Source organism: Foliimonas ilicis (genome assembly GCF_039939195.1).
Lineage (GTDB): Bacteria > Pseudomonadota > Alphaproteobacteria > Rhizobiales > Rhizobiaceae > Foliimonas > Foliimonas ilicis.
Window position 1 is genome coordinate 1 of record NZ_JBDUUH010000015.1, and the last position, 57,671, is coordinate 57,671.

Sequence of the window (57,671 nt, forward strand, 5' to 3'; positions counted from 1 at the left end):
CGAACGCCTGACAGCGTGGCGCTGCTGCGCCGCGCTGTTCATTGTCGGTGGGGTAATCGCGTTGCGGCTTGGTTAGAGTGTTTCCCGCTTTGATGGCATAGTGAAACACACCCCTCTGCCCTGCCGGGCATCTCCCCCTCAAGGGTGGAGATTGGCTGACACAACTCTCCGCATGAATTCTGCGACGTCAGTAATTGGTACCACTCGTTCATGACAGAGTAATCTCCACCCTTGAGGGGGAGATGCCCGGCAGGGCAGAGGGGGGTGCTGTCCCGCCGGCGGTTCTATTTGAAAATGAAAGGCACTAGCCCGGCTTGTGACGATATTCCCGGATCGAGGCTTCTTTCATTTCGATTGAAAAGCCAGGCAGGGAAGGCGGCATGTAGGCCGCATTTCTGATATCGCACGGGTCTACGAAATGCTCGTGCAGATGATCGACATATTCGATAACGCGGCCGTCCTTTGTGCCTGAAATCGAGATGTAGTCGATCATCGACAGATGCTGCACATATTCGCAAAGCCCGACGCCGCCTGCATGCGGCCAGACCGGCAGATCGTATTTCGCCGCGATGAGCAGGACAGCCAGAACTTCGTTCAAACCGCCCATGCGGCATGAATCGATCTGCACGACGTCGATCGCGCCTTCGGCAATCAACTGCTTGAAGATGATGCGGTTCTGGCACATTTCGCCGGTCGCGACTTTGACAGGCGCAATCGCTTCGCGGATTTTGCGATGACCTGCAATATCGTCCGGGCTGGTCGGTTCTTCGATGAAGAATGGATTTGCGAAGGACAGCTTTTTCACCCAGTCGATCGCTTCGCCGACTTCCCAGACCTGATTGGCATCGATCATCAGCGTCCGGTCGGGGCCGAGCACTTCGCGCGCAATGGTGAGGCGGCGAATGTCGTCTTCGAGATCGCGGCCTACCTTCATCTTCACATGATTGAAGCCTTCATCGACTGCTTCCTGGCAGAGGCGGCGCAGCTTCTCATCCGAGTAGCCGAGCCAGCCTGCGGAAGTCGTGTAGCAGGCGTAACCGTCGCGCTCGAGGATGGCGATGCGTTCCGCCTTTCCGGCGTCCGCCTTGCGCAGAATGGCCAGCGCTTCGTCGCGCGTCAGCACGTCGGTCAGATAACGGAAATCGACGATGGACAGGACTTCTTCAGGCGTCATTTCGGCGACCAGACGCCAGACGGGCTTGCCCGCTTCCTTCGCCCAAAGGTCCCATACCGCATTGACGACAGCGCCGACTGCCAGATGCATCGCGCCCTTGTCCGGGCCGATCCAGCGCAACTGGCTGTCTCCGGTGATGTGACGCCAGAAGCGCGCCGGGTCCTGTTTGACCCAATCGAGTTCCAGGCCGACGACGAGGTGTCGAAGTGCTTCTATGGCAAGGCAGCAGATTTCGTTGCCGCGCCCGATGGTGAAGGTCAGCCCATGACCCGCAAGCCCATCCGAATCCGTGTCGAGAATGACATAGGCCGCGGAATAATCCGGGTCCGGATTCATCGCGTCCGAGCCGTCGAGGCTCTGCGACGTGGGGAAGCGAAGATCGAATACGCGAAGATCGGTAATGCGCGTCACGGAAATACCTCTCCTGTACGGAGGGCCGGATGGCCTTCCGTTCAAAAATGATGATTGTGTACGGCGGCGCTTCTGCGCCGCCGGGTATTGACTACTTGTCGGCCTTCATCGTCTGGCACTGTGTGCCAAGCCCTTCGATGCCCATCTCGACGACATCGCCTGCCTTGAGATAGCGCGGGGGCTTCATGCCCATGCCGACGCCGGGCGGCGTGCCGGTGGAAATGATGTCGCCGGGCTGCAGAGACATGAACTGGCTGAGATAGGAAACGAGGTGGCGAACGCCGTAGACCATCGTCTTGGTCGAGCCGTCCTGCATCGTCTCACCATTGACCTTAAGCCACATCGCCAGGTTCTGCGGGTCGGGAATTTCGTCCTTCGTCACCAGCCACGGGCCGGTCGGGCCGAACGTGTCGCAGGATTTTCCCTTCGTCCACTGGCCGGAGCGCTCGGTCTGGAATGCGCGTTCGGAAACATCGTGAATGGTCGCGTAGCCCGCGACATAATCCAGCGCTTCGTCTTCGCTGACATATTTCGCGGTCTTGCCGATGACGATGCCAAGCTCGACTTCCCAATCGGTCTTTTCGGAACCGCGCGGAATGAAGACGTCATCATTCGGGCCGACGATTGCCGAGGTTGCCTTCATGAAGATGATCGGCTCCGGCGGAACGGTTGCACCCGTTTCGGCGGCATGGTCGGAATAGTTCAGGCCGATGCAGATGAATTTGCCGGTGCCCATGACGCAAGGGCCGAGGCGCGGGTTGCCTTCCACGAGCGGCAGCGAAGCGGGATCGATCTTGCCGAGCGCTTCCAGTGCCGCCGGGTCGATGTCCTTGCCGCCGATGTCGGCCACCTTGCCGCTGAGGTCGCGAATGTTGCCATCCGCATCGAGAATGCCGGGGCGCTCCTTGCCTGCTTCGCCATAGCGTAGAAGTTTCATGCGTGTTCCTTCCTGAATTCAATTTTTACCGAGAAAATTTTCATTTTCCGGAGTCTAGATAGCCCAACCGCCGTCGATAGCGTAGGCCTGACCAGTCGTATAAGTCGCGCCTGCCAGATAGACGGCGAGATCGGCGATTTCTTCGGGTGTGCCGAGGCGGCCCATCGGCTGGCGGGCGATGAAGGCGGCGCGCGCCTTTTCATAGTCGCCCTGCGCCTTCATGCGATCTTCCAGCGAGGGGCTTTCGACCGTGCCGGGGCAGATCGCGTTGCAGCGAATACCCTGCGTGATGTAATCGGCGGCGACCGCCTTGGTCAGGCCGATGACGGCAGCCTTGCTCAGCCCATAGGCGAACCGGTTCGGCACGCCTTTGATGCTGCTGGCAACCGACGACATGTTGATGATTGCGCCGTCGCCACGCTCGATCATTCCCGGAAGCACCGCGCGGATGGTGCGCACCATCGACTTGACGTTCAGATCGAGCGCGAATTCGAGCTCTTCGTCCTTCATTTCGAGGATCGAGCCTGCATGCACGAAGCCTGCGCAATTGAACAACACATCCACCTCGCCGATTTCGGAGATGGCCTGGCTGACGGCGTCATTGTTCAGCACGTCGAGCTTGCGGGTCTTGATGTCGGCCTCGCCGGCCAGCGCCTGCAGCAGCTTTTCGTTGATGTCTGTCGCATGCACGATTGCGCCTTGGCGCGCAAAAGCGAGCGCTGTCGCCTTGCCGATGCCCTGCGCGGCTGCCGTTATAAGAACCGTCTTTCCGTTCAGATCGCTCAATGTATTGCCTTTCGGAATTACGCCGCGCTTTTGCGCTCGGCGATAAGAATGTGGTCGGCCGCAAGCACGACCTCGTCCCGCTGGTTTATGACTTCGCAACGCTCGACAACGCGCCCCGCATCCTTGCGTTTCGGATCGTCTTCCTTTGACGAAATCGTGACGCGCGTGCGGATTGTGTCGCCGATGAAGACCGGCCGGACGAAGCGGAGCCTGTCATAGCCATATGAAAAAGCAACCGGGTTGATGAGGCTGGCGGTGAGGCCGACGCCGATCGAAAAGATCATCGTTCCATGTGCTACGCGCTGGCCGAACGGCGTCGTCTTGGCGAATTCCGCATCCATGTGGTGCGGGAAGAAATCGCCTGTGTGACCGGCATGGACGACGAAGTCAGTCTCGGTGATCGTGCGCCCGGTGGTGGTGCGCACATGGCCGAGTTCGTAATCTTCGAAATAGATGGATTGCTCAGCCAATTCAGGGCCTCCGCTGGAGCGGCGTCGCGGGCGACACGCTGGATTGATAGGCGGCTTCGACGAGAGCCATGGTGTTCCAGGCGTCTTCGACGGAGCTTACAAGTTCGCTGTCTTCGCCGGATGCAAAACGCTGGAGGTTGGCCATGCGGCCGACAAACGCGTCTGGAAACCATGCGCCTTCGAGCGGAACGTCGATCCATTCGCTGCCGCCCTTAGGGTGGATCAGCAGACGGTCCGGCTCACCGCGCGGATAGTCGAGATTGACACCGAGTTGGAGGTACGCTGCACCTTCCGTGCCAGCGACGCGGAATTCGCAGGTCTGAAATTTACGTCCGAATTTATGATCGTGATTGATTGAAAGCGCGCAACGAACGCGGTCGCCATAATCGAGAATAGCGCTGGTGCGGGTCTGCGCGACATCATGGTTCGGATGGCCCATCGTCTTGGCGTGAACACCCTGCGGATCACCCAGAACCTGCCGGATCAGATCGAGATAATGGATCGAATGCATGGCGATTTCGATGCGCGGCTGCCCTTTCAGAAAAGGCCAGAGCTGCCACGGCGTATCGAGCGCCAGCCATGCGTCGAAATCGACGATCTCGCCCAGCCAACCCTTGGCAATCGCATCTTTCAACGCCAGCATCATCGGCGCGAAACGAAGCTGGAAATTCATCGCCGCCTTGAGGTTTTTTCCACGGCAGATTTTGAGAATTTCGGTCGCCTGATCGAGGTCGGAACCCATCGGCTTCTGGATCAGCACGGGCGCGCCGTCAGGCAATTTTCGCAGCACATCGGCATGACGCGCAGGCGGCGTCGCCAGATCGAAAATCGCGCGCTCTACCGAGACTGCTTCTTCGATAGATTCGAAAGAGCGGACGTTCCATTTCTCTGCAAGTACGCGCGCTTTTTCTATGTCCGGGTCGTAGAGACCGGCAATAGGAAAGCCTGCCTTTTTGTAGGCAGGGAAATGCGCATCGCCGACGATGGAGCCTGCGCCGAAAGTCACGATCGGACGCGGATCTGCGGGTAGGGGCCAAGACTGGGCGAGGGAGGCAGGGTTGAAGGTCATCGCCGGTCGACCCCCACTCCGCCTCGCTTTGCTCGGCACCATTCCGGGGCGAGCCGCGGGTCTCGCCCGTCCTTCGGACCCCCCGATCGAGGGGGGAGAGGAAAGGAGCTTTTTTCTGCGCTGTAATTGGATGGATGCGCGAAAGCCATGCTGCCGCGCCTTCCTCTCCCCCGTCGATCGGGGGAGAGGTGGCCTGAAAGGCCGGAGTGGGGGTCGAACCACTGCCGTTCCGAGCGGGATTTATTCATGATGAAACACCTCTTCCATCATTGCCCACCACTCGCCATCGGCGCGGCTTTCCAGTGGTTGCTGGCAGGGCATGCAGACGGCCCACCATTCCTTGTTCTTCGGGTTCTCGGCCATCTTCGCCATGTCGGCAGCGAAGTCGGTTCCGTGATATTCCCATGTGCCGAACAGCAGATTTTCCGGCTCGCGCAGGAAAATCGTGTAGTTTCGGATATTGCAGTCAGAAATAAGCGCCAGAATTTCGGGCCAGACGGCGGCGTGCAGCTTTTTGTATTCTGCAATCGTTTCTGGCTTTACGCCGATAACCATTCCCATGCGCTGCATCGTCAGCTCCTGATTTCGGTCGTGAATTCGGGAATGCTTTTGGCCTTCAGCGCATCCCAATCCCAGTCGATGCCGATGCCCGGTTCGCTCGGTGCATAGGCGAAGCCATCTTCGATGCGCATGCGGCTTGAGGTCAATTCGTCGAGCTGCGGAATATATTCGACGAATTTGCCGTTCGGCACGGCGCAGGTCAGGCTTACATGCAGTTCCATCAGGAAATGCGGACAGACGGGAATGTCGAAAGCCTCGGCCGCATGCGCGACTTTCAGCCATGGCGTGATACCGCCGATGCGGCCGACATCCACCTGAACGACGGAGCATGCGCCCTTCTGCATGTATTCGCGGAAATGGCGGATCGAATAGAGAGACTCGCCAATCGCAATCGGCGTCGGCGTCGAGTTGGACAGGCGGATATGACCGTCAATGTCGTCGGCTGCCAGCGGCTCCTCGATCCATGCGAGGTCGAGTTCGCGCAGCCGTCCGGCACGCCGGATCGCTTCATCGACGGTAAAGCCCTGATTGGCATCGGTCATGATTTCATAGCCGTCGCCAACCGCCTTGCGCACGGCTGAAAGGCGGGCCAGATCTTCCGAACCATGCGGCCTGCCGATCTTGACCTTGGAGCCGCGAAAACCTTTCGCTTTGGCTTCCAGCGCGTCATCGACAAGCGCCTGCGTTTCTATATGCAGCCAGCCGCCTTCGGTGGTGTAGAGCGGGCAACGCTCCTTCGCTCCGCCTGCGAGTTTCCACAAAGGCAAATTCTGCTTGCGCGCGCGCAAATCCCAAAGTGCCGTATCGACGGCTGCAAGCGCGATGGATGTGATTGCGCCGATGGTCGTTGCATGGGTCGCGAATTCGAGATCGTGCCAGATAGCCTCGATGCAATCCGCATCCTGTCCGAGCAGGCGCGGCGCCAGATGATCGGAAAGCAGGCGCATGACGGACGAGCCGCCGGTGCCGATCGTATAGCTGTAGCCAGTGCCGGTCGCGCCATCGGAATCGGTGATGATTACGATCGGCGTTTCCTGGCTGACAAAGCTCTGGATCGCGTCGGTGCGTTTGACCTTGGGCACAAGGTCGACCATCCGCAGTTCGATTTTTTCGATTTTGGCCATGTCAGTTCCGAAGGCTCTTGCCGCTTTCCGCATCGAACAGATGCGCCTGCGAAAGGTCGAAGCTGAGCGCGATTTTCTCGCCCATCTTCAGCGGCTTCGGGTTGAGCATGCGCGATACCCAATCACGGCCATTGAGTTCGAAGAAGACCAGCGTTTCATTGCCCAGCGGTTCGGTGATCGAAACGGGGAACTCGGCAGTGTGAACATCGGCCTCGCCGCCGGACGAAATGCCGTGGCCGCTTGGATAGACATCGTCCGGGCGAAGACCGAACACGACCTTCTGACCAGCCATGACCGATGAGCGGAACTGAACCGGCAGGGGCAGGCTTTCGCCCGTCGCGAATACGACTTTGCCGTCTTCGACGGTCGCCTCGTGCAGATTCATAGGCGGCGAGCCGATGAAGCCTGCAACGAAGCGTGTCGCGGGGCGGCGGAAAACCTCGTCGGGCGTGCCGACCTGCTCGATATAGCCGTCGCGCATGATGACGATGCGATCGGCGAGCGTCATCGCCTCGACCTGATCGTGGGTCACGTAAATGACGGTCGATTGCACTTTGGCGTGCAGCTTCTTGATCTCGGTGCGCATCTGCGTGCGCAGCTTGGCGTCGAGATTGGAAAGCGGTTCGTCGAACAGGAACACATCGGGATCGCGCACGATTGCACGGCCCATTGCGACGCGCTGGCGCTGGCCGCCGGAAAGCTGCGAGGGGCGGCGCTCAAGCAGATGGCCGAGATCGAGAATGCTTGCCGCTTCCGCGACGCGCTTTTCGATGTCATCTTTCGCCACATTCGCGATTTTCAGCGAGAAGCCCATATTCTCCTTCACCGTCATATGCGGATAGAGCGCGTAGGACTGGAAGACCATCGAGATATTGCGGGCGCGGGGCGGCAGATCGTTGACGACGCGCCCGCCAATGTCGATCTCGCCGTCGCTGATGTCCTCAAGGCCTGCGATCATGCGCAAGGTGGTCGACTTTCCGCAGCCGGACGGGCCGACCAGCGCGATGAACTCGCGGTCTTTCACGTCGAGGTCGATGCCATGCACAATCTCGAGATTGCCGTAGCGCTTGACGAGGTTTTTGAGCGTGACGGTTGCCATTATCTAGCCTTTCACCGCGCCGGAGGTGAGGCCGCCGACGAGATGTTTCTGTACGAGGAAAGTAAGTGTGAGTGCCGGAACGATCATCACGACGGCCAGCGCGCACATGCCTCGCCAGTCGATGGTGAATTCCGATGTGTAGTCGAGCAGGCCGACAGGCAGCGTCTTCGAGTTCACCGAGCGGGTAAGCTGCGACGCCAGCGCGAATTCGTTCCACGATGTAAGGAATGCGAAGATCGCCGCCGAAGCGATGCCCGGACCGGCAAGCGGAAATTCAACCTGCCAGAAGGCCTGCCAGCGCGTGCAGCCGTCGATCTGGGCAGCCTCTGCCAGGTCTTTCGGAACCTGCCGGAAAAACCCGTCGATCAGCCAGATCGTAAAAGGCACATTAAGCGCGACATAGGTGATGATCAGGCCGAAATGCGTGTCGATGATGCCGATGCGCGCGTAAAGAATGAACAGCGGCAGCGACAAAGCGATGCCCGGCACCGTGCGCGTCAGCATGAAGCCGAGGAACATCATAGACTTGCCGCGGAAGCGGTAGCGCGCGAACGCATAGCCGCCCGACATGCCGATGGCGATTGCGATCGCCGTCGAGGTGACGGAAATGATCAGCGAATTGCGGAAATAGTCGATGACCGGAATGCCGCCTTTGCCGACGCCGCTGAACATCGCGACATAGGCATCGAAGGAAAGCTCGCGCGGTATCCATACCGGCGGTTTCGCCATGATCTCGACGGTGGGTCGCAGCGAATTCAGCACGATCCAGAGGCCCGGCAGGCAGATGATCGTCATTGCTACGAACAGGGTGATCAAGTGAGCGACTTTGAGAAGCCGGCGCTTGACGCGGTGGGTGCTGTTCTGGTCCATCCTACCACTCCGCTCCGATCTGGGCACGCGCAGCAGCAAGCTTGCGGAAGAAGTAGACGGTGAAGATGATCGACAGGAAGATCGCAAAATAGGCCATGGCATTGGCAAGGCCCATGCGGGCGTCGCTGTAGCCGGTGCGGGCAACGAGCGTCCAAAGCAGTTCTGTGCGCTTGGCCGGGCCGCCATCGGTCATGATCTTTACGATGTCATAGGCGCGGGCGACATCCAGCGAGCGGATCGTCATGGCGATGAAGGCGAACGGCATGATGAAGGGCCATGTGACATAGCGGAAGGTCTGCCACGGCGTGCAGCCATCGACGCGGGCGGCCTCCATCGGCTCCTTAGGCATGGCAAGCAGGCCAGCGAGGATAAGGATCGCAAAGACGGCGGTCGAGGACCAGACTTCGGCAACGAGGATCGCGAAGAAGGCGAGGTGGCCTTCGATCAGCCACGGAATGGCGCGGTCGGTCAGGCCAAGTGCCTGAAGCGCGTTGTTCACGAGGCCGATATTGTCGTTGAACATGAATTTGAACTGAAAACCGACGAGAATTGGCGAAAACATCATCGGAAACATCATCATCGTGCGCAAAATGCGCTGCCCACGCGATGCTTTTTCAACGAGAAGCGCGAGGCCCAGCCCGAGAAACATTTCCAGATTGAGCGCGACCGTCAGCAGCAGAACGGTTCTGCCGAAAGCCACCCAGAACTGCCAATCGGACAAAAGATTGGCATAGTTGCGAAAGCCGATGAACACCCACAGCGTTTCCGGCCGCGTCAGGCGAAACGGCGTAAAGCTGGAATAAAGCGACAGGAGTAGCGGAACGACAACCACGGCTGCCAGCACGATGATTGCTGGAAGCAGAAGAAGGGTCGGTGCTGACGGTTTGGGAATTCTCATCGGAATTTTTCATTGTCTTGGTTGGCAGGCCAGACGAAGTCGCGCTGCTTGTGCCGGCCAATGATGGCCGCTGAAAAGACAAGGGAGGCGCGCGGTGAAACGCGCCTCCGGTTAGCTTAGAGCTTGCCTGCGTCTTCGAGAATGGCAGTGGCTTTTTCCGCCGCCGTATCGAGCGCCTGCTTGGACGTCTTGTCGCCGAGGATCGCCGCCTGCAGTTCAGGATAGACCGCATTGGATATTTCGATCCATTCGGCAGTCTGCGGAACCGGGAAGGCGTTTTCGGCAGCTTCCTGGAAAGCCTTCAGCACTTCGGTCCGGTAAGGATCGGATACCGCTTCTTTGATGTTGGCTTCCCAAACCGCAGAGCGGGTCGGGAGCGGGCCAGCGGACGATTCCAGCTTCTGGCTGTCCTCATTCGTCAACCACCAGATCAGCGATGCGGCAGCTTCCTTGTTGGCGCAGCCTTCAGTGATGGAGAAGCCGTGATGGCCCGACCAGCCGGTGCGTTTTCCCGAAGAGCCTTTTGGCTGAACCTTCACGCCGACATTGCCCGCGACTTTCGAGGATTTCGGATCGTTGAAGAAGCCTGCCCAGCCCGGCCAATCCAGATTGAGCGCGATTGCGCCGGACGCGAAGCCCTGACCGAGATCGTCCCAGAGATAGTTGGTCGTGCCTGCCGGAACGGCCTTTGCCTTGTAGAGGTTCACGAACCAATCGAGCGCGCGAACGCCAGCTTCGGAGTTGAACACCGGACGGCCTTCGGCATCGAGATATTCGCCGCCCTCGGCAACCAGCATTTCATAGAAACGGCCGTTGATCGCTTCTTCCTTGCCTGCGAACTGCGTGCCGTAAAAATCCGGCGGGTTGGCGAAGAATTCGGCCTGTTCCGTCACGTCCGCCCAGGTGTCAGGAGGGGTGAGGTCCTTGCCGTATTTTTCCTTGAATGCGGTTTTCTTGGCTTCGTCTTCGTAAAGGCTCTTTTGATAATAGAGCGCCGAAACGTCGAACTGAGCGCGCGGCAGCATGACCAGCTTGTCGTCGAGCGTGGATGCCTTGATGACGCTTGGAACGAATGCGTCGATTTCTTCCTTCGGCAGAAGCGCTGCGATATCGGTGTAGATATCCGGATATTGCGGGGCGAAGGATGAGTGATTGGAGCCGACGCACCAGTTCAGGCTGCCAGCCGCGATGTCCGATTTGATTTCCTTGTCGAGATCAAAGTGGTTCTTCTTCGAAATGACATTGACCTTCGCGCCGGTCGCCTTCTCCCATTCGCCGATGCGCGCATAAAGCGGCTCATATTGCTGCCCGCCGATCAGCTTGGCGTCGATGGTCACGCCGTCAAATTTTCCGGGCAGTTCGGCTGCGGCTGCAAAGCCGACGCCGAGCGCAATGCCCAATACGCCAGCGGAGACGCTGGCTAGCAATCTGTACATTGAATTCCTCCCGATCAGAATGTCGTCTTGGCTTTCGCCAATTGACTGCACCCCACATGTGGATGCATCATTCATATTCAAACAGGATTTTTATTCGTGCGTCAAGTGTGCGGCGCTTCCCAAAAAGTGCCGCTATGCGTATATGGAGCCATCTATTCACAGGGGAGATTTCGGTGGATCAGGACGAAGCAGATCGCTACCGGGCACCAGCGCTGGACAAGGGCCTCGACATATTGGAGCTGCTCGCAGGCGTTGATGGCGGGCTGACGCAGGCCGAAATCGCCAAGCAGCTTGGCCGCAGTCCCAATGAATTCTACCGCATGCTCGACCGCCTCGTGCGCCGTGGTTACGTCACGCGAATCGATGGCGACCGGTTTGCACTGACGCTGAAACTGTTCGGTCTTGCCCAGCTTCATGCTCCGGTGCGCAGGCTGGTTTCCTACGCCACGCCGCTGATGCGTGAGCTTGCCGACAAGTCCAAGCAGGCCAACCAGCTCGTCGTGTTCGATCGCGGCTCTGCCGTGGTGATCGCGCAGCAGGAAGCACCGGGCTACTGGGGAATTTCGATCCGCGTCGGCTCTCATATCAGCCTGATAGACACCGGCTCGGGCCATATTCTTCTGGCGTTCCGCTCAGCCGAGGAACGCGCGATGATGATCGAGGAAAATCCGCGCGCCAACGAGATCAAACCGACGCCCGATTTCTTCACGCGTCTCGATCAGATCAAAGAGCGGGGCTACGAGATGATGGCAAGCGCCCAGACCGCTGGCGTCTACAACCTTTCGGCCCCGGTGCTCGGCCCCGACGGGCGCTCGATTGCAGCCCTCACAGTTCCCTACATTACGCTGGTCAATGTGCCGAATGCGCCTGACATTACGCAGACGATCGAGCTGTTGTTGAAAACGACTCGCACGCTTTCCAGCCTTGCCGGAGCAGACATCGCCGCGCAGGCGTAAATTCTTATTTGAATAAGTAATTCTCTTGTGGGAGTATTGGTGGCTTTCGGGAGGAGCTTTCATGCTGATCGACACGCATCTTCATCTCATCGACCTGTCGATGCTGCGTTATCCGTGGCTCGTCGGCGCGCCATCGCTGAACCGGGATTTTCTCTACGCTGAATATGAGGTCGAGGCGAAAAGAGCAGGCATCGAAGCGACGCTCCATATGGAGGTCGATGTCGATCCCCAGGATATAGATGCGGAAACGTCCTATGTCCGCGCCGTTTCCAGCCGTCCGGGCAATCTCATCAGCGGCGCAATCGTCGCTTGCCGTCCCGAAGAAAGAGGTTTTGCCGAATATCTCGAAAAGCAAAAATCGGATCGGCTGGTGAAGGGCTTTCGCCGTGTGCTTCACGTCATGCCGGACGATCTTTCGGAAGGCGCGCTGTTTCGCGAAAACATCAAGCGGATAGGCAGCAGCGGGCTGACATTCGATCTCTGCGTTCTACCCCACCAGATTCCCAAGGCAATTGCGCTGGCCGACCTCGCACCCGACGTTCAGTTCATTCTGGATCATTGCGGCGTACCGGACATCAAGGGCAGTCATCACCACCCTTGGCGCGAACAAATCACGGAAATCGCCAAGCGCCCGAATGTAACGGCCAAGATTTCCGGCGTCGTCGCCTACGCCGACCCGTCAAGCTGGACGGTTGAGACGCTTCGCCCTTTTGTCCAGCACACGATCGGCGAATTCGGCTGGGATCGTGTCGTTTGGGGAAGCGACTGGCCGGTCTGCACGCTGGGCGGCGGGCTTGCGACTTGGGTCGCGGCAACGCATGCGCTGCTCGATGGTACGAGTGAGAATGAGCGTGGTAAGTTGTATTCGGGGAATGCCAAGCGGATTTGGAAGCTTGATGCTTAGTGCGTCCTTCGAGGCTCGCTTCGCTCGCGCCTCAGCAACCGTATTGTTGTTGAGTTTCCTGGATGTGTTTTCGCATGATGGCGTTGAGGATGCCGGTGAGTTTGCGCAGTGTTGCAATGAGGGCGAGCTTTGAGGGTTTGCCGTTGGCTTTAAGGCGTTTGTAGAATTCGGTGAGTTGCGGATTGCAGCGCACGCCCGAGATGGTGGCCATGTAAAGGGCGCAGCGTACGCTATGGCGTCCGCCGCCGATATGGCGTTCGCCACGATGCCGTCCGCTGTCGCGGTTGATGGGAGCAACGCCGACCAGGGCAGCGATCTTTTTGTGATCGATGTGGCCGAGTTCGGGCAGTTCGGCCAGGATGATTGCTGCGGTCACCGCCCCGATGCCGGGCACTTGCGTCAGGCGTTGATAGGCGGCTGCCATGTGCGGATCGGCTGCCACCGCCAGCGCGATGGACGTGTCGAGCGAGATGAGCTGGCTTTTCAGGAAGCTCAATATGGCGTCGATACTGCCGGTGATGGTTTTGTCGGCGCTCGGATAGGCGGCGGCCTGCTCTTTGCGGTTTTTCTCGGCGATCGCCATGTCGATCAACTGCCGGCGCCGGGCCACCAGTGCGGCCAGCATATCGCGCGAGGGATCGAAAGGTGCCAGCACCGCGGGCTGCATGGCCAGGCCGAAGGATGCCAGCAGGCGGGCATCCAGCGCATCGGTCTTGGCAAGCTGGCCTTGCGCGCGGGCAAAGTCGCGCACCTGGCGCGGATTGACCACGGCCACCGGCCAGCCCTGCGCCTGCAGCACCCGCACGCAGATCAGCTCATAGCCGCCCGTCGCCTCGATTATCACCAGATCGGGCACCACCAGCTCGGAGCCATCAAAAGCAGCGGCAAGCGCACTGACGCCTGCCACATCATTGCTGTAGCGCGTCACCTGCCGGGAGCCGGGCAGTGTAGCATCAAGAAACGCAACATCGAGAAAGGCCTTCGACACGTCGATGCCCATGCAGGTGATTATCTTGGTCGTCATGATCCACCCTTCCTTGCAATCCGGGCACAAAGCCCATGCAACCGTTCGGGATTAAAATCAGGACGCTGGACGCGCATGCTGAGGCACGGGCCTAAAGCCCAGGGATGACACGAGCCATCCAGCGATCAGGCAACAATCACGCCGCCCGACGCCGATAATATACAACATCATAAATATACAAGGATGAGGGAGGTCGAGCTTTTATTTCGGGGCGAGTGGGCTCGAAATTGCTACCTTCCCTCATCCTGAGGCGCGAGCGAAGCGAGCCTCGAAGGACGCACCACGACGGCGCCGCTACCTCGAAAGGCTCTTCCGATAAAGTGCTTCCAAGCCCCCAATCACGTCCTTCGCGGCATGTTTTCCCAAAAGCCCCGCATTAATCCTATCCGAAGCTTCCTGCTGGAAAACCATGTAGCCATCGTGGCGTGGGCGTACCCATGCGGTTTCCAGCGTCTTGCGTGTGTTCCGATAGAAATCGCCCGTTGCTGCATTCACTTCCGCATCTTCCCAGCCTGTAGCATGGCCCGGCTGTCCACCGGCGGACGCATACGGCCCGCGCTGCACGTCGCCTGAGGCCACCCAGTAAGCGAAATCGATGGCTTCCTGAGTTGCCTTCGAGAATGCCGATACCGCAATGCCTGTGCCGCCGAGCGCGCTGCCGATCGGACCGCTTTCGCCCGCCGCCGGTATGTCCGCAAAGGCAAGGCGGTTGGCGCGGAAACCCTCAAGCGCATAGCTGACATAGCCATAAATCAGCGGCGAGCAGGCGATTTTGGAACCGTTTTCGGCCATCTTCTCGGAGACGGCGATGGGGTCCATTTCTAGGCAGGCCGGATCGACCAGAGCCGTGATCTCGCGGATCATGTCCCAAGCCTGCGCGCCGATCTCCGCATCGATGAACGTGCCGTTTTCCAACCGTTCGTCGCATGCAGCACCCAGATTGGCGCAGAGAGTGTAGAAGCTCATAAGCGAATGGGGAGGGCGCAGCGGCAGCAAGACTTTGCCGGCTTTCGCGAGCGTCAAAATATCTTCCCAGCGCGTTGGCGCAGCTTCCAAAAGATCGGGCCGCCATGCCTGCGCCTGTGCGGCGGCATCGATCGGGAAGGCCCATTGATGCCCCTGCCAATTGTAGCTCGGAAAGGACTGGCCAACAGTGCCGTCTGCAAGCGCCTGCAGGTCGTTTTCGCGACCAGGAATATCGAGCGGTGCGACGCAGTTTTCGCTGGTTATCTGCCCGACATGGGGGTGGTCGATGACGATCAGATCGTAGGCGCGGGCGAGTTCTTCCACGGGGAAGGATTCAAAATCCTGAAGCGAGCGCTTGTCCCATTCGATGGTCACGCCGGTTTGCTTCTGCCAGATTGCGGAGCAGGCGACCATCGGATCGTAGCCGCGCGGATGGCTCCACGTCATGCCTTTCAGGGTCGGCGCGCTCACAGTCCGAACTCCTCGCGGATAGCCGCACTATGTTCGCCGATGCGCGGTGCTGCCCGGTGGGACGATGGGCGCAGACCGTTGACGCGGATGGGCGAGCGCGTCGTCATGATCGATACGTCATCCTCACGCTTTACCGTCTGCAGCATGTCGAGAACCTGAAAACCTTCGCTGTCGATCAGCTCCTGCCAGTTCAAGACCTTGGCGCACCAGATGTCGGCCGGGTCGAGAATGGCCAGCCATTCGTCGATGCTGCGCGTCGCAATACGCTCCGCGATAATCGCCTTGATCTCGTCGCGGGCGGTGAACCACGAGGATGGATTGTCGCTGAACGGCGCCATTTCCTCTTCCAGGCCAAGCAGCGGCGCGAGTTTTGAAATCGGCGTCATGGCAATCGCCAAAAATCCGTCTGCTGCCGGATAAACACCGTAGGGCGCGGAGAGATAGGCATGTGCGCTGCGGAAGCCGGAACGCTTCGGCAGACGGCGGCCATCATTCAGATGCGTGGTCAGCACTTCGAACTGGAAATCGACCAGCGCCTCGAGAAGGCTGGTTTCGACCAGGCTTCCTTTGCCGGTGATGCCGCGCCGAACTAGAGCCGCCAGAATGCCTTGCGCGGCCGCAGCACCCGCCAGCATGTCGCCAACAGCCAGACCGAACGGCACCGGACCTTGCGACTCATCGCCATTCAGCCACATCACGCCGGAGCGCGATTGCGCGAGAAGGTCCTGTCCGGGACGCTTCACCCAAGGGCCTTCCTCGCCATAGCCGCTGATCGATGCGTAGACGAGACGCGGGTTGATCTGCTTGACCGCTTCGTAATCGAGCCCCAGCCGCTGAATAACGCCGGGGCGGAAATTCTGGATCATCACGTCCGCCTTGGCCAGCAGCGTGCGAAGTGCTGCCAGATCGGCCTCGTTCTTCAAGTCGATGGAAAGGCTTTCCTTGGCCCGGTTGATCGCGTGGAAAATCGTCGAATCGCCGCCAATCTCCGTGTCACTGAGATAAAGCCGCCGCGAGAGATCACCGCCATCCGGGCGCTCGATCTTGATGACGCGCGCGCCGAGATCCATCAGCCGCAATGAACAATAAGGACCAGACAGAAACTGGCTCATGTCGACGACGACAAGGCCGGAAAGCGGAAGTTCGGTATCGGTGCTCATGAATTCTACTTCTGCGTTTTGCCGACGAAATCCGACGGGTTTTGGTATTTTACGGTCTGGAGATGCTCGCAATAGAGAACCAGTTCGCCTTCGCCTTTGAAGACTTCGTAGCTGGCGCGGGTGAGGCCCAACTCCTTATAGCGAGGCGTTTTTTCCAGATTTGTGCGGATCGTGTAGATCGTGTCGCCGATGAAAACCGGCTTGATGAAGCGAAGCTTGTCGTAGCCGTAGGAGAAGGCATTCGGGCAGTTCGTTGCCACAAGGCCGAGACCGGCTGAGAACACGAATGCCCCGGCAATCAGGCGTTTTCCGAAAACGCCTTCGCGCACCGCGAAAAGCTGGTCCTGCACGTAAGGATGAATGTCAGTCACGAGCGTATTGAAAAAATGGCTTTCGCCTTCCGCCATCGTCCGGCGCAGCGAGCGAATGCGATGGCCGATCTGCCAGTCCTCGTAAAACCAGTTTTCGGCGTTCCACACCGGTAATTCGGCATGGTCGCTGGGCATATCCTTTGGATGCGTGCTGGAAACGCCGACAGTTGGCGCAAAATCGCCCATCATTCCTCCCGTATTTCTTATGTGAATAAGATTTTCACATATGGGAGTTTCTTTCAAGGGTAAAGATGATGAGGTGCTGCGAATGGCCGCTGCATCAAGCGCGTATCATGCTGTTTGGAGGAACCGAATTCCGTCCAAACGCGGAAAATTTGGAAGCGGGGGATTAGACTCACTATTTCTTGCCTTAAATTGGAAAAATATTCCAATAGTGCAGCAAGATTGGAAGCCTGAGCCTCCAAAGGTTTGGCTCCATGACTAGACTGCGGAAAAATAGTCCTTATGTGGGCGTGACACATGAAGACTGACCGGAAAGAAACCTATGAATTTCGCAATTAGACAGAACGGAAGCGGCGCCGCGCGCCGCGCGGGGAGGCGCCGATGAATATCGGTCCGTCATCCCATTCGTTCGAAAGCGCGGCTCTGGCAAGCAAGGTGCCGGACGCGAAACAATCCATGGTTCGCTTCGAAGGCGTTTCCAAGCGGTTCTCCGCCAGTGGTTCCGGCGCGGAAGTGGTCGCGGTCGATACCATCGATTTCGATGTGCCGCGCGGCTCGATCACCGCGATCATAGGCCGTTCGGGCGCGGGTAAATCCACACTTATCCGGCTGGTGAATGGTCTGGAGCGCCCGAGCACTGGCAGCGTGATCGTGGATGGCACGGATGTCGCAAAGCTCGGCGAGCGCGCATTGCGCGATATTCGTCGCTCGATCGGCATGGTCTTCCAGCATTTCAATCTTCTGTCGTCGCGCACAGCTTTCCAGAACATCGCCTTGCCGCTCGAAATCGCGGGCGTCGACCGCAAGGAAATTGAAAAGCGCGTGACGCCTTTGCTGGAACTCGTCGGCCTTTCCGACAAGCGCGACCGCTATCCCGCGGAGCTTTCCGGCGGCCAGAAACAGCGCGTCGGCATTGCGCGCGCGCTGGCGACCGAGCCAAAGCTTCTGCTTTCTGATGAGGCGACCTCGGCGCTCGACCCGGAGACGACACGCTCCATTCTGGCGCTTTTGAAGCGCATCAACAGTGAACTCGGTCTCACCGTTCTGCTGATTACCCACGAGATGGAAGTCGTCAAAACCGTTGCCGATACTGTCGCGGTGATCGATGGCGGTGCAATCGTCGAGCGCGGTTCGGCTTTCGATATTTTCAGCGCGCCGCAACACGAAACCACCCGCGCGCTGCTCGCAGGCCTGCCGGGTCTCAATCTTCCGGCTTTCATTGCAAATGCCTTGCGCAACGAGCCGGGCGCGAATTCGCGCGCCGTCCTGCGCGTCACCTTCGCCGGAGAAAGTGCAGCTCAGCCAATCGTCTCGCAGCTTGGCCAATCGCTGAAGGCGGACGTGAATATTCTGGCAGGCGCCATCGACGAGATCGCAGGCAAGCCATTCGGCTCGCTGGTCGTTTCATTCCCCGGTGGCGGCGATCTTCTGGACGATGCGCGTGCACGCCTCGCATCGCAGGGCATAAAGACGGAGGTGCTCGGCTATGTCGACTGACATTCTGTGGCTCATCGTAAAGGCGACCGGCCAGACACTGCACATGGTTGCGATAGCGGGGCTCGTTGGCTCGATCATCGGCATCCCGCTCGGTGTGTTTCTGGCCACCAGCCGCAAAGCCGAACTGTTTGCGGCCCCGCTGACCAACAAGGTGCTTGGCGCTATCGTCAACGCGGCGCGCTCGACGCCTTTCATCATTCTGGTCGTTGCGATCATCCCGTTCACGCGGTTCATTGCCGGTACCTCCATCGGCACAAGCGCTGCCATCGTGCCGCTGACAGTGGCTACCGTGCCGTTCATCGCGCGACTGGTGGAATCGGCCATTCGCGAAGTCGATCCGGGATTGATCGAAACCGCGCGTTCTATGGGCGCAACACCGCTTCAGATCGTTCTAAAAGTGCTTCTTGCCGAAGCGCGTCCGGCGATCACTATGGCGCTTACGCTGACCATCGTCAGCCTCATCGGCTATTCCGCGATGGTCGGGGCAGTGGGCGGCGGCGGTCTGGGTGATCTCGGCATCCGCTACGGTTATCAGCGCTTCATGCCGGACGTGATGCTGGCCGTGGTCGTCGTTCTCATCGTGCTTGTTCAGGCGGTGCAATCGCTGGGGGATGCCCTTGCGCGCCGTTTCGACAAACGCATTCGCAATCGTTGAATTTCTTACCAAACAAACGGAGCATAAAATGAAACTGAAACTCGCTTTGGCCGCAGGCGTGGCCTTGAGCCTCCTTGCCGGTGCGGCTTCTGCTGAAAGCATCAAGGTCGGCGTCACACCCGGCCCGCACGCGCAAATCTTCGAAAAGGTCAAGGAAATCGCCAAAACCAAGGGTCTCGACATCGAGATTCTGGAATTTTCCGACTATGTCGTGCCAAATCAGGCGCTGAATGACGGCGAATTGCAGGCCAATTCGTTCCAGCACAAGCCGTATCTCGACAACCAGATTGCCGATCGTAAGTACGACATCGTCGATGTCGGCTACACGGTGAACTTCCCGATGGGCGTTTATTCCAAGAAGGTTAAGAGCTTCGACGAACTGGCCGACGGAGCGACGATCGCCATCCCGAACGATCCGACCAATGGCGGCCGTGCTCTGCTCATCCTCGCGGACAAGGGCTTCATCAAGTTGAAGGAAGGCTCGGGCCTCAAGATCGGACCGGCCGATATCGTCGAAAACCCAAAAAACTTCAAAATCGTCGAACTCGATGCAGCACAGCTTCCGCGTTCGCTCGATGATGTGGACGCGGCAGCCGTCAACACCAACTACGCGCTGGAAGCCGGTCTGGACCCCGCCAACGATCCAATCCTGAAGGAAGGCGAGAAGGCTCCTTATGTGAACCTGATTGCGGTTCGCACCGCCGACAAGGATGCGGAATGGGTCAAGACACTGGTCGAGTCCTACCATAATGACGAAGTCAAAGCCTTCGTGGACGAGACCTTCAAGGGTTCGGTCGTTCCCGGCTGGTAATCGAAACACTCTGCGAATTGCCGGGCGGTTAGCGCCGTCCGGCAATTCTTTTACTGAATAGAACGTCTGCGCTTGCCGCGCAGTTCGGTCGTTCTCAGGTGGGCTTTGCAACGATCTTCGGTGCAAGAAACCTGATGCGTAGCGCCAATCGCTCACCAATGGCGATAAAGGGCTTTTCGACCAGATGGTACATGATGTGCGCTGCGCTGAGCGTGATAGCGAGCGTTAGAACGAGTACCGCCAAAAATTCAAACTGCAGTGCTTCGAACCCGATCGATCTAACCAGTCGATCGGAAAAGAACAGCGCGGGTATGTGAAGTAGATAGATCCCGTAGGATATATTGCCTGTCCAGATGGAGACGGAATGGCGGAGTATCGAGCTTCCCCGATTTCCGGACACGATCGATAATATGAAACCTGCCGAGAACAGGCCCTCCAGCAACGAACTCGTCGGAAAATTGTACTCATAGTCCAATGGCTGCGGCGCGCCTGTGTAGATCGTCATGACGACGGGACGGGAAAAAATCAGTCCGAGCAGGCATATCGGCGTAACCCATCGCGGAAACTTGATGATCGGGTTCGCTTGCAGCAGCAGGGCGGCGTAGATGCCGAGGGCGAAGTGGACGAGGAACAAGTACCGCAGGGCGTTTGGCGCGTCATATGTCCAGTAGCTGATGACAGCCAGGAAAAGGATCAACGCCAGCCCATAAGCCTTTTGGGTCGTAAGAATGTAGAAAAACAACGGGATAGCCAGCGACCCGAAAAGTTCGGTCACGATCGTATAGGCTGGTTTCAAAATGTAAGGAAACCCGAAGAGCGACAGGAGCACGGTCTTTGGGGTCCATTCGGGCGCCCCGATCATTTGGCTTCGCCATTCGGGGATATTGTCGATGCTGCCGGTCTTGAACAGCAGAATATATGCCGCGCAAATGGCAGTGGCCAACCACAGGCCAGGGAGAATGCGGAACGCTCGCTTGATGTAGAAACCAGTCGTAGAACCGATGCGAATAAAGGACTTCGTCAAGACAAAGCCGCTCAGCACGAAGAACAGGATAATCGCTGCGTGAGCATTCAAGACAGTATCGACAGCCAACCGCGTATTTGGCGACATCTCGTAAAAATAGCTTGCGTGATGAAGCAGAACTACCAGCGCCGCTATACCCCGGATCGACTGAAGACCCGGATTGTACTTCGTCACAGCATTGGCCATTGGCTTGCATCCTCCTCTCGGAGAATGAGCATGCCGATATACGCTCTGCGGGGTAGTCAACCAATGTGGGTAGTAATTTGACCCTCAAAATCGCGATGCGGACACTATTTCGCTGATCTGAGCGACGTCCGAGTGTTCCGAGCTGACCCGGCCAACGTTCCGATCCTGAAGGAAAACGGGCGGCAGTTAGCGCCGCCCGCCAATTTTTTCTATTGAATAGAACGCCTGCGCAGACGAAGCAGTGCGAGCAACACGAGCGTTGCCATGGACGCTGCATAGGCCACCAGCGGCCAGGCGGTGTCGCCTCTCAGCATGACCACCATCATTGTGCCGAACACGCTGACGATCACGCTCTGGATGCAGAAATAGAGCGCGACGGCTGACCCTGCTATGTCGCCAAAATCTGCCAGCGCACCGTTTGCTGTTACCGATACGGTGAAGACGATGCCGACAGCCATGATCCACATTGGAACGATGAATGTGGCGAAGGACGGCGAGCCGAAGATTTGCCCCAAGGTGAGGCACGCAGCGCCCAACAGGAGCAGCGCCATGCCGCGTGCGACGCTGCCAGCGATGCCCCATCGGGTCGCGAACTGTTTGGCAAAGCGGGTTGTTATGATCATCACGATAGCTGCAGTGGCGAAGGCAAAGCTGAATTCCAGTTCGGAATAGCCTGCGCGTTCGATCAGCACACGCGGAGCCGTCGAAAAGAACACGAAGAACGTTCCCATGGCTGCGCTGAATGCCAGCGTATAGGCCCAGAACGCACCGCTTCTAAGAATTGGCAGCATCGAGCGTCGAACAATCGCTGCGCTCTGCGGCCGTGTCTCGTGCCATCTTAGAAAGGCGTTGATGATCGCCGGTACGGTTACAGCCGCAAGGACAGCAAAGATTGCCCGCCATCCGAAATTGTCTGCAATCATCGCTCCGAGAATCGGACCGAGTGCCGGAACAAACGCCAGCATCGAACCGAACAGGCTGTAAATAACCACGCTTTCCGGCCTGTCCGCATAGACATCGCGGACGGTCGCAAAAGTGGCGACCAACGCCGCCGCCGCGCCGATAGCCTGAAGCAACCGGAAGGCCACAAAAATGGAGGCCGTCGAAGTCGCCGAAAGGCATGCGGAGGAGAGTGCGAACAGGATTGCACCGCCAAGCAATACGGGGCGCCGCCCGACGCGATCGGAAATCGGGCCGAAGACGATTTGCCCCACACCCAGCATGAGCATGTAAAGGCTCAAACTGAGCTGCACGACGCCTGGGCTGGTATCGAGGACGCCCGGCATGGCCGGAACAACAGGAAGATAAATATCCATCGCCAGAGAGGCGAGGATGTCGAAAGGCGCCATCAGCAAAAGTGCTGCCGGCAAGGTGTAGGCCCATACAGGGCTTTTCATAGGCATGATGAAGCATCCGCTCAAATGAGAACATCTGGGCGGCGTCTGCCTGTCAGCATTGGCTGGAGAGTTCGACAGGACGCCGCAACAACAAAAAGAGCTGTTGCGGCTTACTTATCCGACGACTTGGTGGCTCCCATGCCTATGCTCCAATGATGGAAGAATGAATTGAGCGGCGTAACAGTTCGCGTGCGAAGCGGCAATGTCGCGCCATCTGCGTTTCTGTGCAGTTTCTGTACGGCAAGCGAGGCCAAAATAGCTAAGTTATTGAAAAGGATGGTGGGCGTAACAAGGATTGAACTTGTGACCCCTGCAATGTCAATGCAGTGCTCTCCCGCTGAGCTATACGCCCATCCGATGCGGCGCATACACCACACCTATTTCGACACGTCAATAGAGAAAGAACAGTTTGCCGGACTTGTTTGCGGGGCGCCCGGCAAGAGGCTGTCAGGCAGCGTGCAGCATCTTCTCGACCTCGTTGACGAGGTCGCGCAGATGGAAGGGCTTGGACAGAACCTTGGCGTCCTTAGGTGCCTTCGAGTCAGGGTTCAGCGCAACGGCCGCAAAGCCGGTGATGAACATGACTTTCAGGTCCGGGTCGATCTCGGTTGCGCGGCGCGCAAGCTCGATGCCGTCCATTTCCGGCATGACAATATCGGTCAGCAGGAGTGAGAAAGGTTCTTCGCGCAGGCGCTCATAGGCGCTTGCACCATTATCAAAATCGCTGACATCATAGCCGGCGCGTTCAAGCGCCTTGACCAGAAACCGGCGCATATCGTCATCATCTTCCGCAAGGAGAATGCGTGCCATCGTGTCCCGTCCGAATCACTGCGACGTGCCCAGAATATCGCTCCAGTCGCATTTCGGTATATGAGGATCGGAGGGTAAACATCAAGTGAATGCTTATCTCCGACGTCATATCCTTTGTGAGACCCTAGACATGGCCGGTGCCCGATGGCACGTTCTTTCCTGGGTTTCGTGAGTTCAAGGAAAACGAATGTCAGCCGCCGAGGATTTCACTTCTGCCGTGCCGTTCGAAATCCGGATGGGCGCAGAACAGAGGGTTCCTTTCGTTTTCAACTCTCCGCATAGCGGGCGCTTTTATCCGGATCGCTTTCTTCGCATGACGAAGCTGGATGCGCATGCCGTGCGCCGTTCCGAAGATTGTTATGTGGACGAGCTTTTCGGCGGGGCGGTGGCGCTAGGCGCGCCCTTGCTGGCGGCGCATTTCCCCCGGGCCTATCTCGATGTGAACCGCGAGCCTTTCGAGCTCGATCCGCGCATGTTCGTCGAACCGGTTCCTTCATTCGCCAATATACGCTCCGTGCGCGTTGCAGGCGGTCTCGGCACGATACCCAAACTCGTCGGTGAGGGGCTGGACATCTATCCGAGCCGTTTGCCGCTGGCCGAGGCACTGGATCGCATAGAGACGGTCTACAAGCCTTATCATGAGCGGCTGAAGCGCCTTTTGATGCAGACGCATGCGCGGTTCGGCTATGCGGTTCTCATTGATTGCCATTCGATGCCGGCAAGCATCAGGATCGGCGACGGAAGCGTGCGGCCCGATTTCATCATCGGTGACAGGTTCGGGGCGTCCGCGTCGCGGGACCTGACCGAAAGGGCAATCGGCCTTCTTTTGTCGATGGGCTATACGGTCGCTCACAACAAACCATATGCCGGCGGTTTCATAACCGAGCATTATGGCCGGCCGGCGCGAGGCCTTCATGCGTTGCAGATCGAGATAAATCGCGGCCTTTATCTCAATGAACGAACTCTCCAGAAATCAGTGGGATTCGCCGCGCTTTGTGATGATCTCACGCGTTTCTCGGCCGATCTCATGTCCATGCCGGACAGCGATTTCATCGATCTTCCGCTGGCTGCCGAATAGGCTTTTGCTTCGCGCATAAAAAGACCGCGTTGTTTGCACAACGCGGTCGAAGTCTAGGGAGGAAACGCCCAAGAAGGGCATGAACAGAACAAACTGTCCGACTGCAAAATTATTGTGCGCTGCACAAATGTCAAGCTGTTTTCACCCTTTTTAATCGGGTGGGTCTGTGCGAATGGATCGCCAAGCCACGGAAATCGTGGAGGTGCTGAATTGAGGGGTCCGAAATTGAACATCGATAGTGAGCTTTTCCGGCAGATTGCGGCGGCTGCGGCCGCTGAAACGCTTCCCCGCTTTCGCAATCTCGACGGTGTAATCAACAAATTGTCATCGGGCTTCGATCCGGTCACAGAAGCAGACCGCGAAGCCGAGAACGCGATACGCGCGCTGATCACAAAGCACTTTCCCGATCATGGAATTCTCGGCGAAGAACATGGCACCTTCAACGGTTCCAGCAGCCATATCTGGGTCATCGATCCGATCGATGGAACGCGTGCGTTCATATCGGGGCTTCCCGTGTGGGGCACGCTGGTCGGCCTGACGGTGGACAAGCGCGCGGTTGCCGGAATGATGTCGCAGCCCTTCACCGGCGAATTGTTCTATGCCGATGAAACAGGCGCCTTTTACGAAGGTCCGGGCGGCGCGCGCAATTTGCAGGTTCGCAGGACGACGGCTCTTTCGGATGCGACGCTTTTCACCACGACGCCCGTAATGTTCAAGGGCGAATTGCGCGCCCGTTTCGACGCGCTTGAGGCCCAGGTGCGCCTGTCGCGCTATGGCGTGGACTGCTACGCATTCGCCATGCTGGCTGCAGGGCAGGTGGATATCGTCGTCGAATGCGGCCTGCAGCCTTACGATATCGTTGCGCTCATCCCGATCATCGAGAAAGCGGGCGGCGTCATCACCAATTTTGATGGTGAACGCGCAGAGGCCGGAGGCTCGGTCATCGCTGCGGCCACGCCGGAGCTTCACAGGGCAGCCCGGCACATACTTGCCGGGTAAGAGCCCTTTGCAAATTCTCCCTACCGCCCATCTGACTCGCCAGGGCGAATTATCAAAAGGGCTCTACATCAAAATCAGGCAAGCGGCGGTTCGGAGCCTGGAATGAAGGCGTCAAATGCCGCCAGGCATTGATCGCGGAAAAAATCCGTCTCCTGCAAGAGCTCGTGCTTTGCACCGTCGATTGTCAGCAACGAACCTGAGCGCAGACGCCGCGCATAATCCTCGACCGCGCGGCTGGAAACGACCGTATCGGCACCCGCCGAGAGAAACAGCGTCGGTATCCGCACGCGCTCCATGAATTCCGGGTCTCTGACAATTGCCACCGCTTTTGCCGCCGCGCGTAGCCAGGCGACGGTAGGTGCGGCGAGTTCCAATTGCGGGTAGCTGTCGTAGAGAAGCCTGTTTCGCGCAAAGCGCTCCGGATCGCTCGTCACCTTGTTGTCGGCGAATTTGCGCTCTGCGGCAGATGGTTTTCCGCCCGGCGCATAGAGCCGCCCAAGGCCCATGAAAGTCAGCGCGGTTGCGAGCCTTTCAACGCCTTTCATCGACGGAATTTGACCCGGAAGATCCAGAAACGGCGTCAACAGAACCATGCGCTGAATGCGGTTCACCAGCGATTCGGCCGCCAAAAGCGCAATCAGCGCGCCAGCAGAATGCGCCAGAAGATAGTAGGGGCCGGGGCAATCCGGCAGGACGATTTCCGCAAAGAACTGCTCTAAATCGCGCACATAATCCTGAAAGCTTCGCACATAGCCGCGTTTCGGATCACGCAGCAGGCGATCGGATGCGCCCTGACCACGCAAATCGAAGGTCGCAACGCCCAGTCCGCGACCAGACAAATCCCTTGTCGTCTCGAAGTATTTTTCGATGCACTCGTTGCGGCCGGTCAGGATCACGACCGTTCCGATGCGCGGGCGGCCTGTCGCGGCAAATTGTGCATAACGGATCCTGCGGCCATCACGGGTGGTGAAATAGCCGGCATGGGCATTTTCCGGCACCGGATTTCCCGGAATGTCGAAGAAAAGATCCATCATGATGGGCGGGCGCACTCCCGGTCGTTCGAATATGTCGGTGATAGGAAGGGCAGCGTCCAAAAGCAAAGGGTTTTGCGGGATATAAAGCAATTCCAGGAAAAGTGTGTAGCGGTTTTCCGTCCGGGATTGCTCAAAAACAAATGGCTGCGGGCAGGCCTGAAAACTGCGAGGCCGGAAGCCACCTTACTTAACGCGGTGGGCTTCCGGCCTCTGACGATCCGTGTGGAAGGGACGTTACACCCGGATCGGCTTCTCTTTGTTGATTTGAAGATAGATGCTGGCGCCTGAACGCTATCCGAAGGGCAGGTTCATCTGGCGTTCATCGAATTCGCGGGCAGTGGCCGTCTTGAAAAGCGATTTTCGGCTACCCAAATGTCTCATGCGGTCGCCAGAACGGGGCCGCTGATCCTCCCGGAACGCCAATCAAGGGTTCTTCAGGGTCAAACGCAAAACCATGTTGCTCAACAGGAGAACACTTCCATGCGTCACGTTGATTTTTCCCCGCTCTATCGTTCGACCGTCGGTTTCGACCGTCTTTTCACGATGCTCGATTCGCTTGCGCAGCCAGAAACCGCGCAGACCTATCCGCCTTACAATATCGAGCGGACCGGTGAGGACTCTTACCGCATCAGCATGGCAGTTGCCGGCTTTTCGGATGAGGACATCGCAATCGAAGCGCACCGCAATGTGCTTTCCGTGAAAGGCGAGAAGAAGGATGACAATTCCGGCGAGGGCTCGGAAGTCCTTTATCGCGGAATTGCCTCGCGCGCCTTCGAGCGCCGCTTCCAGCTTGCCGACCATGTCGAAGTTGTAGGCGCTGCCCTTAAAAACGGCCTGCTTCACATTGATCTCAAGCGCAATATTCCCGAGCAGTTGAAGCCTCGCAAGATCGAGATCAAGGCTGTTGCGGACAAGACCGCCAAGCAGATCGAGGCGAAAGCCACGAACTAACCCGCTCCCTCCCGAGCAAAAGCGGCGCCGTGAGGCGCCGTTTTTTTATGCTTTGCTGAAAGGCTGAGTTCTGTCGCGCCCCCCTCTGTCCTGCCGGACATCTCCCCCACGGGTGGGGAGATTGGCAGCTTCGACGCATTGCTAAACTATTCGTCGCTGAAGGTTGGCAAAAGTTTGAATGAAGTCTGATCTCCCCACCTGTGGGGGAGATGTCCGGCAGGACAGAGGGGGGCGCGACAGAACTCAGCCTCAAATCAGCCGATCAAACCACCAAAACGATCCACTTCTTCAGCCGTCGTCGCAAAACTCGTAACGAACCGGCAGAGCGTTTCGTTTTCACCGATCTCGCCAGCAAACCCATGCGGTGCGCCCCACGGATAAAACGCCGCGCCGCTCTCGTTGAGCGAAGCCACCTTGTCCTTTGCCATCACCGCAAAGACTTCGTTGGCCTGCGGCTCCCACGCCAGGCGCACCGTTTTCGACGCCCGCATGGCCAAAGCCAGTCGCTGCGCCATGGCATTCGAATGCCTGGCATTATCGAGCCAAAGATCATCAGCGAAGTAAGCTTCGAATTGCGCGGCAATGAAGCGGGATTTCGAGAAAAGCTGCGCCGCGCGCTTGCGAATGAAGCCGAATTCGCGCGCGCGGTCGAGATCGAACAGAATCACTGCTTCGGCGCACCAGCAGCCATTTTTGGTGCCGCCGAAGGAAATCATGTCCACGCTGCGCTTCCATGTCATTTCCGCAGGCGTGGTATCGAGCGCGACGAGTGCATTGGCAAAGCGCGAGCCATCCATATGGAAGGGCAAATCGTACTTTTTCGCGATCGCGGCAATGGCTGCGATTTCGTCCAGGCTGTAGACAGTACCGACTTCACTCGCCTGCGTTACCGAAACGGCCATGGGCTGGCCGCCATGCACGAAATCGGGATCGAAATGGCCGATTGCTTTGTCGAGATTGGCCGCAGTCATCTTGCCGAGTGGGCCATCGACGGCTTTGAGGCGTGCGCCGCCTGTCAGATATTCGGGCGCGCCGCATTCATCCTCAAGCATATGGGCTTCGCGGTGGCAGAAGCTAACGCCACCGGGACGAACGACGGAGGCCAGCGCCAAGGAATTCGCGGCCGTTCCCGTGCCGACGAAAAACACCGCCGCCTCGCGCTCGAAAATGGCGCTGATCTTGTCCGAAACTGCCTTGTCGAGATCGCTTCCGCCATATGCGGGGACAAATCCGCCCGCATGTGCCGAGAGGCTGGCGGCAATTGCCGGATGGGCGCCCGCCCAATTGTCAGAGGCAAAAAACATGGGTGATTCCGTTCGGATGAGAATGACAAGAATTGAGCAGTGCGACCGCGTGCCGCTCAAGTGCCGACTTCTATCAATTCGCATGTCTGTTACGAATAGAAAATCGCTTTTCGTAATTTGATTTCTTGTGCGGAGGCTGTGGCGAAATTATCTTTCGCAATATGCACAAAGCTTTTTCGAATCGGTCTTGTGCCGTAGGAAAAATTCTGGCATAGAAAAATTAGGACAGTATTGCTGTCTTAATTTGTTCGCGCATGAGCGACAGGATTTGGCGTATAGTCGCGCCGTCCTGTTTTTCGCTGTGTCGGGCGTGTGGCCGGAAAGACCGGCGGCATCACGACGCTAGATACGCTCGGCGTAGCATGGCTGCACAATCAGCCGAACTTTGAATATTGGAGCACCGGAGCGGAATATCCCAAACGGGATTGGCCGATCAGCGGTGCCCGGCCAGAAGATGGAGGATGAGATGTCTGAGAGAACAACGTCCGGCTTGCCGCATTCCGTTGCGACCGAGCGAAAAGACGCGTTCGCGACCAAACCTCATTACGGTCTTCCGGCTGCTCAGGGCCTTTACGATCCGCGCAACGAGCATGACGCCTGCGGCGTCGGCTTCATTGCGAATATGAAGGGCGCGAAATCGCACCAGATCGTCAAAGACGGCCTGTTCATCCTCGAAAACCTGACCCACCGCGGCGCGGTGGGTGCCGACCCGCTGATGGGCGACGGCGCGGGCGTGCTCGTCCAGATTCCTGATGCGTTTTTCCGTGAGGAAATGGCAGCGCAAGGCATCGAGCTTCCGCAGATCGGCCATTACGGCGTCGGTCATGTCTTCATGCCGCGCGATGAAACGTTGCGCGCGCATATCGAGGACATCATTGCAGAGGTGGCGCAGTCGGAAGGCTTGCCGCTTATCGGCTTCCGCGACGTGCCTGTCGACAATTCCTCGCTGTCCAAGGCGCCCGACATCGCGGCATCCGAGCCGGTGCATCGTCAGGTGTTTTTCGGGCGTACGCCGGAACTCGAAAGCGACGATGATTACGAGCGTCGCCTCTATATTCTGCGCAAGGTTATTTCGGGCCGCATCTATCAGGAGACGGAAGGCCGCGACAATGGCTGCTACATCGTCTCGATGTCGGCGCGCACCATCGTCTACAAGGGCATGTTCCTCGCCTATCAGGTCGGCGCCTATTACAAGGATCTGACCGATCCGCGCTTCGAATCGGCGCTTATCCTCGTTCACCAGCGTTTTTCGACGAACACTTTCCCATCGTGGAAGCTGGCGCACCCGTACCGCATGGTCGCGCATAATGGCGAGATCAACACGCTGCGCGGCAACGTCAACTGGATGGCGGCACGTCAGGCATCGGTCGATTCCGAACTGTTCGGCAACGACATTTCGAAGCTGTGGCCCATTTCCTATGAAGGGCAGTCGGACACCGCCTGCTTCGACAATGCGCTCGAATTCCTGTGGCAGGGCGGCTATCCGCTGGCACATGCCATGATGATGCTGATCCCCGAAGCATGGGCCGGCAACAAGCTCATGGATGGCGACCGCAAGGCATTCTACGAATATCACGCTGCACTCATGGAGCCATGGGACGGTCCGGCAGCGGTTGCCTTCACCGATGGCCGCCAGATCGGCGCGACGCTCGACCGCAACGGTCTGCGTCCCGCGCGCTATATCGTGACGGATGACGACCGCGTCATCATGGCTTCGGAAGCGGGCGTTCTGCCGGTTCCCGAAGAGCGAATCGTCAAGAAGTGGCGGCTCCAGCCCGGCAAGATGCTGCTGATCGATCTTGAAAAGGGCCGTATCGTTTCCGACGAGGAGATCAAGTCGGAAATCGCGACCAAGCATCCTTACAAGACCTGGCTTTCCAACACCCAGCTCATTCTCGAAGAGCTGAAGCCGGTGGAACCGCGCGCGCTTCGCAAGGATGTGACGCTGCTCGACCGCCAGCAGGCCTTCGGCTACACGCAGGAAGACACCAAGCTTCTGATGGCGCCTATGGCCACGACCGGTCAGGAAGCTGTCGGCTCGATGGGCACCGATACGCCGATTTCGGCGATGTCGGACAAGTCGAAGCTGCTCTACACCTATTTCAAGCAGAATTTCGCGCAGGTGACGAACCCGCCCATCGACCCGATCCGTGAGGAACTGGTCATGAGCCTTGTTTCCTTCATCGGCCCACGTCCGAACATCTTCGATCTTATTGGTTCGTCGCGCCGCAAGCGCCTCGAAGTGCGCCAGCCGATCCTGACCAATGGCGATCTCGAAAAGATCCGCTCCATCGGCCACACGGAAGACCGCTTCGACACGAAGACGATCGACATCACCTATTCGAACGCGGAAGCCGCTGCCGGAATGCAGGGCGCGATCGTGCGCCTTTGCGACCGTGCGGAAGCTGCCGTTGCCGGTGGTTACAACATCATCGTGCTTTCGGACCGCCAGATCGGCGCGGACCGCATCGCAATACCCGCTCTGCTTGCGACTGCTGCCGTGCATCATCATCTGATCCGCAAGGGTCTGCGCACGTCGGTCGGCCTCGTCGTCGAATCGGGCGAGCCGCGCGAAGTGCATCATTTCTGCTGCCTTGCAGGTTTCGGTGCCGAGGCGATCAACCCGTATCTGGCATTCGACACGCTGCTCGACATGCACAAGCGCGGCGAAATGCCAGCCGAAGTCGATCCGAGCGAGGTCGTCTCGCGCTACATCAAGTCGATCGGCAAGGGCATCCTCAAGGTCATGTCCAAGATGGGCATCTCGACCTACCAGTCCTATTGCGGCGCGCAAATCTTCGACGCGATCGGCCTCAAGACCGATTTCGTGGACCGCTATTTCACCGGCACGGCAACGACCATCGAAGGCGTCGGGCTGGAAGAAGTAGCGACGGAAACCGTCACGCGTCACGGCGACGCGTTCGGCGACGATCCAGTGCTGCGCAACGCGCTGGAAGTCGGCGGCGAGTATATGTACCGCATGCGCGGCGAAGCTCATATCTGGTCGCCGGATGCTGTTGCCACCTTGCAGCATGCCGTTCGCAAGGGCTCGTGGGATACGTTCAAGGACTATTCCGCGCAGATCGACAGCGAAACGGCGCGCGCGCAGACCATTCGCGGCCTGTTCAAGATCAAACTTTCGGACCAGACCGGCCGCAAGAAGGTGTCTATCGACGAGGTGATGCCTGCTGCCGACATCGTCAAGCGCTTCTCGACGGGTGCGATGTCCTTCGGCTCGATCAGCCGCGAGGCGCATTCGACGCTGGCCGTTGCGATGAACCGCATCGGCGGCAAGTCGAATACCGGCGAGGGCGGCGAGGAACCGGATCGCTATCTGCCGCTACCGGACGGTTCGGCAAACCCGGAACGCTCCGCAATCAAGCAGATCGCGTCGGGCCGGTTCGGCGTAACGGCTGAATATCTCGTCAATTCGGACATGATGCAGATCAAGGTCGCGCAGGGTGCAAAGCCCGGCGAAGGCGGTCAGTTGCCCGGCCACAAGGTCGATGCGACGATTGCCAAGACCCGTCACTCGACGCCGGGTGTCGGCCTTATTTCGCCGCCGCCGCACCATGACATTTACTCGATCGAGGATCTGGCGCAGCTCATCTACGACCTCAAAAACGTCAATCCGACGGCCGATGTCTCGGTCAAGCTGGTGTCGGAAGTGGGCGTCGGTACGGTTGCTGCAGGCGTTGCCAAGGCGCGCGCCGACCACATCACCGTTTCGGGCTATGATGGCGGCACGGGTGCTTCGCCGCTTACCTCGCTCAAGCATGCCGGTTCTCCTTGGGAGATGGGCCTTGCCGAGACGCATCAGACGCTGGTGCTGAACGGCCTGCGTTCGCGCGTCGCACTTCAGGTCGATGGCGGGTTGCGCACTGGTCGCGACGTGATCATCGGTGCGCTTCTGGGGGCCGACGAGTTCGGCTTCTCGACCGCGCCACTTATTGCTGCCGGTTGCATCATGATGCGCAAGTGCCATCTGAACACCTGCCCGGTTGGCGTTGCGACGCAGGATCCGGTTCTGCGCAAGCGCTTCAAGGGCGCGCCGGAACATGTCATCAACTTCTTCTTCTATGTGGCGGAAGAAGTGCGCGGGCTGCTGGCCGAAATGGGCTTTACCCATATCGACCAGATCATCGGCGACACCGACCTTCTCGAAAAGCGCGAGCTTATCGACCATTGGAAGGCGAAGGGCCTCGATTTCAGCAAGATGTTCCACAAGCCGGACGCTCCGCGCGAGGCGACATATTGGACGCAGCGTCAGAAGCATCCGATCGACGACGTGCTCGACCGCAAGCTGATCGAACTGGCAAAGCCTGCTCTTGAGGCCCGCCAGCCCGTCAGCATCGAAGTCGACATCAAGAATGTCGATCGCTCCGTAGGTGCCATGCTTTCCGGTGAAGTGGCCAAGCGCTTCAAGCACAAGGGTCTGCGCGAAGACACGATCTCGGTCAGGCTTAACGGCACGGCGGGTCAGTCCTTCGGTGCGTTCCTGGCGCGCGGCATTTCGTTCGAACTCGTCGGCGACGGCAATGACTATGTCGGCAAGGGCCTGTCGGGCGGCCGCATCGTCATCCGTCCGCCGGACAACACCAACATCGTGCCCGAAGAGTCCATCATCGTCGGCAACACGGTGCTTTACGGCGCGACCGAAGGCGAATGCTATTTCCGCGGCGTGGCTGGCGAACGCTTTGCCGTGCGCAACTCGGGCGCCGTCACCGTTGTCGAGGGCGTGGGCGATCATGGCTGCGAATATATGACGGGCGGCGTGGTCGTCGTCATCGGCAAGACGGGCCGCAACTTCGCTGCCGGCATGTCTGGCGGCGTGGCCTATGTGCTTGACGAGGAAGGCGATTTTGCCGAACGCTGCAATATGGCGATGGTCGAACTGGAGCCTGTTCCCGAAGAGGACGACATGCTCGAAAAGCTGCATCACCATGGCGGCGACATCGCGCATAAGGGCCGAGTCGATGTTTCCGGCGACATGACCACCCATGACGAAGAGCGGCTTTATCAGCTCATTTCGAACCATGTGCATTATACAGGCTCGACGCGGGCCAAGCAGATACTCGACGATTGGACATCCTACCGGCCGAAATTCCGGAAGGTCATGCCGGTCGAGTACCGCCGCGCGCTGATCGAGATGGAACGCATGAGAATGGGCGTCGCGGCAGAATAGGGACGCTTAGGCTACGCCCTGCCGCCACGACCTTGGGGTTATTGCGGGCAGGGCGAAAGCGCGCTTCTAGAAAGCAGCACATTGCATCATAACCTGCCTCAGGCAGGATAGACGGATGAGAGTTGGCATATGGGCAAGGTAACAGGATTTCTCGAGATCGACCGGCAGGTTCACAAGTACCAGCCGGCATCCGACCGCATTCGGCATTTCCGCGAATTCACGCTGCCGATGTCGGACAAGGAGGTCGAGAAACAGGCGGCGCGCTGCATGGATTGCGGCATTCCGTTCTGCCATGGGCCGACTGGCTGCCCGGTTCACAACCAGATCCCCGACTGGAACGACCTCGTCTATAATGGCGATTGGGACAATGCGATCCGCAACCTCCATTCGACCAACAATTTCCCGGAATTCACCGGCCGCATCTGCCCGGCGCCTTGCGAGGAAGCCTGCACGCTGAACCTCGAAGACATTCCGGTCGCCATCAAGACCGTCGAACAGGCGATTGCCGACAAGGCCTACGAGCTTGGCCATGTCCGGCCATACCCACCCTTGCAGAAGACTGGCAAGCGCGTCGCGATCATCGGTTCGGGCCCATCGGGCATGGCGGCTGCGCAGCAGCTTGGCCGCGCCGGTCACGATGTCGATGTTTATGAGCGCGAAAGCCGTCCCGGCGGTTTGATGCGCTACGGCATTCCCGATTTCAAAATGGAAAAGCATTACATCGACCGTCGCGTCGAGCAGATGCAGGGCGAGGGCGTGACTTTCCATTGCGGCGTCAATGTCGGCGTCGACAAGAAGGTCTCCGAACTCCTCGCCGAATATGAAGCCGTTCTTTATTGCGGCGGCTCCGAGACACCACGTCCTGCCGGTCTGCCGGGCGACGATCTTCACGGCGTCTATGATGCGATGCCCTATCTCGTGCAGCAGAACCGCCGCGTCGGCTCGGAAGACATCCAGTCTTCGGCATGGAAGGGAGAGCCTATCTTTGCAGGCGGCCAGCATGTGGTCGTTGTCGGCGGTGGCGATACGGCGTCCGATTGCGTTGGAACGGCGTTCCGTCAGGGTGCGGTGCGCGTGACGCAGCTCGACATTCGTCCGCAACCGCCAGAACGCGAAAACAAGATGGATGTCTGGCCTTATTGGGCGACGAAGATGCGCACATCGTCTTCGCAGGCCGAAGGCGCACAGCGCGAATTTCAGGTCGCGACGCTCGAATTCATCGGCGAGGAAGGCCAGCTTACCGGCGTGAAGTGCTGCGAAGTCGATGAGAAGCGCAAGCCTATCCCCGGCACCGAATTCGTTATCCGTGCCGACCTCGCCTTCATCGCGATCGGCTTTTCGGGACCGATGAATACGGGTGTCATGAGCGAACTCGAAGGCGATCTGAAGATCAATGTCGACAGCCGCCGTTCGACCAACGTGGCCGCCAACGACCGCGATTATCGCACCAATATCGACAAGCTGTTCGTGGCGGGCGACGTGCGCCGCGGCCAGTCGCTGGTCGTCTGGGCGATCCGCGAGGGCCGTCAGGCGGCGCGTTCCATCGACGAGACACTGATGGGGTCGAGCGTCCTGCCGCGCTGATAATATCTAGCCGTTACGGAATAGATCCCGGATAACCTCGCTACGCTTGCGGTGCTCCGGGGTTCATTCCGTAATGCTGATGATTACCGCCTGATCGACGTCGTCGTTTCAGGGCTGGTCTGCGCAGTCGTTGCGGGCTCAGGCTTTTGCGGCCAGGAGAAATCATCGGCGCGGCCGGGTACACTCTCCGCAGCGACGCCTTTGATGCTGAAACCTTCATCGTCGGACTTCTTGTCCGCATGCCGCGAGAATTTGGCGCCGAGCAATTCGCTGCCGCCATCGAGCGCGGGGTCGCTGAGCGAAATCGGTACCGTCCGGTCGATGGGCGCCAGAACACCGGTGTCGAGCGGCGTTACGGGTTCGCCAGTCAGGGGCACACTGGCTATTCCATCGGGTGTCGTGGTTATGCCGAGCAATTTGTTGAGCGGCTTTTCGGCATAGAAAGCGATCTTGCGCCTGCCCGCTGCGGTCATGTTGATGCCGTCGCCTGAGCGAAGCTGCACGGGCTGGCCGTTAATGTCGGGTCCGCTGGCAACGAATGCGCCGTTTTCGTCTACGAAGCCGTCCCAGATATCGACGAACTCGCCGCCCGCACCTTCCGCCGCCTCACGGTAGATGTCGTTGAAAGCGAGCATGTCGGATGACATGGTGCCGGGCCGGAAGGCAGGCATTCCGACCCAGATGAAAGGCACCTTGGTTTCCGACACTGCTTTCGCCAGCGCGGCGGTGCGGCGGCTGTATTCCTTGGTCCAGTTTTCCGAACGCACTGCCTCGCGAGCATTGCCGACACGCATCTGCTGGCGATCGTTGGAACCGAGCATGACCACCACAGCGGCGGGCTTTTCCGCAGCGATGATGGGGCCTGCCTCTGCGGGCCAATTGTAGAAATCGTCGCGCACGAAGCCGGAAGAACCGCTTGAACGATCGACCACCCGAACCTTCGGGTTCTTGGCGAATACGGCGTCCAAGCCTTCCGCGATGCCGCTTCCCAGAAAATCACCGAGGACGAGCACGATTGCAGCATCGGGATTTTTTTCCACGACTTCGACCTTGGGGGCCGCAGCCGGTGCAGGCTGCGCCGTATTGCGCCGCGTATTGCTGGGTTTCGTGCGAACGCGCGGTTTTGCGACAGGCGCTTCGCGCTCTGGTCCGAGAAGGCGATCACGTCGCGGCGCGAACAATTCGCGCAGCGACCAGCCACGCCGCTGTTCCTGTGCATTGGCGCTTACGACGATAAAGCCGGTCGAGAAAACGACCAGCGCCAGGGCACACAAAAGAAGGCGGCGTGCGAACATTGAAAATGGCCTCCCTTTTCGCATGCTTTCCTCACGTTTTTGGATCGCCGAAAGTTTCGGCGACCCATTCGTCTAGATCGCCGTGCGTCCTATTGGACGCACAAAGGACGATCTAACACTTTTAGTGAGCATCGGAATGATCCGAAAACCGGATTCCACTTTTCGGTCCGATGCTCTAGACCGGTGTTAGCGGCCGCGGAGCGATTTCAGCACTTCCATGCTGGGATGTCCGTCCTGCGTCAAGCCGGACCGTGCCTGGAATGCCTTGATCGCATCGCGTGATCCTGCACCGATCAAGCCGTCCAGCTTGCCGTCATAATAGCCGTTTGCAGTGAGATGCTTCTGCAATTCCTGCTTTTCGGCGAAGGAAAGCTTGGTGAATGGACGATTCCAGTCAGCCACCGTCCCGCCATAGCCGGCAATTTCATCAGCCAGAAGGCCGACCGCCAGCGCATAACGATCCGAATTGTTGTAGCGCTTGATGACGAAGAAATTCTTGGTCATCAGGAAGGTCGGACCCGAACGGCCATCCAGCACTTTCAATTCGGCATTGTCATTGCCGCGCGGGAAAGCCTTGCCGTTTGCGCGGCGCAGGCCGATTTCCTGCCACTTGCCGAGGCTTAGCGAACCGCTCGGGAACTTGCGTCCCTGGGGAAGTGCGACTTCGTAGCCCCAGGTCTTGCCTGTCTGCCAGCCATTCTTCTTCAGAAGATTGGCGGCGGTGGCCAGTGCATCGGGAACCGAATTCCAGATGTCGCGCTTGCCATTGCCGTCGGCATCCACGGCATAAGCCTGATAGCTGGTCGGAATGAACTGGGTGTGGCCCATCGCACCCGCCCAGGAGCCGGTGAGGTGGCTTTCATCGATGTCGCCGCTCTGCAGGATTTTCAGTGCGGCAATAAGCTGCGTGCGTGCGAATTTCGCCCGGCGCTGATCGGCATAGGCAAGCGTCGAAAGCGAACGCACGACGTTGCGCATGACGTCCGGGCGTTCGAGAATCGCACCATAATTCGATTCCATCGACCAGATCGCCAGAAGGATATGACGATCCACGCCGAATCGGGCTTCGATCCGGTCGAGCCATGGCTTCCATTTGCGCGCCATTTCGCGGCCAGTCTGAACCGACTGCTCGTGGACGCGATTGTCGAAATATTCCCATACGGGGGCCGTGAATTCCGGCTGATAACGCGCTTTTTCCAACACTTCCGGGTCGATCGACGTCACGCCGCGAAAGGCGCGATCGAACGTAGAGCCGGAAACGCCGCTCTGCGCAGCCGTTGCGCGGAAGTTCGAAACCCAACGTTGAAAGCCCGCATCAGCGGAGGCGCTCACCGTCGAAAAAAGAAGGGCGATCGAGAAACCGGCAATCGTTGCGGCTCCGGCGAGGCCTTTCGCGGTCTTGTGAACGAGCATATTTCCTCCTGTCCATTGCTTGAGAGAAACTCATTCATTGCCGATAGCGGTTAGCAATCAGTTTACCATAGAGATTTTAGGAACCAAATCGCATCGAAATGCGTCTTGGCTACAGATGCAATTGGATAATTGTCTGATATTCTCTTCCGCAAGGGAACTTTCCGGATTTTAACCGGCGTTTTTGTCAAAGAAGCAAAATAATTGGGTATGATGAAAAAAGTTCGCAAGGCAGTATTTCCTGTCGCAGGTCTAGGCACGCGATTTCTTCCCGCCACAAAAGCAGTTCCCAAGGAAATGCTGACTGTTGTCGATAGGCCGGTCATTCAATACGTGGTCGATGAAGCTCGCGAGGCTGGAATAGAACATTTCATCTTCGTGACGGGTCGCAACAAGGCGGTCATCGAAGATCACTTCGATGTGCAGTTCGAACTGAACGCCACGCTTGCCGAGCGAAAAAAAGACGAGCCGCTTGAGCGTCTCAGGCGCATGCAACCTGCACCCGGCGAGACGAGCTTTACCCGCCAGCAGGTGCCGTTGGGCCTTGGTCACGCCGTCTGGTGCGCCCGCGACATCGTCGGCGACGAGCCGTTCGCGCTGCTTTTGCCCGACATGATCATGCAGCCCGACAAGAAATGCCTGAAGGCGATGATCGATCTCTACGACCAGACCGGCCAGAATATCATCGCCGTGCAGGAATGCGATCCGGCGGAAGCGCATAAATACGGCATCGTCGGACGCGGCAAGGACGTGCACAATGGCTTCGAAATCACCGAAATGGTGGAAAAGCCCGCGAAAGGCACGGCGCCGTCAAATCTCTACATCAATGGCCGTTATATCCTACAGCCGGAGATTTTCAGGATTCTCGAAAGTCAGGAACGCGGCGCGGGCAACGAGATTCAATTGACCGATGCGATGCTGAAGCTTGAAAAAGAACAGCCTTTCTACGGCTATCATTATGAAGGCCGTACCTTCGATTGCGGTTCGCCGGAAGGCTTTATCGAGGCAAATGTCGCATTCTCGCTCTGGCGCGCCGACCTGCATGGAAACGTATCGGGCGTCATCGAGAAACTGCTTGCGGAGCTGAAGCCGATAGACGGCTTCAAAGCCTGACGACGAAAATTTGTTTTTGCGCAATCAGCGCTGCAGTTTGACACCGAGGAAAACGCTGTTGGCGTCGTAATCGCGGCCGTCCTGATTGCTGCTCAATTGTTCGTGGCGCACCCTGCCGCTGATACCGGCGTAGCGGTTCAGCCACCATGTTACGCCAGCTTCGGCGCTGAGGGTCAGGTCGTGAATGTCCGTGCCTGAATAATCGCGCCAGACGATGCCAAGAGCTGCATTGCCGGTGAGATTGGCGCGCAATTCGCGCTCCAGCGACAGCCTGCCATCGTAGATGATCGACCCGCTTTCGCCAGCCGTCGTCGTCCCCGAAACTGTTGTCCGGCCATCGAGCCGGACGATCGTGCCGCGCTCCGGCGACCATTGGACGTTGGCATTGACGGATGGGCCGGAAATCGGATCGAGCCGGTCGTCGTCGAAGCTTTCGCGCAGCCAGCCCGCCGAGAATTCGCCGGACAGCTTTTCACCCCGGTCGAATGTCAGACCGGCGCGCGCGCCATAGCGGTTCGACGAGCGTTCATAGCCTGCCGTATCGACCGTCTCATCGTAGAAGCGACGCCCGAATTCGGTTTCCACGAAGGGCGTAAGCGAGGGCGAAATTTCGTAACCGCCGCGCAGGGTGATCGTTGCAAGCGTCGCGTTGCGGTCTTCCTGAGAAACGATGTCGCCATTGGTCAGCTTGGCGTCTTCATAGACATAGCGTTCGACATCGCCGGTGATGCCGAAGCGCGCCTTGCCGACGCCTTTTTCTACTCCGGTGCTCGCCGAGAAGGTGTGGGTCAGCGGTTGCGATTCGATGCCTGCGATCGCATCCGGCGAGGATGCCGATTCCGGGCGCACCGAATAGCCCAGTTCGCCAAAGCCAGTCAGCTCGTTGCCGATTTCCAGATCGAGCCGCGCGTCGATGCCGCCTTCGGTTTGCTTGAGTTCCTCGCCCGATACGGATTTGCGGAATATGCCGTAGCCGTCGAGCCTTGCCGAATGGCGGCTCCAGTCTGACACGGCATTCAGGCGCAGTGTCGTCTCCGAAAGTATGGCGGACGACCCGCTGCTGCTGAGGCTCGCATTCGATGTTGCAGTCATGCCCTGCTCGATGGAGGGCCGCAGAATGAAACTGCCTGCGCGAATGCCGACCGCCTCGAAAGGGTTCGGATCGGGCTGTCTGGGAAGACCCTCGATCGCGCTGGCCCGTTCGGCGCCGGGATCGAGCGGCAGGCGGTCCTCCGCGCCTACAGGCTGTGTTCTGATGGTCGCGGTCGGCGTATCGTCCAATTCCTCGCCGGTTGCCGTGCGCCTTACTGGCTCGCTCGCCGGGTTCGAACGCGCACGCGCCGTGGATGGCCGTCTTTCGAGCGGCGGTTCAGCGGCCTGCTCGTCCGTTTCAGTTCCGGGAGGCAACTCATAAAATCCGCCAGTTGGCGCGGCGCTGTCTGCCGGAACGGCGCCGGGGCTTGAAGGCTGATAGTTGGGCGAGGGGATCGAAGCTTCTGCCGGTGCCGGCGTTGCGCCGGTCGTGATCGGGTCGGTCGTGACTTGTTCGGCCAAAAGCGCGTCAGTAACGTCGGCTTCCTCGACTGCGCCGCGCAGTTCTTCGACCTGTTGTGCGGCGGCAGGCAGCGCATGGACAAGCGCTGCAAGGCTTGCCGTTATCAGCAAGGCTCGCATCGCGCCGTTCCATCGGCGGTCGGTGGTATGGGGGCGAACCCTCGGCATTGTTACCTGACTGCTCTTCAAGCGCACCGCGCCAATCTTTACCGAACCGTAAATCCGGATGGTTAATGGAGGGTTGAGACAGTGCCGCCAGACCTTGCAAATGCGCGATATTATTGGACAGCGGCGTGCCAAAGCGCTAATCGCATCGAAATGCATGCAGGATCTTTGAAAATTAAGCCGAACGCTGACGAATCAGTGAAGTCCGCGCTCAGAACCGTCACCACGGAACATGCCGGCGTGGCCGCATTGGCAGCCGCGCTCGAAACGACGCTTGCCGAGCCTTTCGCCAAAGCCGTCGAGGCGCTTTCGCAAATTTCAGGCCGGGTCATCGTTACCGGTGTCGGCAAAAGCGGCCATATCGGCTCGAAGCTGGCAGCGACGTTTGCCTCAACCGGAACGCCCGCCTTCTTCGTTCATCCGGCCGAGGCCAATCATGGCGATCTCGGCATGATCGCGAAAGACGATGCGATCCTCGCGCTTTCATGGTCTGGCGAGACGGCGGAACTCAAGGGTATCGTTGCCTATTCGCGGCGTTTCGCCATTCCGCTGATCGCGTTGACCGCTGGAGACAATTCGGCGCTGGGGCGTGCGGCAGATGTCGTGCTGACCTTGCCGCGCGCGCCGGAAGCCTGTCCGCATGGGCTGGCGCCGACCACCTCGACGTTGCTGCAACTTGTGCTGGGGGACGCGCTTGCTATCGCGCTTCTCGAGGCGCGCGGCTTTACGCCCGATCATTTCAAGACGTTCCACCCCGGCGGGCAGCTTGGTGCACATCTGACCAAGGTGCGCGAAATCATGCATCAGGGCGAAGATATTCCGGTCGTGCCGCTCGGCACGAAGATGCCACAGGCAGTCGGCATTCTGGCAAAGAAGCGCTTTGGCTGCGTCTGCGTGGTCGATGGAGAGGGCAAGCTTGCCGGTATCTTCACCGACGGCGACCTTGCGCGCAATCTGCACCTCGATATGTCGCAGACGCCGGTGGACGAGCTGATGAGCGTGAAGCCGAAGACCGTTTCACCCGACACATTGGCCGGTGTGGCGATGGCGATCCTCGACGATCACCACATCAGCGCGCTGGTTGTCGTGGAAAACGGCTATCCGATCGGCGTGGTTCACTTCCACGATCTGTTGCGTCTGGGTGCAGCTTAGAGTCCTTCATTTTTAAATAGAAGCGGCTGGCGGGACAGCGCCCCCCTCTGTCCTGCCGGACATCTCCCCCACGGATGGGGAGATTACCCTTTCATTAAAGCGCAGTACCAATTGCTGACGTTGCAGAACGAAGGCGGATAGTGGTGTCAGCCAATCTCCCCACCTGTGGGGGAGATGTCCGGCAGGACAGAGGGGGGCGCCTCGCGATTCCGTCAAAAAAGGAACTGCTCTAAACAGCTTCGACAATCAGCCCATAACTATCGGTCGAAACCACTTTGACGCGCGCACCGACCGGAAGGTCGGGGCCGGAAACGCGCCATGTCGTATCGTCCATGCGGATGCGTCCGCGTCCCTCGGTGATCGGTTCGGCCAGCGTGGCCGTTCGCCCCACAAGCTGTTCGGAGCGTTGGTTGAGCAGGGGCTGATCGCTCTGATCGCCCCTTTTGCTCATGATTTTCTTGCCGAGAATTGCCGTCACCAGCGAAAGCGCCAGGAACACCAGCACCTGCACCTGCCACGGCCAGAAAGACGCCTCCCAGGCGAGGATCGAAATGCCGCCCACGATCAGGGCGGCAATGCCGATCCATAGAAGAAACACGCCAGGCGCCAATATTTCGAGCGCAAGTAGCACGAACCCCAGAACGATCCAGTTCCAGGGGCCGAGTTCGAAAAAGAGGCTTTCAATCATGGCGGTCTCTTTAATGAAAATCAGGCTTTGTCAGTGCCGACGCGCGGCGGACGAGCCGGTGCGCGCTGGCCTGCAGGAGCGCTGCCGTTGCCAAAGACTTCCTTGGCGATTGCGCCAATGCCGCCCAGCGAACCGATAAGCGACGATGCTTCCATCGGCATAAGCACGATCTTGCTGTTTGGCGCGGAGCCTATCTTGGCCATGGCTTCGGTGTACTTCTGCGCGACGAAGTAGTTGATCGCCTGCACGTCGCCCTTGGCGATTGCCTCGGAAACGACCTGCGTTGCACGCGCTTCCGCCTCTGCCGAACGCTCGCGCGCCTCGGCGTCGCGGAACGCTGCTTCCTTGCGGCCTTCGGCTTCCAGAACCTGTGCCTGCTTCAGACCCTCGGCCTCGAGAATTTGCGCGCGCTTGTTACGTTCCGCCATCATCTGGCGGCCCATCGATTCTACCAGATTGGCCGGCGGGTTGATGTCCTTGATTTCGACGCGGGTCATCTTGATGCCCCACGGATTGGCGGCATCGTCGACGATGTGGAGCAACCGGTCGTTGATCGTGTCGCGGTTCGAGAGAAGCTCGTCGAGGTCCATCGAACCCATGACCGAACGGATATTCGTCATGGTCAGGTTGAGGATGGCGTTTTGCAGTCCGGCAACCTGATAGGCGGCCTGCGGAGCGTTCAGCACCTGATAGAAGGCAACGCCATCGACGGCGACGATAGCGTTGTCGCGGGTAATGACTTCCTGCGTCGGCACGTCCAGCACCTGTTCCATCATGTTCATTCGCGCGCCGATGCGGTCGATGAACGGGACGATGATGTTGAGGCCGGGCGACAGCGTCTTCGTGTATCGGCCAAAGCGTTCGACCGTATAATTGTAGCCTTGAGGAACGGTCTTGATACCCGTGAAGAGCAGCAGAAGAACAAGGATCACAAGGATCGGGATGATAATGTCGAAACCGGTGAACGGCATTCGGCGCCTCCTCAAGAAATTTCACTGTGGGACATTCACGCGAATGCCGTAATGGATTTTTACTTACGGCTGTTTCGGCGCGGTGACAATGAAGCTTGGCGCTATAGTGCAAAAAGATCCGCATCGCTGTCGTCTTTCCCGCTCAGGGCTGTCGCGATGATCTCGGAAGCGATCTGGGAATAGGTTATTCCGTTGCCGCCATATCCCATGACGGCGAAGATGCGCGGCTTGCGCGGAACCCTGCCGATATAGGGCAGGCCGGTCGTCGTCGTGCCGAATGATCCGGCCCAAGAAAATTCCGGTTTCGTATCGAGTTTTGGGAAAAGCTTGCCGAGTTTTTTCGCTATGCGGTCGGATTTTTCGGGAATGAGCATGTCGCGCCTGGTTTCGTCGGTGAATTCCTCGTCCTCACCGCCGCAGATTACCCGCCCGTCATGCGTCGTGCGCATGTAGAGATACGGGTCGGAGGCTTCCCAGATGAAGGCTTCCTGCGGCCACAGTGCGGATTTCTGCGGCTTGGTCGCGATTGCCCAGGTCGAGATGACCTGATGCTTTGCGGATGGCAGGAATTCTGCCAGTTCGTAGCCGGTTGCAAGCACGACATGACCGGCAGTGATCGTCTGGCCTCCCGCCGTGGACACGATCACATTGTCCTTGCCTGGTGCGAACTCCAGCGCTTCGACTGGCGCATAAAATCGGACCTTTCGCGCGGCGGCCTTGAGCAGGAGCCCGGCGGTCAGCTTGCGCGGATCGAGCGAGAGATTATCGCTGCTGACGATCGCGCCCTTGCGCTTGATGCCATAGCGCTCTTCGAGCTGTTGACGGGTCAAATAGGCGGCATGGATACCTGCACGGCTTCTGGCGTCGGCCTCTTCGCGCAATGCGTCCGGTCCAAGCTCGTCGCCAGCGATATAAAGCGATTGGCGGTGCTCGAGATTGCAGGAAATGCCGAGCTCCTCGATGCGGTCGCGCAGATTGAACACGGCAAGGCGCGAACGCCGCCAAGCCTGCTCGGCTTTTGCTCTGCCGATCTTGGCGGTCAGCGTCGAAAGCGGCTGGTCGATCTCGAATTGCACGAGGGCGGTGGTGGCCGGTGTCGAACCCTTCATCGGGCCGCGCCTGTCGATGCAGACGACGGAATGCCCGCGTGCCGACAGCGCTTCCGCGACCATTGCACCGGAAATGCCCATGCCGACGATCAAAACATCGGTTTTGATGTCCCGCGAGAGATGTTCGGTCGGGATCTTGGGAGCATTATAGGCAAACCAGACTGGCCTGCCGGTGCGAAGATCGAGTTTTCTGGTCAAACGATGCTGCCCCCTTGGGACAGGCTAACGTTTGGTTTGCATGGCAGTTCCTGCGCTTGGCTTAAACCCAGCCGGAAAGCTCGCGGCGTGTTATCGCCTCGATCACTTCCATGCCCTCAGCGCTGTCGTTCAGGCAGGGAATGTGCGCGAAATTCTGGCCGCCCGCATGTTCGAAAATCTCGCGTGCCTCCTGCGCGATTTCCTCAAGCGTCTCGATACAGTCGGATGAAAAACCGGGATTGATGACGGCTATCGACTTCACACCTTCCTTGGCGAGTTTTTCGACGGTCTTGTCCGTGTAGGGCTGCAGCCACTCCTGCGCGCCAAATCGCGACTGGAAACAGGTGATAAGCTTCTTGTCGCTCCAGCCAAGCCGTTCGCTCAGTAGGCGCGTCGTCTTCTGGCAATGGCAATGATAGGGATCGCCCCTCATGAAATAGGGCTTCGGTATGCCGTGATACGAAGCGATCACAACTTCCGGCTCGAAATCCAGCGTCGCTAGATGATTTTCGATGGAGCGCGCCAGCGCCTCGATATAGACCGGCTCGTCGTAATAGGCGGGAACGCTTCGAACTGTCGGCATGTCGCGCATCTTCATCAGCGCGCGAAAAAGCTGGTCGTTGGCAGTCGCCGTCGTCGTTGCCGAATATTGCGGATAGAGCGGAAACATCACGATGCGTTTGCAGCCCTGATCGGTGAGCTGCTTCACAGCTTGTTCGGTCGATGGCGTGCCATAGCGCATGCCCCAATCGACCACGACATTCGGAATGTCTTTCAGCGCTTCGGCGAGCTTTTCGCTCTGCGCGCGGGTGTAGGTGCGCAATGGCGATTCATCGCGCTCCGTATTCCAGATCTTGCGGTAGTTTGCGCCGGATTTCTGCGGCCGTGTGGTCAGCACAAGCCCATAGAGGATCGGATACCAGATCGCTCTGGAAAGTTCGATAACGCGCTTGTCGGAAAGGAATTCGCGCAAATAGCGCCACATCGAGCGGTAATCCGTGCCATCCGGCGTGCCGAGATTGACCAGCAGAACACCGACCTTCGGCGGCATGACCGGCGGGTGGCCGCTCGGCAACGGGCCGATGGCTTTGGCTTTCGCTGTTTCGTCTTCGCTGATGGTCGGAAAATTCATTGTGCGTTGTACTCCGGCGCGCAAGCGGGAAACTAGTCAAGAAATGCCGGAATTCAATGCAGCTTCTGGCCGCAGGCAAAACGGCCTGCCCGATATGCTCGGGCAGGCCGTTTTTTGAGTTCTGCCGCTGATCAGTTGGCGGCGGGAATGTTCAGGCTTGCGCCCACCGGCAAATGTCTTGCGCGGTATTCAGGATTTGCGTCGGCTATACGACGCCATTTGGTCGCGTCGCCGTAAAGCGTTTCTGCCAGATCCCAATAATTATCGCCCGACACGATCGTATGCGCGCCGGGATTGCTCTGACTTGCAGGCGCGGCCTCACCAGCCGGTGCAGCAGCAGTGTCGGTACCTTCAATCGCGGGTGCCTGATTGGCGATGTCGCTGGAGCCTGCGGGCAAGTCCGGCGTTGACGGCTCTGCCGCTGTCGGAGTTTCACCAGAAGCGGGAGCTTGCGTCGAGGCGGATGCCTCGATGATGCGGCCATCGATCTTCGGCGTGTAAGGACGGTTTGCGGCAAGATAATCCGCCACGACCTGTTCGAGACCCGGACCGTAATCATAGGCGTTCTGCGCATTGTCCTTGAAGAATGTGTAGTCGTCGCCGCCCTGACGCGTGAAGTTGTTCGTTGCGATTGTGTAGATCTTTTCGGGCTCTATCGGCTTCCATCCGCCATCATTCACCTCGACATTGCTGACGCGGCCTTCATTCGGCTTGACCGACTTGTCGAGATTGAATTTCAGCCCCGCAACCTGCGGGAACTTGCCCTTGCCTTCCTCGATTTCGCTGACTGCGGCTTCCAGCGTCGAAACGATGTCCTTGCCGGGAAGCTGGAAGGTAGCGAGCGTGTTTTGGAACGGAAGCACCGTCAGCACTTCGCCCATCGTCACCACGCCCTCATCGATGGAAGCGCGAATGCCGCCGCCATTCTGGAAGGCGATCGTCACACCCTGATCCTTGGTGCGGTCGAGGATTGCGTCGGCAATCATGTTGCCCATCGTGCATTCCTGTGCGCGGCAGGTTTCGCGGCTGCCATCGAGCGGCGCGGTCGTTTCGGAGACTTCCTTCGTCTTCAATTCCTCGATTGGTGCTCCGAGTTCCTTGACGCGCGCGAGAACTGCCTCATCGGGTTTGATCTTGCTGTCGAGATAGAGCGGGTCGCCGCTTGCTTCCTTGACCACGCCATTGTCGTCAAAGACGACCTTGAACTCGCCGAGATATTTCGAATAGGACGCGGCCTGCGTCACAGGCACCTTGTAGCCGTCCGGGTTGTCGATCATCGTGGGATACGGGCCTTCGGCCTTGGCGTCGGTGTTGGACAGCAGCGAATGCGAGTGTCCGCCGACAACGACATCGACGCCAGGAATCTTGGCGATCAGTTCCTTGTCGCGCGGATAGCCGACATGGGTCAGCGCAATGATCTTGTTCACGCCTTCAGCCTTCAGCTTTTCGACCTCGGCGGTGATCGTTTTTACGTCGTCCTCGATGGTAATGTTGGGGCCGGGAGAGGCGATTTCGGGTGTGTCGGTCGTTACCGCGCCGACGATGCCGATCTTCTCGCCGCCCACTTCCAATACGATGGATGGCTTTATGCGGTCGCCCACCTTGGAGGCGGCACTTGCCTGCACATTGGCGCTCAGAACCGGAAATTTGATGACGTCGAGAAACGGTACTAGGGCGTCCTCGCCATCGTCGAATTCATGATTGCCGACAGTCATCGCGTCGAACTTCATCAAATTCAGGAATTCGGCTTCTACCGCGCCCTTGTAGGTCGTGTAGAAAAGCGAGCCTTGAAAATTGTCGCCGCCATTGAGCAACAGCACGTTTTCGCCCTCAAGAGCGCTGCGCCGCTCGGCAATCGCAGTCACCAGCCGCGCTGCGCCGCCGATGCATTCGTCCTTGCCTTCTTCCTCGGCCGAACAGGTCGATTCATATTTGTTGTTGGATTCGATGCGGCTGTGCCAATCGTTTATATGCAGGATGTTCAGCGTATAGTCGGCAAAGGATGCGCCGGTCGAAAGCGTGAGCACGGATGCCGAAAGCGCGGCAAGGGCGGAAATTCTCTTCATCGACGGTCTCCTCGACACTTTTCGTGAAATCTATCGTCTGTTTATGACGTGTTCCCGACAGGCATGTTTTCATCCCGGTTTTTGCGATGCAAGCAGAAACCGCTTCTATCCGCGCTCATAGTCGCGTTCGTCGGAAATGACCTTGCCGTCATTGGGCAGTGCGCCGGGGGTGACGGCGTGAACCTTGCCGCCAAGCTTGGTGATTTCGCGCAACGAAGCCTCGATTGCAGACAGCGACCCGCCTGAATCTTGGGCCTCGACATGCAGCGCCATGGCATCGGCCTCTCCGTCCCGCGTTACGACAAGCCGGGCGCGGGTAATTTCGGGATGCCGCGTAACGATTTCCGCGATTTGTTTGGGATCGACGAACATGCCCTTGATTTTGGTGCGCTGGTCGGCGCGTCCCATCCATCCGGCTATGCGCGTGTTCGTGCGGCCGCAAGGCGAGGGGCCGTCGAGCACTTTCGACAGATCGCCGGTGCCCAGCCGCACCATTGGATAGACAGGATTGAAGTTCGTCACGACAACTTCGCCGACTTCGCCATCTGCTACCGGATCGTTGGTTCCGGGGCGTACAATTTCGAGAATGAGGTCTTCGTTGAGGACCATGCCGGGGTTCGGCGTTCCGTCTGCTGTCGCACTTTCATAGGCGATCACGCCGAATTCCGCGGTGGCATAACATTGCAGGACGTTGATGCCGCGCTCGCGATATTCGGTGCGCAGCGAGGGAAACAACGCCCCGCCGGAAACCAGCCCAAGCCGTATGCTGGAAACGTCTTTGCCCTGCTCCGCTGCGCGGTCGAGGATGATCTTGAGAAAGTCGGGCGTGCCGCAATAAGCGCCGGGTTTCAGGCCTTCTATGGCTTCCACATGCATGTCCGTGTTGCCGGTGCCTGCCGGAAAGACCACGCAGCCAAGCGCCCGTGCACCTTCGTCCATGATGAAGCCGCCCGGCGTCATGTGATAGGAAAATGCATTGTGGACGATGTCGCCGGGCCGTATCCCGGCAGCGTGAAAAGCGCGGGCGGAAGACCATGCGTCGATACCGACGCCCTGCGGCTCCCACAACGGGCCGGGGGATAGAAACGCCCTGCCGCCATTTATCATTGTGGGGTCGGCAAGCCCCCCGAATGGCGGGGTTTGCGCCTGCAATTCCATCAATTCGCTTTTGCGCAGGACAGGCAGGGCAGCGAGTGCTTTCCGGCTGTTGAAGCCCTGTGGATCGTGTCCTTGCAAACGGTTCGCGAAAGCCGGGATGCGCATTTTGGCAGAGCTGAGAAATTCAGGGAGCTTTGCAAACAATGCCTGTTCGCGTTCGGCCGGATCGCGGATTTCCGCCGGATCGAAATGCGCGGTCATAGTCCCTCCCTCGATACGTCTCAGGAGTTATCGCAACCGGAACCGCGCGATGCAAGCAAACAAGGGCGCGGATTTCTCCACGCCCTTGGCTATAGTTCTAACAGTAGCGCTAGATCAGGCGCGACGGGTCAGCACGAATTGCTGGCCGTTCGAGCTCGTGCAGTTGAGCTGCGTTGGTGCTACCTGCGCGCAGTTCACATTGGTCGTGGTCTGCCGGATCAACGACTTCACCGTGATGCTGACATTACGTGCGTCGCTCATCTGGTAGCTGCCATCAGCCAGCTTGTTGCCGGTGTCGAGAGCAACCGTTTCGAACGCGCCGCCTGAAAAGCGCGAAACGGCAACGCCGTCCGTGCTCAGCCATTCGCCTTCCACGCCTCGCTGTGCCGATGCGGCCGGTCCGCCCATAGGACCGCCCGCCGGACCCGATGCGACGCATCCAGCAAGCGCGGCTGCGGCAATCACAACGCCAGCCGGAAAAATTTTGCGTGCAAAACTCATGGTCTATAATCCTTTCCTCAGCCCGCCGAGACCCAATTTGCGCGATTTACTCGCGAAAGCAAGGCCTTGCGGGCAGAGGCGACGTCTCGTTTGGCGTTACCGAACGAGAATGTTGCGAAATTGCCAGGGGTCCTTGGTGTCGATGTCTTCATCGAACAGGCCCGGCCTTCCGTCCAGCGGCGTCCAATCCGTGTAGTAGCCGTTCACCGGTCCGAGATAGGGCAGTTGCACTTCCAGGCAACGGCGGTAGTCCATCTCGTCGGCCTCTACGATGCCGGCTTCCGGATTTTCCAGCGCCCAGACCATGCCGGCCAGCACGGCAGATGTAACCTGCATGCCGGTTGCGTTCTGGTAAGGAGCAAGCTTGCGCGCTTCTTCAAGCGACAATTGCGAGCCATACCAATAGGCATTCTTTTCGTGGCCGTAGAGCAGGACGCCCAGCTCATCGACACCGTCGACCAGCTCATGCTCGTCCAGAACGTGCTGCACCGGCTGCGCCTTGCCTGCCGCGCCAAACATTTCGCTCAGCGAAAGCAGCGCGTCATTGCTCGGATGGTAGGCGTAATGGCAGGTCGGGCGGTAGCTCAGCTTGCCCTTCTTGTCGAGCACGGTGAAGAAATCCGAAATCGACACGGATTCATTATGCGTGACGAGAAAGCCATATTGCGGGCCGGGCGTCGGGCACCATGAGCGGACGCGCGTATTTCCGCCCGGCTGCTCCAGATAAATCGCTGCCTTGGAGCCCTTTTTCTGCTTCTTGGCGTTTTTCGGCTTCCAGTTTTCGTGGGTTCCCCAGCCGAGTTCGGCAGGCTGCAAGCCTTCGGAAATGAAGCCTTCGACCGACCATGTGTTCCAGAAGGTGTTGAAGGGCTTTGGCGTCTTGGCGCGCTGCGTATCGCGCTCTGCGATATGAATGCCCTTCACGCCGACCTTCTTCATCAGCTTGGCCCAGCCTTCGCGATCGGAAGTCGCCGGTTCCTCATAGTCAAGCTTCATGTCGTCGGCGAGGTTGACCAGCGCCTGCTTGACGAACCACGAAACCATGCCGGGGTTCGCGCCGCAGGTGGAAACGGCAGTCGGCCCGCCCGGATGCTTGCGTTTTTCAGCCAGAAGCGTCTCGCGCAGCGCATAATTGGTGCGGTCGGCATTGCTCATGGAATCATCGAAATAGAAGCCGAGCCAAGGCTCGATCACCGTGTCGATATAGAGCGCGCCGAGCTTGCGGCACAGATGCATGAGCTCAACGGAGGACGTATCGACAGAAAGATTCACGCAGAAACCCTGTCCGCCGCCCTTGGTCAGCAGAGGCGTCAGCAGTTCCTTGTAGTTTTCCTTGGTAACGGCTTCCTGCACGAAGGAAATGCCGCGTTCGTCGAGAAGTTTGCGATCCGTGTCGCGCGGGTCGATGACTGTCATGCGCGACTTGTCGAATTTGAAATGGCGCTCAATGAGTGGCAGTGTACCGCGACCGATCGATCCGAACCCGATGATGACGATGGGTCCGGTAATCTCGCCGTGAACCGGCCATTTTGTTTTCACCATTTTTTTGCAAACTCCGTTGCTGTTGAAGATAGGGCGTAGAAACCACAGTTCCTTGTTACAATAAAGCGGAACCGGGGATTGAGGTTAGCGCGCCATGTTTTTGAGCGCGCTTACAAGCGCATCGCGGTCGGCCGTCAGGCCCTTGTAATCGAGTTGCGCCGTGTCGAGCATTTCGAGTTGTTCGGCAAAGGAATAGGCGAGGCGTTCCTTTGCAGGATCACGTCTCAGAACCTCCAGCGGATCGATATAGATGCGGATCGTGAAGAGGATGTCGCCGGATCTGGCGAGCTTGCGCAATGTCTGCCGCTCGACCCTCATGAATGCATTGGCGGCGAGTTCGCCATCCGGAAAACGGGTCGGGCGTTGCGTCGCGCGGTCGATGCGCTGGGTGGAATGAAGCGGGTGATAAAGGTCAGGATTTGCCTGTATCGACCAGTTGAAGCGCTGGACAGGCTGTTCGACCTGAAGATTGTCGAACATGCGCTCGATAAGCTGCGCCATTCGCGTGCCGGGACCGAAGGCCGGAACGGGCTGGTGAATGTCCTGCAACGGCTTTCCGAATTTTTCCTGAAGCACCCAGGATGAGGGAAAACACAGCGACCCGGCGGCAAGCCTCCAGCCATTTTCGCTTTTGCGCATGAGGATCAAATCTTCCTGCACGAGCAGCGACGCTTCGACGAGCGGGGCAGACGGCAAGCCGTTTCGTTCGATGCGGCGAAAATGGTTGGCATGATGCGAAAGCAAGTGTTCGTTCAGCAGGTCGAGCACTTCCTGCTGTGCATCGACCGTATCGTTTTCCGCAACGAAGACTTTTTCGGGAATTTCCGCGTAGAGCCGCTCTTTTTCGGCGCGGTAGGCGTCGAAATGGTCGTCCATCTCGATCCAGTTCGAAATGTCGAGCGGTCTTAGTCCGATCGCAAAAGGTTTGCTGGAACCGTCATAGGGCGTATGGGCAGGCATTCTTTCTCAGGCACTCTCATTGCCTGTTTGATAGCCCTTGCCGCTGGCTTGTGCAATGAAGCCCGCTTATGCCAGCCTTGCCCTGATCAATCCGCGCAGCGAATTGCCTATGTAGATTTGCGTTGCGCTGGCGAGATCGTCTGGCCGCAATTCGGTTTCGAACGCATGTCCGGTTTCGATCAACTCGCCACGCAGCACGCCTGCGAGAAGCCCGGCTTCGAGAGGAGGGGTTTTCAAAATGCCGTCGCCCATATCGAGGAAAAGGCTGGTGATCGTGCCTTCGCAAAGCTCGCCGTCTTCATTCAAGAGAAGGACTTCGTGCGCCTCTTCCGTGCTGAATTCTGCACGCGCTTGGTCGTAGGCTTCGCGCTTCGTCGTCTTGTGGCGCAGCAGCGGATCGTTTGAGGCGAGCCGGGTCTGCGCGATCTTTATGTTCCAGACGGTATCGGGTGGGGTAGGCGTGAAGCTTTGTGACGTTAATTGAAATTTGCCGTCCTGTTCCGCCTGAATTCTAACACGCAACGGGCTATTTTCAGAAGAAATCGCGTTCAGCGCGTTCGAAATTGCGTTTTCATCGAGCGAAAATCCCAAAACTTTCGCCGAATTGCGCAGTCTTGCCAGGTGCCGCTCCAGCCGCACGAAGCCTTTGCCGGGATAAAAGCCAAGCGTTTCGATCAGCGCGAAGCCGGCACTGTCCCGGTCGCGAAGCGCGCTTTCAGAAGGCATTCCTCATACTCCGCTTCTGCCGTGGAATCGAAGACGACCCCGCCGCCGACATTGTAAATCGCCTCGCCATTTTCATGCAGCGTAATGGTTCGGATAGCCACATTGAAACGCATCGTGCCGTTCGGCGCGATCCAGCCGATGGAACCGCAATAGGCGTCGCGCGGCGTTCCTTCGAGATCGCGCAGGATTTCCATGGCGCGGATTTTCGGTGCGCCGGTGATCGAGCCGCAAGGGAAAAGGGCCGCGAAAATCTCTGCGATGGAAAGACCCGGCAGCAATTTGGCGCGAACCCGGCTGACCATCGTATGCAGGGTCGGGTAGGTCTCGATCCTGAAAAGTTCGGGTACATCGAGCGTGCCGACCTCGCTGATGCGTGAAATGTCGTTGCGCAGAAGGTCGACGATCATGCGATTTTCCGCCTGATTTTTCGGGTCGTTCTGCAGAAAATCTTTCAGTTTCTTGTCTTCTTCGGGCGTTTTTCCGCGCGAAACCGTTCCTTTCATCGGGTGTGTTTCGATGAAACCGTCGATACTCACGTCGAAAAACAGCTCCGGCGAGCGTGAAAGGATGACCGGCCCGCCAAGATCAACCAGCGCGCCATAGCGCACCGGCTGGCGCGCGGTCAGCGCATCGAAGGCGCCAAGCGGGGTGCCGGACCATTGCGCATGGATCGGAAAGGTGAGGTTGCCCTGATAGCAATCGCCCTCGCGCAAATGCCGGTGAAGCCGTGCGAAGCGGGTCGCATATTGCTCCTGCGTCCAAGTCGCTTTGGCATCGAAGATTGGTCCGTTGGTCGGGGCCTGTTCGATCTGCGGTGCGATTTCATCGGATGGCTGGTCGAAAACGCCAAGACACAGCAGCGGAACGCGGCGGTTTTCGGGGAGGATGGGGCGGAGCTTCGGTTCGAGCAGATAGCCTGCTTCGTAGGAGAAATAGCCTGCGAGCCATTTGCCTGCTTTGCGGGCGGATTCGGCTTTTGCGAGTGCGGTGAAGAAGGTTTCGGGTGTGTCGGCGGATATGATCTCGCGCGGTTTCTCGAACAGGACGGATTGCCCTGCGAGATCGTCGCGGAAGAGGATTGAGGGGTGTTTCAAGGGAGCGGTCGGTGCGAGGACGCACCCCCCTCTGGCTTGCCAGCCATCTCCCCCTCAAGGGGGGAGATCAGCAGCTTTGCCCAAGTAAATTGACCTGTCACGTTGGAGATTGACGAAGGCATAACTGACAGCGTGATCTCCCCCCTTGAGGGGGAGATGGCTGGCAAGCCAGAGGGGGGTGTTGCGAAGGGCACGGCTCTGAAAAGTCCCGCGATATGAACAGCGCGGAAACTCAGTCCAGCGCTTCCAGCTCGTCTATCAAACCACTCACTACCGAAAGGCCCTTGTTCCAAAAGGCCGGATCGGAGGCATCCAGCCCGAAAGGCTTCAGCAGTTCCGAATGGTGCTTCGTGCCACCGGCGCGCAGCATGTCGAAATACTTCTCCTGAAAGCCCTTTTCTGCGTTCTGGTAGACCGCGTAGAGCGAGTTCACCAAGCAGTCGCCGAAGGCGTAGGCGTAGACGTAAAAGGGCGAATGGATGAAGTGCGGAATGTAGGTCCAGAACGTCTCGTAGCCGTCGCGCATCTTGATTGCGGGGCCAAGGCTTTCGGCCTGAACTTCCAGCCAGAATTCGCCCAGCCTGTCCGACGTCAGTTCGCCATTCTTGCGCTCGGTGTGAACCTTGCGTTCGAATTCGTAAAAGGCGATCTGGCGCACGACCGTATTGATCATGTCCTCGACCTTCTGGGCAAGCATCGCCTTGCGTTCCTGCCGGTCCTTCGTCTTTTCCAGAAGTGAGCGGAAGGTCAGCATTTCGCCGAAGACGGAGGCTGTTTCGGCAAGCGTCAGCGGGGTGGACGCCATGAGTGCACCCTGGCCGCCTGCCAGAACCTGATGCACGCCATGGCCAAGCTCGTGCGCCAGCGTCATCACATCGCGCGGCTTGCCCATATAATTGAGCAGAACGTAAGGATGCGCCGACGGAACGGTTGGATGCGCAAAGGCACCCGGAGCCTTGCCGGGACGCACCGGCGCGTCGATCCACTTCTTGTCGAAAAAGGTGCGTGCAATATCGGCCATCTCCGGCGAGAAGCCGTGATATGCCGAAAGAACCGTATTTTTCGCCTCGTCCCATCCGATTATCGCCTGCGGTGTATGCGGCAGCGGCGCGTTGCGATCCCAATGGTTCATGGTTTCCATACCGAGCCACCGCGCCTTCATCGCATAATAGCGGTGCGACAGGCGAGGATAGGCATCGCGAACGGCGGATGCCAGCGCATCCACGACTTCGCGCTCGACGCGATTGGCCAGATGGCGCGAATCCGCAATGTCCTGGAAACCGCGCCAGCGGTCGGAAATTTCCTTGTCCTTGGCGAGTGTATTGGTGATGAGCGTGAAGCTGCGCAGATTTTCGCGGAAGGTCTTGGCCAGCGCCTCGGACGATTTGCGGCGCACTTCGCCATCGGCATCCTGCAATCCGTTCAGGGCCGGTTCCAGCGTCAGTTCTTTGCCGTCGATTTCGAAGCGCAGATCCGTCATCGTCTCGTCGAACAGGCGGTTCCAGGCGCCACGACCGGTTATCGATTTTTCGTGGAAAAGCTGTTCCACCCGGTCTTCGAGCTGGTAGGGCCGGTCTTTGCGAAGGTCGATAACCCACGGGCGGTAGTGGCCGAATGTCTTGTCGGCATCGAGCGCCGAAAGGATATGCGCTTCCTCAACGAGATTGAGTTCGAGCGCGAAAAACAGGAGATGCGCACTGGCATCGGTCATTTTCTGCTGCACGTCGCCATAAAGCTTGGCACGTTTCGGATCGGATGTGTCGCCTGCGTAGACCAGCCCGGCAAAGGAAACGATCCGGCCCAGCAGCTCTTCCAGCTTCTCATATTCGACCAGCGCTTCGCCGAGCTTGCCTTCCGTGCCGCGCTGCGCTTCGGCTGCGAGCGTGCCCTTCCAGCGCTTCTCGAAAGCAACGGAATCGTCCTGTGCTTGTTTCAGGTCGCGCTCAAGTTCGGGCGAATCAATCCCGGAGTAGAGATCGCCGAGATTCCATTCGGGAAGGCCAGCCAGCGCGTCGGCTCCATGCCCCGAGTGCTTTGCAGCAACGCTGGCCCAAGATTTCATGCGCATTCGGATACCTTCCAGACTGAGACAAGGCCAACTAGACGCCGCCCTTAAAGATTTCGTTCACCGGCTTTTTTGAAGGCTTATTTAGAACCCTGTGCCAGTATGATCCAGAGTACAACGTAACTTCTGGATGCAATTCGACAAATCTTTCATGGCAGCAACGATACTCATAGTCGATGACGACCCCGTTCAACGCCGTCTTGTGGAGGCTGCGGTAACGCGTTTCGGCTATTCAGCCGTCACCGCCGATGGCGGCACTGCGGCATTGCGCGCATTCGATGGCCCGGACGGGGGAACCCTTCAGGCGGTCCTGCTCGATCTCGCAATGCCTGATCTCGACGGCATCGGGGTCTTGAAAGCGATGCGTGAGCGGGGCATTTCAGTTCCCGTCATCGTGCAGACCGCGCAGGGCGGCATCGAAACCGTTGTCACCGCAATGCGCCACGGCGCGTTTGATTTCCTCGTAAAACCGGCCTCGCCGGATCGCATTCAAGCAGCGATCGCGGCCGCGCTGAAAGTCGAGGCTTTCGAGGGGCAGGCGCGGCAGACTGCAAAGCGAGCGGGCAACAAGTCGCTTTCCTTCACCGATCTGATCACCGCAAGTCCGGCGATGGAGCGCGTTATCGCGCTTGGACGCAAGGCGGCTGGCTCGAACATTCCCATCCTGCTCGAGGGCGAATCCGGTGTCGGCAAGGAAGTCGTTGCGCGCGCCATTCAGGCTGCGGGAACGCGAAGTGCCAAGCCTTTCGTCACCGTCAATTGTGGCGCGATCCCGGCCTCGCTGGTCGAAAGCATCCTGTTCGGTCACGAAAAAGGCTCGTTTACCGGCGCGTCGGAAAAGCATGCCGGCAAGTTCGTCGAGGCCGACAAGGGCACGCTGTTTCTGGACGAGGTTGGCGACCTACCACTCGAAGCGCAGGTCAAGCTGCTGAGAGCCGTTCAGGAAGGCGAGGTCGATCCGGTCGGCGGGCGTTCCACGGTGAAGGTCGACATCAGGCTGATTTCGGCGACGCACAGAAATCTGGCTGATGCTGTCGAGCAAGGAAAGTTTCGCGAAGACCTGCTTTATCGTCTCAATGTCTTCCCGATTGTCGTTCCGCCGCTTCGCGAGCGCCGTGAGGATATTCCGCTGCTCGTGCGCCATTTCATGAAGCAGGCGGTCGAAACGGGCGGGCAGGGAGCTACG

Annotated in this window: 48 protein-coding genes and 1 tRNA gene (1 of these 49 running past the window's edge); 13 read left to right on the forward strand and 36 right to left on the reverse strand. The window is 58.6% G+C overall.

All coding sequences use genetic code 11. The features are described 5' to 3' along the window. Positions 1–304: 304 nt before the first annotated feature. The 11 genes from ABFT80_RS24650 to ABFT80_RS24700 all read right to left on the reverse strand — a co-directional run bounded on the left by ABFT80_RS24650 (position 305) and on the right by ABFT80_RS24700 (position 10,835). On the reverse strand, positions 305–1,585 hold the full coding sequence (locus ABFT80_RS24650) for an L-fuconate dehydratase (RefSeq protein WP_347974602.1): 1,281 nt from the start codon (positions 1,583–1,585) through the stop codon (positions 305–307). A gap of 91 nt (positions 1,586–1,676) precedes the next feature. Next, the gene (locus ABFT80_RS24655) at positions 1,677–2,522 is read right to left on the reverse strand and encodes a fumarylacetoacetate hydrolase family protein (RefSeq protein ID WP_347974603.1); all 846 of its coding nucleotides are present in this window, start codon (positions 2,520–2,522) and stop codon (positions 1,677–1,679) included. A 54-nt stretch (positions 2,523–2,576) separates the two neighbouring features. Then, the gene (locus tag ABFT80_RS24660; protein ID WP_347974604.1) at positions 2,577–3,308 is read right to left on the reverse strand and encodes an SDR family oxidoreductase; all 732 of its coding nucleotides are present in this window, start codon (positions 3,306–3,308) and stop codon (positions 2,577–2,579) included. 17 nt (positions 3,309–3,325) lie between these two features. Continuing rightward, positions 3,326–3,778 (reverse strand): MaoC/PaaZ C-terminal domain-containing protein, encoded by a 453-nt coding sequence (locus ABFT80_RS24665; protein WP_347974605.1) that lies wholly within the window; start codon positions 3,776–3,778, stop codon positions 3,326–3,328. 1 nt (position 3,779) lies between these two features. Further along, positions 3,780–4,847 carry a Gfo/Idh/MocA family protein gene (locus tag ABFT80_RS24670; RefSeq protein WP_347974606.1) on the reverse strand — a complete coding sequence of 356 codons (1,068 nt, stop codon included), beginning with the start codon at positions 4,845–4,847 and terminating at the stop codon, positions 3,780–3,782. Between the two features lie 240 nt (positions 4,848–5,087). Next, positions 5,088–5,417 (reverse strand): L-rhamnose mutarotase, encoded by a 330-nt coding sequence (locus ABFT80_RS24675; RefSeq protein ID WP_347974607.1) that lies wholly within the window; start codon positions 5,415–5,417, stop codon positions 5,088–5,090. Positions 5,418–5,419: 2 nt separating this feature from the next. Beyond that, the gene (locus ABFT80_RS24680) at positions 5,420–6,532 is read right to left on the reverse strand and encodes a mandelate racemase/muconate lactonizing enzyme family protein (protein WP_347974608.1); all 1,113 of its coding nucleotides are present in this window, start codon (positions 6,530–6,532) and stop codon (positions 5,420–5,422) included. Position 6,533: 1 nt separating this feature from the next. Next, positions 6,534–7,631, reverse strand: a complete 1,098-nt coding sequence (locus ABFT80_RS24685) for an ABC transporter ATP-binding protein (RefSeq protein ID WP_347974609.1) — start codon at positions 7,629–7,631, stop codon at positions 6,534–6,536. A gap of 3 nt (positions 7,632–7,634) precedes the next feature. Further along, positions 7,635–8,501, reverse strand: coding sequence for a carbohydrate ABC transporter permease (locus tag ABFT80_RS24690; protein WP_347974610.1), 867 nt, complete (start codon positions 8,499–8,501; stop codon positions 7,635–7,637). Between the two features lies 1 nt (position 8,502). Beyond that, the gene (locus ABFT80_RS24695) at positions 8,503–9,399 is read right to left on the reverse strand and encodes a carbohydrate ABC transporter permease (protein ID WP_347974611.1); all 897 of its coding nucleotides are present in this window, start codon (positions 9,397–9,399) and stop codon (positions 8,503–8,505) included. A 116-nt stretch (positions 9,400–9,515) separates the two neighbouring features. Beyond that, the gene (locus tag ABFT80_RS24700; protein WP_347974612.1) at positions 9,516–10,835 is read right to left on the reverse strand and encodes an ABC transporter substrate-binding protein; all 1,320 of its coding nucleotides are present in this window, start codon (positions 10,833–10,835) and stop codon (positions 9,516–9,518) included. A 173-nt stretch (positions 10,836–11,008) separates the two neighbouring features. Between ABFT80_RS24700 and ABFT80_RS24705 the strand changes: the two genes are divergently transcribed. Together ABFT80_RS24705 and ABFT80_RS24710 are read left to right on the forward strand one after the other, a co-directional pair. Continuing rightward, positions 11,009–11,791 (forward strand): IclR family transcriptional regulator, encoded by a 783-nt coding sequence (locus ABFT80_RS24705; RefSeq protein WP_347974613.1) that lies wholly within the window; start codon positions 11,009–11,011, stop codon positions 11,789–11,791. Between the two features lie 61 nt (positions 11,792–11,852). Beyond that, positions 11,853–12,695 (forward strand): amidohydrolase family protein, encoded by an 843-nt coding sequence (locus ABFT80_RS24710; protein WP_347974614.1) that lies wholly within the window; start codon positions 11,853–11,855, stop codon positions 12,693–12,695. Between the two features lie 31 nt (positions 12,696–12,726). Here the strand turns inward: ABFT80_RS24710 and ABFT80_RS24715 are convergent, their stop codons facing one another. The 4 genes from ABFT80_RS24715 to ABFT80_RS24730 form a co-directional block, all read right to left on the reverse strand. Then, entirely contained in the window at positions 12,727–13,719 is a 993-nt protein-coding gene (locus ABFT80_RS24715) for an IS110 family RNA-guided transposase (RefSeq protein WP_347974615.1), read from the reverse strand. Positions 13,720–14,013: 294 nt separating this feature from the next. Beyond that, positions 14,014–15,156: an extracellular solute-binding protein gene (locus tag ABFT80_RS24720; protein ID WP_347974616.1), complete on the reverse strand. Its 1,143-nt coding sequence runs from the start codon at positions 15,154–15,156 to the stop codon at positions 14,014–14,016. Further along, entirely contained in the window at positions 15,153–16,316 is a 1,164-nt protein-coding gene (locus tag ABFT80_RS24725) for a CaiB/BaiF CoA transferase family protein (protein WP_347974617.1), read from the reverse strand. Before ABFT80_RS24725 ends, ABFT80_RS24720 begins: the two co-directional genes overlap by 4 nt. A 5-nt stretch (positions 16,317–16,321) precedes the next feature. Further along, positions 16,322–16,873 (reverse strand): MaoC family dehydratase, encoded by a 552-nt coding sequence (locus ABFT80_RS24730; RefSeq protein WP_347974735.1) that lies wholly within the window; start codon positions 16,871–16,873, stop codon positions 16,322–16,324. Positions 16,874–17,326: 453 nt separating this feature from the next. Between ABFT80_RS24730 and ABFT80_RS24735 the strand changes: the two genes are divergently transcribed. The 3 genes from ABFT80_RS24735 to ABFT80_RS24745 are packed head-to-tail and all read left to right on the forward strand — an operon-like array spanning position 17,327 to position 19,833. Then, a complete protein-coding gene (locus ABFT80_RS24735; protein ID WP_347974736.1) occupies positions 17,327–18,367 on the forward strand; it encodes a methionine ABC transporter ATP-binding protein in 1,041 nt (346 codons plus the stop codon). Further along, entirely contained in the window at positions 18,357–19,022 is a 666-nt protein-coding gene (locus ABFT80_RS24740) for a methionine ABC transporter permease (RefSeq protein WP_347974618.1), read from the forward strand. Before ABFT80_RS24735 ends, ABFT80_RS24740 begins: the two co-directional genes overlap by 11 nt. A 28-nt stretch (positions 19,023–19,050) precedes the next feature. Further along, positions 19,051–19,833 carry a MetQ/NlpA family ABC transporter substrate-binding protein gene (locus ABFT80_RS24745; protein WP_347974619.1) on the forward strand — a complete coding sequence of 261 codons (783 nt, stop codon included), beginning with the start codon at positions 19,051–19,053 and terminating at the stop codon, positions 19,831–19,833. 94 nt (positions 19,834–19,927) lie between these two features. Here ABFT80_RS24745 and ABFT80_RS24750 read toward each other — a convergent pair whose 3' ends face one another. The 4 genes from ABFT80_RS24750 to cpdR all read right to left on the reverse strand — a co-directional run bounded on the left by ABFT80_RS24750 (position 19,928) and on the right by cpdR (position 23,250). After that, positions 19,928–21,043 (reverse strand): acyltransferase family protein, encoded by a 1,116-nt coding sequence (locus ABFT80_RS24750; RefSeq protein ID WP_347974620.1) that lies wholly within the window; start codon positions 21,041–21,043, stop codon positions 19,928–19,930. A 209-nt stretch (positions 21,044–21,252) separates the two neighbouring features. After that, positions 21,253–22,446 carry a CmlA/FloR family chloramphenicol efflux MFS transporter gene (gene cml, locus ABFT80_RS24755; protein ID WP_347974621.1) on the reverse strand — a complete coding sequence of 398 codons (1,194 nt, stop codon included), beginning with the start codon at positions 22,444–22,446 and terminating at the stop codon, positions 21,253–21,255. A 271-nt stretch (positions 22,447–22,717) separates the two neighbouring features. Continuing rightward, positions 22,718–22,792: transfer RNA gene (locus tag ABFT80_RS24760), tRNA-Val, on the reverse strand. Between the two features lie 95 nt (positions 22,793–22,887). Beyond that, positions 22,888–23,250 carry a cell cycle two-component system response regulator CpdR gene (cpdR, locus tag ABFT80_RS24765; RefSeq protein ID WP_091915315.1) on the reverse strand — a complete coding sequence of 121 codons (363 nt, stop codon included), beginning with the start codon at positions 23,248–23,250 and terminating at the stop codon, positions 22,888–22,890. 187 nt (positions 23,251–23,437) lie between these two features. On the opposite strand from cpdR, the gene ABFT80_RS24770 reads away from it, so the two are divergent. Both ABFT80_RS24770 and hisN read left to right on the forward strand, forming a co-directional pair. Next, complete coding sequence (locus tag ABFT80_RS24770; RefSeq protein WP_347974622.1) at positions 23,438–24,328, forward strand: N-formylglutamate amidohydrolase; 891 nt, start codon at positions 23,438–23,440, stop codon at positions 24,326–24,328. Positions 24,329–24,553: 225 nt separating this feature from the next. Continuing rightward, on the forward strand, positions 24,554–25,327 hold the full coding sequence (gene hisN / locus ABFT80_RS24775; protein ID WP_347974623.1) for a histidinol-phosphatase: 774 nt from the start codon (positions 24,554–24,556) through the stop codon (positions 25,325–25,327). A 74-nt stretch (positions 25,328–25,401) separates the two neighbouring features. On the opposite strand, the gene ABFT80_RS24780 is transcribed toward hisN, so the two are convergent. Next, positions 25,402–26,361: an alpha/beta hydrolase gene (locus tag ABFT80_RS24780; RefSeq protein WP_347974624.1), complete on the reverse strand. Its 960-nt coding sequence runs from the start codon at positions 26,359–26,361 to the stop codon at positions 25,402–25,404. 480 nt (positions 26,362–26,841) lie between these two features. On the opposite strand from ABFT80_RS24780, the gene ABFT80_RS24785 reads away from it, so the two are divergent. Then, positions 26,842–27,312 carry an Hsp20 family protein gene (locus ABFT80_RS24785; protein ID WP_347974625.1) on the forward strand — a complete coding sequence of 157 codons (471 nt, stop codon included), beginning with the start codon at positions 26,842–26,844 and terminating at the stop codon, positions 27,310–27,312. A gap of 254 nt (positions 27,313–27,566) precedes the next feature. Here ABFT80_RS24785 and ABFT80_RS24790 read toward each other — a convergent pair whose 3' ends face one another. Further along, positions 27,567–28,616 (reverse strand): threonine aldolase family protein, encoded by a 1,050-nt coding sequence (locus tag ABFT80_RS24790; protein ID WP_347974626.1) that lies wholly within the window; start codon positions 28,614–28,616, stop codon positions 27,567–27,569. Positions 28,617–29,082: 466 nt separating this feature from the next. Here ABFT80_RS24790 and gltB point away from each other — a divergent pair, with 466 nt between their 5' ends. Together gltB and ABFT80_RS24800 are read left to right on the forward strand one after the other, a co-directional pair. Then, complete coding sequence (gene gltB / locus ABFT80_RS24795) at positions 29,083–33,801, forward strand: glutamate synthase large subunit (protein ID WP_347974627.1); 4,719 nt, start codon at positions 29,083–29,085, stop codon at positions 33,799–33,801. A 129-nt stretch (positions 33,802–33,930) separates the two neighbouring features. Further along, complete coding sequence (locus ABFT80_RS24800) at positions 33,931–35,385, forward strand: glutamate synthase subunit beta (RefSeq protein ID WP_347974628.1); 1,455 nt, start codon at positions 33,931–33,933, stop codon at positions 35,383–35,385. A gap of 83 nt (positions 35,386–35,468) precedes the next feature. On the opposite strand, the gene ABFT80_RS24805 is transcribed toward ABFT80_RS24800, so the two are convergent. After that, a complete protein-coding gene (locus ABFT80_RS24805; protein ID WP_347974629.1) occupies positions 35,469–36,680 on the reverse strand; it encodes an SGNH/GDSL hydrolase family protein in 1,212 nt (403 codons plus the stop codon). Between the two features lie 186 nt (positions 36,681–36,866). Then, positions 36,867–38,093 carry a lytic murein transglycosylase gene (locus ABFT80_RS24810; RefSeq protein WP_347974630.1) on the reverse strand — a complete coding sequence of 409 codons (1,227 nt, stop codon included), beginning with the start codon at positions 38,091–38,093 and terminating at the stop codon, positions 36,867–36,869. Between the two features lie 210 nt (positions 38,094–38,303). Here ABFT80_RS24810 and galU point away from each other — a divergent pair, with 210 nt between their 5' ends. Next, on the forward strand, positions 38,304–39,203 hold the full coding sequence (gene galU / locus ABFT80_RS24815) for a UTP--glucose-1-phosphate uridylyltransferase GalU (RefSeq protein WP_347974737.1): 900 nt from the start codon (positions 38,304–38,306) through the stop codon (positions 39,201–39,203). Between the two features lie 24 nt (positions 39,204–39,227). Here the strand turns inward: galU and ABFT80_RS24820 are convergent, their stop codons facing one another. Further along, the gene (locus tag ABFT80_RS24820) at positions 39,228–40,877 is read right to left on the reverse strand and encodes an outer membrane beta-barrel protein (protein WP_347974631.1); all 1,650 of its coding nucleotides are present in this window, start codon (positions 40,875–40,877) and stop codon (positions 39,228–39,230) included. A gap of 198 nt (positions 40,878–41,075) precedes the next feature. On the opposite strand from ABFT80_RS24820, the gene ABFT80_RS24825 reads away from it, so the two are divergent. Then, the gene (locus ABFT80_RS24825) at positions 41,076–42,074 is read left to right on the forward strand and encodes a KpsF/GutQ family sugar-phosphate isomerase (protein WP_347974632.1); all 999 of its coding nucleotides are present in this window, start codon (positions 41,076–41,078) and stop codon (positions 42,072–42,074) included. Positions 42,075–42,303: 229 nt separating this feature from the next. On the opposite strand, the gene ABFT80_RS24830 is transcribed toward ABFT80_RS24825, so the two are convergent. From ABFT80_RS24830 to ABFT80_RS24885, 12 genes are all read right to left on the reverse strand, one after another. Beyond that, positions 42,304–42,762 carry an NfeD family protein gene (locus tag ABFT80_RS24830; RefSeq protein ID WP_347974633.1) on the reverse strand — a complete coding sequence of 153 codons (459 nt, stop codon included), beginning with the start codon at positions 42,760–42,762 and terminating at the stop codon, positions 42,304–42,306. A 20-nt stretch (positions 42,763–42,782) separates the two neighbouring features. Continuing rightward, the gene (locus ABFT80_RS24835) at positions 42,783–43,733 is read right to left on the reverse strand and encodes an SPFH domain-containing protein (RefSeq protein ID WP_347974634.1); all 951 of its coding nucleotides are present in this window, start codon (positions 43,731–43,733) and stop codon (positions 42,783–42,785) included. Between the two features lie 101 nt (positions 43,734–43,834). After that, a complete protein-coding gene (locus tag ABFT80_RS24840; RefSeq protein WP_347974635.1) occupies positions 43,835–45,040 on the reverse strand; it encodes an NAD(P)/FAD-dependent oxidoreductase in 1,206 nt (401 codons plus the stop codon). 61 nt (positions 45,041–45,101) lie between these two features. Next, positions 45,102–46,172, reverse strand: coding sequence for a ferrochelatase (gene hemH, locus ABFT80_RS24845; RefSeq protein ID WP_347974636.1), 1,071 nt, complete (start codon positions 46,170–46,172; stop codon positions 45,102–45,104). A gap of 131 nt (positions 46,173–46,303) precedes the next feature. Further along, a complete protein-coding gene (locus ABFT80_RS24850; RefSeq protein WP_347974637.1) occupies positions 46,304–48,238 on the reverse strand; it encodes a 5'-nucleotidase C-terminal domain-containing protein in 1,935 nt (644 codons plus the stop codon). A 105-nt stretch (positions 48,239–48,343) separates the two neighbouring features. Beyond that, positions 48,344–49,597 carry a phenylacetate--CoA ligase family protein gene (locus ABFT80_RS24855; protein ID WP_347974638.1) on the reverse strand — a complete coding sequence of 418 codons (1,254 nt, stop codon included), beginning with the start codon at positions 49,595–49,597 and terminating at the stop codon, positions 48,344–48,346. A 114-nt stretch (positions 49,598–49,711) separates the two neighbouring features. Next, entirely contained in the window at positions 49,712–50,098 is a 387-nt protein-coding gene (locus ABFT80_RS24860; protein ID WP_347974639.1) for a hypothetical protein, read from the reverse strand. Between the two features lie 96 nt (positions 50,099–50,194). Further along, the gene (locus ABFT80_RS24865) at positions 50,195–51,640 is read right to left on the reverse strand and encodes a homospermidine synthase (protein ID WP_347974640.1); all 1,446 of its coding nucleotides are present in this window, start codon (positions 51,638–51,640) and stop codon (positions 50,195–50,197) included. Positions 51,641–51,724: 84 nt separating this feature from the next. Beyond that, a complete protein-coding gene (locus ABFT80_RS24870) occupies positions 51,725–52,600 on the reverse strand; it encodes a heme-dependent oxidative N-demethylase family protein (protein WP_347974641.1) in 876 nt (291 codons plus the stop codon). Positions 52,601–52,666: 66 nt separating this feature from the next. Further along, positions 52,667–53,326: an aminotransferase class IV family protein gene (locus ABFT80_RS24875; RefSeq protein WP_347974642.1), complete on the reverse strand. Its 660-nt coding sequence runs from the start codon at positions 53,324–53,326 to the stop codon at positions 52,667–52,669. Next, a complete protein-coding gene (locus ABFT80_RS24880; RefSeq protein WP_347974643.1) occupies positions 53,275–54,420 on the reverse strand; it encodes an aminodeoxychorismate synthase component I in 1,146 nt (381 codons plus the stop codon). Before ABFT80_RS24880 ends, ABFT80_RS24875 begins: the two co-directional genes overlap by 52 nt. A 232-nt stretch (positions 54,421–54,652) precedes the next feature. Further along, the gene (locus ABFT80_RS24885) at positions 54,653–56,488 is read right to left on the reverse strand and encodes a M3 family oligoendopeptidase (protein ID WP_347974644.1); all 1,836 of its coding nucleotides are present in this window, start codon (positions 56,486–56,488) and stop codon (positions 54,653–54,655) included. Between the two features lie 148 nt (positions 56,489–56,636). On the opposite strand from ABFT80_RS24885, the gene ABFT80_RS24890 reads away from it, so the two are divergent. Continuing rightward, positions 56,637–57,671 carry the 5' portion of a sigma-54-dependent transcriptional regulator gene (locus ABFT80_RS24890; RefSeq protein ID WP_347974645.1) on the forward strand. 462 nt of this gene lie beyond the right edge of the window, so 1,035 of the gene's 1,497 nt are visible here — the first part of the coding sequence; the start codon lies at positions 56,637–56,639; its stop codon lies off the right edge, out of view.

Excerpts from the sequence above, each read along its gene's own strand:
- ABFT80_RS24680 (WP_347974608.1), bottom strand. The coding sequence starts at position 6,532 with ATGGCCAAAATCGAAAAAATCGAACTGCGGATGGTCGACCTTGTGCCC.
- ABFT80_RS24800 (WP_347974628.1), top strand. The coding sequence starts at position 33,931 with ATGGGCAAGGTAACAGGATTTCTCGAGATCGACCGGCAGGTTCACAAG.
- ABFT80_RS24670 (WP_347974606.1), bottom strand. The coding sequence starts at position 4,847 with ATGACCTTCAACCCTGCCTCCCTCGCCCAGTCTTGGCCCCTACCCGCA.
- ABFT80_RS24870 (WP_347974641.1), bottom strand. The coding sequence starts at position 52,600 with ATGCCTGCCCATACGCCCTATGACGGTTCCAGCAAACCTTTTGCGATC.
- ABFT80_RS24785 (WP_347974625.1), top strand. The coding sequence starts at position 26,842 with ATGCGTCACGTTGATTTTTCCCCGCTCTATCGTTCGACCGTCGGTTTC.
- ABFT80_RS24690 (WP_347974610.1), bottom strand. The coding sequence starts at position 8,501 with ATGGACCAGAACAGCACCCACCGCGTCAAGCGCCGGCTTCTCAAAGTC.
- ABFT80_RS24695 (WP_347974611.1), bottom strand. The coding sequence starts at position 9,399 with ATGAGAATTCCCAAACCGTCAGCACCGACCCTTCTTCTGCTTCCAGCA.
- ABFT80_RS24860 (WP_347974639.1), bottom strand. The coding sequence starts at position 50,098 with ATGAGTTTTGCACGCAAAATTTTTCCGGCTGGCGTTGTGATTGCCGCA.
- ABFT80_RS24700 (WP_347974612.1), bottom strand. The coding sequence starts at position 10,835 with ATGTACAGATTGCTAGCCAGCGTCTCCGCTGGCGTATTGGGCATTGCG.
- ABFT80_RS24735 (WP_347974736.1), top strand. The coding sequence starts at position 17,327 with ATGGTTCGCTTCGAAGGCGTTTCCAAGCGGTTCTCCGCCAGTGGTTCC.
- ABFT80_RS24885 (WP_347974644.1), bottom strand. The coding sequence starts at position 56,488 with ATGCGCATGAAATCTTGGGCCAGCGTTGCTGCAAAGCACTCGGGGCAT.
- ABFT80_RS24820 (WP_347974631.1), bottom strand. The coding sequence starts at position 40,877 with ATGCGAGCCTTGCTGATAACGGCAAGCCTTGCAGCGCTTGTCCATGCG.
- ABFT80_RS24865 (WP_347974640.1), bottom strand. The coding sequence starts at position 51,640 with ATGGTGAAAACAAAATGGCCGGTTCACGGCGAGATTACCGGACCCATC.
- ABFT80_RS24790 (WP_347974626.1), bottom strand. The coding sequence starts at position 28,616 with ATGTTTTTTGCCTCTGACAATTGGGCGGGCGCCCATCCGGCAATTGCC.
- ABFT80_RS24875 (WP_347974642.1), bottom strand. The coding sequence starts at position 53,326 with ATGCCTTCTGAAAGCGCGCTTCGCGACCGGGACAGTGCCGGCTTCGCG.
- ABFT80_RS24770 (WP_347974622.1), top strand. The coding sequence starts at position 23,438 with ATGTCAGCCGCCGAGGATTTCACTTCTGCCGTGCCGTTCGAAATCCGG.
- ABFT80_RS24730 (WP_347974735.1), bottom strand. The coding sequence starts at position 16,873 with ATGGGCGATTTTGCGCCAACTGTCGGCGTTTCCAGCACGCATCCAAAG.
- ABFT80_RS24675 (WP_347974607.1), bottom strand. The coding sequence starts at position 5,417 with ATGCAGCGCATGGGAATGGTTATCGGCGTAAAGCCAGAAACGATTGCA.
- galU (WP_347974737.1), top strand. The coding sequence starts at position 38,304 with ATGAAAAAAGTTCGCAAGGCAGTATTTCCTGTCGCAGGTCTAGGCACG.
- ABFT80_RS24710 (WP_347974614.1), top strand. The coding sequence starts at position 11,853 with ATGCTGATCGACACGCATCTTCATCTCATCGACCTGTCGATGCTGCGT.
- ABFT80_RS24685 (WP_347974609.1), bottom strand. The coding sequence starts at position 7,631 with ATGGCAACCGTCACGCTCAAAAACCTCGTCAAGCGCTACGGCAATCTC.
- cml (WP_347974621.1), bottom strand. The coding sequence starts at position 22,446 with ATGCCTATGAAAAGCCCTGTATGGGCCTACACCTTGCCGGCAGCACTT.
- ABFT80_RS24835 (WP_347974634.1), bottom strand. The coding sequence starts at position 43,733 with ATGCCGTTCACCGGTTTCGACATTATCATCCCGATCCTTGTGATCCTT.
- ABFT80_RS24810 (WP_347974630.1), bottom strand. The coding sequence starts at position 38,093 with ATGCTCGTTCACAAGACCGCGAAAGGCCTCGCCGGAGCCGCAACGATT.
- ABFT80_RS24750 (WP_347974620.1), bottom strand. The coding sequence starts at position 21,043 with ATGGCCAATGCTGTGACGAAGTACAATCCGGGTCTTCAGTCGATCCGG.
- ABFT80_RS24655 (WP_347974603.1), bottom strand. The coding sequence starts at position 2,522 with ATGAAACTTCTACGCTATGGCGAAGCAGGCAAGGAGCGCCCCGGCATT.
- ABFT80_RS24825 (WP_347974632.1), top strand. The coding sequence starts at position 41,076 with ATGCATGCAGGATCTTTGAAAATTAAGCCGAACGCTGACGAATCAGTG.
- ABFT80_RS24805 (WP_347974629.1), bottom strand. The coding sequence starts at position 36,680 with ATGTTCGCACGCCGCCTTCTTTTGTGTGCCCTGGCGCTGGTCGTTTTC.
- gltB (WP_347974627.1), top strand. The coding sequence starts at position 29,083 with ATGTCTGAGAGAACAACGTCCGGCTTGCCGCATTCCGTTGCGACCGAG.
- ABFT80_RS24850 (WP_347974637.1), bottom strand. The coding sequence starts at position 48,238 with ATGAAGAGAATTTCCGCCCTTGCCGCGCTTTCGGCATCCGTGCTCACG.
- hemH (WP_347974636.1), bottom strand. The coding sequence starts at position 46,172 with ATGAATTTTCCGACCATCAGCGAAGACGAAACAGCGAAAGCCAAAGCC.
- ABFT80_RS24725 (WP_347974617.1), bottom strand. The coding sequence starts at position 16,316 with ATGAGCACCGATACCGAACTTCCGCTTTCCGGCCTTGTCGTCGTCGAC.
- ABFT80_RS24745 (WP_347974619.1), top strand. The coding sequence starts at position 19,051 with ATGAAACTGAAACTCGCTTTGGCCGCAGGCGTGGCCTTGAGCCTCCTT.
- cpdR (WP_091915315.1), bottom strand. The coding sequence starts at position 23,250 with ATGGCACGCATTCTCCTTGCGGAAGATGATGACGATATGCGCCGGTTT.
- ABFT80_RS24855 (WP_347974638.1), bottom strand. The coding sequence starts at position 49,597 with ATGACCGCGCATTTCGATCCGGCGGAAATCCGCGATCCGGCCGAACGC.
- ABFT80_RS24780 (WP_347974624.1), bottom strand. The coding sequence starts at position 26,361 with ATGATGGATCTTTTCTTCGACATTCCGGGAAATCCGGTGCCGGAAAAT.
- ABFT80_RS24830 (WP_347974633.1), bottom strand. The coding sequence starts at position 42,762 with ATGATTGAAAGCCTCTTTTTCGAACTCGGCCCCTGGAACTGGATCGTT.
- ABFT80_RS24715 (WP_347974615.1), bottom strand. The coding sequence starts at position 13,719 with ATGACGACCAAGATAATCACCTGCATGGGCATCGACGTGTCGAAGGCC.
- ABFT80_RS24740 (WP_347974618.1), top strand. The coding sequence starts at position 18,357 with ATGTCGACTGACATTCTGTGGCTCATCGTAAAGGCGACCGGCCAGACA.